Annotated in this window: 46 protein-coding genes and 5 pseudogenes; 42 read left to right on the forward strand and 9 right to left on the reverse strand. The window is 60.7% G+C overall.

The features are described from left to right. The 6 genes and pseudogenes from NKI01_RS27065 to NKI01_RS27090 form a co-directional block, all read left to right on the forward strand. Positions 1-626: cation:dicarboxylate symporter family transporter (locus NKI01_RS27065; protein WP_352965292.1), on the forward strand; the 626-nt coding region annotated here is incomplete at its 5' end. A gap of 443 nt (positions 627-1,069) precedes the next feature. Next, a pseudogene (locus tag NKI01_RS27070) lies at positions 1,070-1,162 on the forward strand (helix-turn-helix domain-containing protein); the annotation flags it as partial. Beyond that, positions 1,135-1,815: pseudogene (locus tag NKI01_RS27075) on the forward strand (sensor histidine kinase); the annotation flags it as partial. The pseudogenes NKI01_RS27070 and NKI01_RS27075, both read left to right, overlap by 28 nt. Before the next feature lie 400 nt (positions 1,816-2,215). Continuing rightward, positions 2,216-2,866 (forward strand): DUF433 domain-containing protein, encoded by a 651-nt coding sequence (locus tag NKI01_RS27080; protein WP_352549603.1) that lies wholly within the window; start codon positions 2,216-2,218, stop codon positions 2,864-2,866. Further along, positions 2,863-3,276, forward strand: a complete 414-nt coding sequence (locus NKI01_RS27085) for a DUF5615 family PIN-like protein (protein WP_352502746.1) — start codon at positions 2,863-2,865, stop codon at positions 3,274-3,276. Before NKI01_RS27080 ends, NKI01_RS27085 begins: the two co-directional genes overlap by 4 nt. Further along, positions 3,273-3,581, forward strand: coding sequence for a hypothetical protein (locus tag NKI01_RS27090; RefSeq protein ID WP_352549601.1), 309 nt, complete (start codon positions 3,273-3,275; stop codon positions 3,579-3,581). Before NKI01_RS27085 ends, NKI01_RS27090 begins: the two co-directional genes overlap by 4 nt. A 49-nt stretch (positions 3,582-3,630) precedes the next feature. Here NKI01_RS27090 and hemN read toward each other — a convergent pair whose 3' ends face one another. Continuing rightward, positions 3,631-4,980, reverse strand: a complete 1,350-nt coding sequence (gene hemN / locus NKI01_RS27095; protein ID WP_352549599.1) for an oxygen-independent coproporphyrinogen III oxidase — start codon at positions 4,978-4,980, stop codon at positions 3,631-3,633. A gap of 154 nt (positions 4,981-5,134) precedes the next feature. On the opposite strand from hemN, the gene NKI01_RS27100 reads away from it, so the two are divergent. The 6 genes from NKI01_RS27100 (at position 5,135) to NKI01_RS27125 (ending at position 8,545) form a co-directional block, all read left to right on the forward strand. Next, complete coding sequence (locus NKI01_RS27100) at positions 5,135-5,881, forward strand: Crp/Fnr family transcriptional regulator (protein ID WP_352549597.1); 747 nt, start codon at positions 5,135-5,137, stop codon at positions 5,879-5,881. Positions 5,882-6,525: 644 nt separating this feature from the next. Beyond that, positions 6,526-6,810 (forward strand): hypothetical protein, encoded by a 285-nt coding sequence (locus NKI01_RS27105; RefSeq protein WP_352549596.1) that lies wholly within the window; start codon positions 6,526-6,528, stop codon positions 6,808-6,810. Positions 6,811-6,926: 116 nt separating this feature from the next. Next, positions 6,927-7,217, forward strand: coding sequence for a hypothetical protein (locus tag NKI01_RS27110; RefSeq protein ID WP_352549594.1), 291 nt, complete (start codon positions 6,927-6,929; stop codon positions 7,215-7,217). Between the two features lie 17 nt (positions 7,218-7,234). Further along, positions 7,235-7,438 carry a hypothetical protein gene (locus NKI01_RS27115; protein ID WP_352549592.1) on the forward strand — a complete coding sequence of 68 codons (204 nt, stop codon included), beginning with the start codon at positions 7,235-7,237 and terminating at the stop codon, positions 7,436-7,438. A gap of 300 nt (positions 7,439-7,738) precedes the next feature. After that, the gene (locus NKI01_RS27120) at positions 7,739-8,173 is read left to right on the forward strand and encodes a hypothetical protein (RefSeq protein WP_352549591.1); all 435 of its coding nucleotides are present in this window, start codon (positions 7,739-7,741) and stop codon (positions 8,171-8,173) included. Between the two features lie 84 nt (positions 8,174-8,257). After that, entirely contained in the window at positions 8,258-8,545 is a 288-nt protein-coding gene (locus tag NKI01_RS27125; protein ID WP_352549590.1) for a helix-turn-helix domain-containing protein, read from the forward strand. A 140-nt stretch (positions 8,546-8,685) separates the two neighbouring features. Here NKI01_RS27125 and NKI01_RS27130 read toward each other — a convergent pair whose 3' ends face one another. Both NKI01_RS27130 and NKI01_RS27135 read right to left on the reverse strand, forming a co-directional pair. Continuing rightward, positions 8,686-9,189, reverse strand: a complete 504-nt coding sequence (locus NKI01_RS27130; protein ID WP_352965293.1) for a hypothetical protein — start codon at positions 9,187-9,189, stop codon at positions 8,686-8,688. 84 nt (positions 9,190-9,273) lie between these two features. Beyond that, positions 9,274-10,320 carry a hypothetical protein gene (locus NKI01_RS27135; RefSeq protein ID WP_352549587.1) on the reverse strand — a complete coding sequence of 349 codons (1,047 nt, stop codon included), beginning with the start codon at positions 10,318-10,320 and terminating at the stop codon, positions 9,274-9,276. A gap of 440 nt (positions 10,321-10,760) precedes the next feature. Between NKI01_RS27135 and NKI01_RS27140 the strand changes: the two genes are divergently transcribed. From NKI01_RS27140 to NKI01_RS27190, 11 genes are all read left to right on the forward strand, one after another. Continuing rightward, entirely contained in the window at positions 10,761-11,081 is a 321-nt protein-coding gene (locus NKI01_RS27140) for a hypothetical protein (protein WP_352965294.1), read from the forward strand. A 46-nt stretch (positions 11,082-11,127) separates the two neighbouring features. Next, positions 11,128-12,759, forward strand: a complete 1,632-nt coding sequence (gene ccoN / locus NKI01_RS27145) for a cytochrome-c oxidase, cbb3-type subunit I (RefSeq protein WP_352965296.1) — start codon at positions 11,128-11,130, stop codon at positions 12,757-12,759. Next, the gene (ccoO, locus tag NKI01_RS27150; RefSeq protein WP_352549583.1) at positions 12,750-13,481 is read left to right on the forward strand and encodes a cytochrome-c oxidase, cbb3-type subunit II; all 732 of its coding nucleotides are present in this window, start codon (positions 12,750-12,752) and stop codon (positions 13,479-13,481) included. The genes ccoN and ccoO overlap by 10 nt, the downstream gene beginning before the upstream one ends. Before the next feature lie 11 nt (positions 13,482-13,492). Next, a complete protein-coding gene (locus NKI01_RS27155; protein ID WP_352457387.1) occupies positions 13,493-13,642 on the forward strand; it encodes a cbb3-type cytochrome c oxidase subunit 3 in 150 nt (49 codons plus the stop codon). Positions 13,643-13,644: 2 nt separating this feature from the next. After that, positions 13,645-14,508, forward strand: a complete 864-nt coding sequence (gene ccoP, locus NKI01_RS27160; RefSeq protein WP_352549579.1) for a cytochrome-c oxidase, cbb3-type subunit III — start codon at positions 13,645-13,647, stop codon at positions 14,506-14,508. A 132-nt stretch (positions 14,509-14,640) separates the two neighbouring features. Next, positions 14,641-16,200, forward strand: a complete 1,560-nt coding sequence (gene ccoG, locus NKI01_RS27165) for a cytochrome c oxidase accessory protein CcoG (RefSeq protein WP_352965299.1) — start codon at positions 14,641-14,643, stop codon at positions 16,198-16,200. Beyond that, positions 16,197-16,694, forward strand: coding sequence for a FixH family protein (locus tag NKI01_RS27170; protein ID WP_352753276.1), 498 nt, complete (start codon positions 16,197-16,199; stop codon positions 16,692-16,694). Before ccoG ends, NKI01_RS27170 begins: the two co-directional genes overlap by 4 nt. Next, the gene (locus NKI01_RS27175; RefSeq protein ID WP_352965300.1) at positions 16,691-18,979 is read left to right on the forward strand and encodes a cation-translocating P-type ATPase; all 2,289 of its coding nucleotides are present in this window, start codon (positions 16,691-16,693) and stop codon (positions 18,977-18,979) included. The genes NKI01_RS27170 and NKI01_RS27175 overlap by 4 nt, the downstream gene beginning before the upstream one ends. Next, positions 18,976-19,128 (forward strand): cbb3-type cytochrome oxidase assembly protein CcoS, encoded by a 153-nt coding sequence (gene ccoS / locus NKI01_RS27180; protein ID WP_352920111.1) that lies wholly within the window; start codon positions 18,976-18,978, stop codon positions 19,126-19,128. Before NKI01_RS27175 ends, ccoS begins: the two co-directional genes overlap by 4 nt. Positions 19,129-19,550: 422 nt before the next feature. After that, positions 19,551-20,732, forward strand: a complete 1,182-nt coding sequence (gene ubiM, locus NKI01_RS27185) for a 5-demethoxyubiquinol-8 5-hydroxylase UbiM (protein ID WP_352965323.1) — start codon at positions 19,551-19,553, stop codon at positions 20,730-20,732. Positions 20,733-21,034: 302 nt separating this feature from the next. Next, positions 21,035-22,942, forward strand: coding sequence for a putative bifunctional diguanylate cyclase/phosphodiesterase (locus NKI01_RS27190; protein ID WP_352965301.1), 1,908 nt, complete (start codon positions 21,035-21,037; stop codon positions 22,940-22,942). Positions 22,943-23,037: 95 nt separating this feature from the next. Here NKI01_RS27190 and NKI01_RS27195 read toward each other — a convergent pair whose 3' ends face one another. Beyond that, positions 23,038-23,307 (reverse strand): DNA -binding domain-containing protein, encoded by a 270-nt coding sequence (locus NKI01_RS27195; protein ID WP_352453619.1) that lies wholly within the window; start codon positions 23,305-23,307, stop codon positions 23,038-23,040. Positions 23,308-23,435: 128 nt separating this feature from the next. Between NKI01_RS27195 and NKI01_RS27200 the strand changes: the two genes are divergently transcribed. From NKI01_RS27200 to NKI01_RS27275, 16 genes and pseudogenes are all read left to right on the forward strand, one after another. Then, positions 23,436-23,669: a helix-turn-helix domain-containing protein gene (locus tag NKI01_RS27200; protein ID WP_023679646.1), complete on the forward strand. Its 234-nt coding sequence runs from the start codon at positions 23,436-23,438 to the stop codon at positions 23,667-23,669. A 154-nt stretch (positions 23,670-23,823) separates the two neighbouring features. Then, the gene (locus tag NKI01_RS27205; protein ID WP_352965302.1) at positions 23,824-24,051 is read left to right on the forward strand and encodes a hypothetical protein; all 228 of its coding nucleotides are present in this window, start codon (positions 23,824-23,826) and stop codon (positions 24,049-24,051) included. 58 nt (positions 24,052-24,109) lie between these two features. Further along, positions 24,110-24,430, forward strand: a complete 321-nt coding sequence (locus NKI01_RS27210; protein WP_352468497.1) for a sunset domain-containing protein — start codon at positions 24,110-24,112, stop codon at positions 24,428-24,430. Positions 24,431-24,916: 486 nt separating this feature from the next. Beyond that, positions 24,917-25,879 carry an ArdC family protein gene (locus tag NKI01_RS27215; protein WP_352457378.1) on the forward strand — a complete coding sequence of 321 codons (963 nt, stop codon included), beginning with the start codon at positions 24,917-24,919 and terminating at the stop codon, positions 25,877-25,879. Next, the gene (locus tag NKI01_RS27220) at positions 25,876-26,079 is read left to right on the forward strand and encodes a hypothetical protein (protein ID WP_352549568.1); all 204 of its coding nucleotides are present in this window, start codon (positions 25,876-25,878) and stop codon (positions 26,077-26,079) included. Before NKI01_RS27215 ends, NKI01_RS27220 begins: the two co-directional genes overlap by 4 nt. Positions 26,080-26,093: 14 nt before the next feature. Beyond that, a complete protein-coding gene (locus NKI01_RS27225) occupies positions 26,094-26,513 on the forward strand; it encodes a DUF2958 domain-containing protein (RefSeq protein WP_352549567.1) in 420 nt (139 codons plus the stop codon). Between the two features lie 77 nt (positions 26,514-26,590). Continuing rightward, the gene (locus tag NKI01_RS27230) at positions 26,591-28,315 is read left to right on the forward strand and encodes a ParB/RepB/Spo0J family partition protein (RefSeq protein WP_352965305.1); all 1,725 of its coding nucleotides are present in this window, start codon (positions 26,591-26,593) and stop codon (positions 28,313-28,315) included. A 544-nt stretch (positions 28,316-28,859) separates the two neighbouring features. Then, positions 28,860-29,183 (forward strand): DUF736 domain-containing protein, encoded by a 324-nt coding sequence (locus NKI01_RS27235; protein ID WP_023672372.1) that lies wholly within the window; start codon positions 28,860-28,862, stop codon positions 29,181-29,183. A gap of 151 nt (positions 29,184-29,334) precedes the next feature. After that, positions 29,335-29,604: a helix-turn-helix transcriptional regulator gene (locus NKI01_RS27240; protein ID WP_023679653.1), complete on the forward strand. Its 270-nt coding sequence runs from the start codon at positions 29,335-29,337 to the stop codon at positions 29,602-29,604. Next, positions 29,601-30,149, forward strand: coding sequence for a signal peptidase I (gene lepB, locus NKI01_RS27245; RefSeq protein ID WP_352965307.1), 549 nt, complete (start codon positions 29,601-29,603; stop codon positions 30,147-30,149). Before NKI01_RS27240 ends, lepB begins: the two co-directional genes overlap by 4 nt. A gap of 8 nt (positions 30,150-30,157) precedes the next feature. Continuing rightward, on the forward strand, positions 30,158-30,823 hold the full coding sequence (locus NKI01_RS27250; protein ID WP_502899476.1) for a lytic transglycosylase domain-containing protein: 666 nt from the start codon (positions 30,158-30,160) through the stop codon (positions 30,821-30,823). A 193-nt stretch (positions 30,824-31,016) separates the two neighbouring features. Further along, a complete protein-coding gene (gene rlxS, locus NKI01_RS27255; RefSeq protein ID WP_352965311.1) occupies positions 31,017-32,987 on the forward strand; it encodes a relaxase/mobilization nuclease RlxS in 1,971 nt (656 codons plus the stop codon). A 374-nt stretch (positions 32,988-33,361) separates the two neighbouring features. Next, positions 33,362-33,565, forward strand: a complete 204-nt coding sequence (locus NKI01_RS27260) for a DUF1403 family protein (RefSeq protein ID WP_352965313.1) — start codon at positions 33,362-33,364, stop codon at positions 33,563-33,565. 400 nt (positions 33,566-33,965) lie between these two features. Further along, positions 33,966-34,088 (forward strand): annotated as a pseudogene (locus tag NKI01_RS27265) (SMC-Scp complex subunit ScpB); the annotation flags it as partial. A 433-nt stretch (positions 34,089-34,521) separates the two neighbouring features. Continuing rightward, on the forward strand, positions 34,522-34,653 hold the full coding sequence (locus NKI01_RS27270; protein ID WP_352508098.1) for a hypothetical protein: 132 nt from the start codon (positions 34,522-34,524) through the stop codon (positions 34,651-34,653). A 695-nt stretch (positions 34,654-35,348) separates the two neighbouring features. After that, positions 35,349-36,125 (forward strand): annotated as a pseudogene (locus NKI01_RS27275) (acyltransferase family protein); the annotation flags it as partial. Positions 36,126-36,134: 9 nt separating this feature from the next. Here the strand turns inward: NKI01_RS27275 and NKI01_RS27280 are convergent. Together NKI01_RS27280 and NKI01_RS27285 are read right to left on the reverse strand one after the other, a co-directional pair. Continuing rightward, a pseudogene (locus NKI01_RS27280) lies at positions 36,135-36,383 on the reverse strand (hypothetical protein); the annotation flags it as partial. Positions 36,384-37,146: 763 nt separating this feature from the next. Then, entirely contained in the window at positions 37,147-38,793 is a 1,647-nt protein-coding gene (locus NKI01_RS27285) for an MFS transporter (RefSeq protein WP_352965315.1), read from the reverse strand. 595 nt (positions 38,794-39,388) lie between these two features. On the opposite strand from NKI01_RS27285, the gene NKI01_RS27290 reads away from it, so the two are divergent. Both NKI01_RS27290 and NKI01_RS27295 read left to right on the forward strand, forming a co-directional pair. Next, a complete protein-coding gene (locus NKI01_RS27290) occupies positions 39,389-40,204 on the forward strand; it encodes a class I tRNA ligase family protein (RefSeq protein ID WP_352965317.1) in 816 nt (271 codons plus the stop codon). A gap of 11 nt (positions 40,205-40,215) precedes the next feature. After that, on the forward strand, positions 40,216-40,524 hold the full coding sequence (locus NKI01_RS27295) for a hypothetical protein (RefSeq protein ID WP_352881698.1): 309 nt from the start codon (positions 40,216-40,218) through the stop codon (positions 40,522-40,524). A gap of 213 nt (positions 40,525-40,737) precedes the next feature. On the opposite strand, the gene NKI01_RS27300 is transcribed toward NKI01_RS27295, so the two are convergent. The 3 genes from NKI01_RS27300 to NKI01_RS27310 all read right to left on the reverse strand — a co-directional run bounded on the left by NKI01_RS27300 (position 40,738) and on the right by NKI01_RS27310 (position 43,183). After that, positions 40,738-41,247 (reverse strand): GNAT family N-acetyltransferase, encoded by a 510-nt coding sequence (locus NKI01_RS27300; protein WP_352965319.1) that lies wholly within the window; start codon positions 41,245-41,247, stop codon positions 40,738-40,740. Further along, the gene (locus tag NKI01_RS27305) at positions 41,248-41,532 is read right to left on the reverse strand and encodes a type II toxin-antitoxin system TacA family antitoxin (RefSeq protein WP_352453587.1); all 285 of its coding nucleotides are present in this window, start codon (positions 41,530-41,532) and stop codon (positions 41,248-41,250) included. A gap of 466 nt (positions 41,533-41,998) precedes the next feature. Beyond that, on the reverse strand, positions 41,999-43,183 hold the full coding sequence (locus tag NKI01_RS27310; RefSeq protein WP_352965321.1) for a glycosyltransferase family 9 protein: 1,185 nt from the start codon (positions 43,181-43,183) through the stop codon (positions 41,999-42,001). A 319-nt stretch (positions 43,184-43,502) separates the two neighbouring features. Between NKI01_RS27310 and NKI01_RS27315 the strand changes: the two genes are divergently transcribed. Then, positions 43,503-43,658 (forward strand): hypothetical protein, encoded by a 156-nt coding sequence (locus tag NKI01_RS27315; protein WP_352493109.1) that lies wholly within the window; start codon positions 43,503-43,505, stop codon positions 43,656-43,658. The last annotated feature ends 140 nt before the right edge of the window (positions 43,659-43,798 follow it).

Raw genomic sequence — 43,798 nt, forward strand, 5'->3', positions numbered from 1 at the left:
TCGGCGCTTTCGGCGCAATGGCCTTCACCATCGGCAGATATGGCATCGGTTCGGTCGTCAACCTCGCGATGCTGGTCGCGACGTTCTATATCACCGCCTTCCTCTTCGTGTTCGGGGTTCTCGGCGCGGTCTGCCGCTACAACGGCTTTTCGATCTGTTCTCTCATTCGCTACATCAAGGAAGAGCTGCTGCTTGTCCTCGCAACGTCCTCCTCGGAGGCCGCGCTCCCCTCGCTCATGCAGAAGATGGAGAAGCCGGGCGCCAGGCGTTCGGTTGTGGGTCTCGTCATCCCGGCCGGATATTCGTTCAATCTGGACGGCACGAATATCTACATGACGCTGGCGGCCCTCTTCATCGCGCAGGCGACGAACACCGATCTGTCAATCGGCGATCAGGTGCTGCTGCTTTTTTTCGCCATGCTCCCTTCCAAAGGAGCAGATCGCATTACCAGTACTGGATTCGTCACCTTGGCTGCAACGCTCTTTGTCGTCCCGACCGCCCCTTTCGTCGGCATGACGCTGATCCTTGGCGTCTACCACTTCATGTTCGAATGCCGTGCGTTCACGAATCTGCTCAGCAACGCAATGGCAACGCTCGTCGTCGCGCGCGGTGGGCGACCCGGATGAAGTTCGATCGGCAAAGGCCCTCGCGAGCGGACCCTCGGCGCTTTGGTGGCGGAGGATCAAGTCGGCGGCGTTTCGAAGGGCGGTTGCGGCTGGCCTGCTCGCGCGAACGCCGCTCAGGCATTGCGGGCAGGGCACGAAGCCGCCGTAAAGGAACCGTCCGCTGACATCGGCAGCAATAGCGCTCCGCAATTCGCGTACTCCGGAACTGCTGGGGTTCTTGGAAGGTTTTCGAAATGTCTCGCTGCTCCAGCCGAATTGCGTGTGCTTATGAAAGAGATGGAGACTTCAGGTCGCGCTATCGGACAAAATTTGATCATCGGATACGTTCACTCCCCATTGGGGAGGGCGAGTCAGAAGATCGCTACTTCTTGAGACGCACCCATGAAGGAGACGTGACTATAACGTTTAGTGCCGCTTTATGTGGCCAGACGAGGGATGCTGCCTTGATCACTTCCGCACAGATGCGCGCGGCGCGGGCGCTGCTCGGAATCGACCAGGTCAGACTGGCCGAGTTGTCGGGAGTGTCGATTACAACCAGACTGACAGCCGCAAGACCGATGAGCGCATCCGCGAAAAAGACGTTCAGTTGCGCGAACTCCAGCACCGGGTCAAGAACAATTTGCAGATGATCACCGCCCTGATCCGACTCGAAACTCGCAATGCGGTAGAGCCGGACCAAAAGCGTTTCGAGCGCCTAGCAGGACGTGTCGATGCCTTGGCGATGCTCTACCAAGAACTTTCCGGTGACGAACCAAAGGACGAGGTTGATCTCGGCGTCTATCTCAGTCAAATCGCATCGGGAGTCATGACCGCGCATACTACAGAGGGCATCCGGCTCGACATGAGCGTGGACACCTACCCAGTTTCGATGAATGTCGCCATGCCCGCCGGACTGGTAGTGAACGAACTGCTGACCAATGCACTAAAGCATGCTTTTCAAGGACGCGAGGGAGGCACGATCACCCTGCACAGCATCGTTGAGGGTGAAGGCTGCCGGGTGGTCGTCGCCGATGACGGTATCGGCCTGCCAGAAGGCGAGACATGGCCCAAGCACGGTAAGCTCGGCGCGTTGATTGCGCGCTCGCTGATCGAAAACGCCAACGCGCAATTCGACGTGAACTCCAGCCCGAATGAGGGCACGAGAGTAACTATCCTGCTCAGGCGGGCCACAGCAGCCGCCGCCTGTTAGCTGCGTGCTTATGGAGGCGGGACGTTATTTTTCGCTCAGTAGGTTGCCAGGAGCTTGCCCCAGGTCTCCCGAGTGAGCTCTTGCCATGGAGGGAGTCCGTTCGCTGCCTGAAAGGGATCGGCTTCGGTCGGCGGATATCTGGGGCAATGGCAGCCGTTAGTTCCGGCCGATTGAACTGGATGTACGGCTGCTAAGGGGATGATGCCGACCTGGCCGCCTCGAGAACCGGGGAATTCAAGCCCGTGTTGCACTGACTTTGGGGGCGGCTGGACGCCAAAAAAAGAAAGCCAGCTCAGAAGCTCGGCCAAGTTGTGAAGGTCAAAATCGCCATCAGGCATTGAAAAAGGCACGCTCTCATTATATATCTCCGATGCGTCGGAAGATTTATTTAGGAGCGACCATGGCAGCTGTAGCCGAAATGCTGAAGGCAACCGAGGCCGCCGTGGTCTCGCGTGTAAGCCTGCGAGATGTCAATCGCGCAATCGATGAACGCATCCTGCCCGATGCCTTCGTATCGGTTGACAACGGCCGGCACGTCCTGGCTGGAGCCTGCTCCTTCATCAGCTTCTACTTCGAGACCGCAAAGCGTCTAACCTCGGAAGAACGACTGTTTGCGATCAGGACGGTTGAGCCCAAGCTAACACGCTCGCGCTCCCTCGCTTGGGCGGCACTGCTGCGCGAGGACTGGACCGTGCGAGACGACTTTCTAACGATCGATCTGATGCCGTTCCTGAAGAGCACGAGTGAACGTCTGTCCGATCTCGAGGCGGCTCGCGAGATGGTCACGTCGTCGGATGACGTGCTCAGCGGCACGCCCGTTATCCGTAACACTCGCGTCCCAGTGTATGATGTCGCGGCATCAGTCACTGTCGGTCATTCGGTTGAGCGCATTCTTGGGGCCTACCCGAGCCTTGACACGGAGAAGGTACGGCTCGCGGCGATTTATGCAGAGGCGAACCCCCTGCGAGGGCGTCCTCGTACTGGAGACCTTCCAAAAGGCTCCGTCATCACTTCCGATCGCCGTGTTCCGCGTCTTAGGAAGGCGGGATGAAGTTCCTGATCGATGAATGTCTCACCCCCGAGCTTGCAAAAATTGCGCATGGGAAGGGTCATTGCGAGACCAGCCACGTTGTCTGGCTGGGGCTCGCCGGGCTCAAGGACTGGGAGCTCAAGCCGATCATTCTTGAAGGCGACTGGACCTTCGTAACGAAGAACTCGGTGGATTTTAGGGGGCCAAAGGATAATCCGGGCACCAAGGGACAGTATGCAGATGTTGCCATCCACGCAGGGCTTGTTTGCCTAAACGGCCCGCCAGGCATGGATCTCGACATGCAGATCGAACTTTTCGAAATGGCGCTGATCGAGCTGGACGACGATGATCTTGTGAACCAGGTTCTTGAAGTGATCCTCGAAGACGAGGAAACGTTGCGCGTTGTCCGTTATGCGCTACCGAAGGAATGATCGAAGCCAACGAGGCAGCAAGCCCGGGGCGCAGGACCGATTTCATCAATGATCCTGCCGTCGTCGCGAAGCGCGAACAGGCACCTGGCGAGACTGGCCGCGGCAGAGTGAGACTGTCGCGAACAGACGATAAAAACAAACATCACTTGGGCACGCCGCAGAAAGGTGGCAAGCAGCCCCTCTGGTCGCAACAAATGGAAGGCACGACTGGACGACATCGTCGCTATGCCAAAGGTCTTCGCATCTGGTCCGATCAGAAATCCTATCTCGACGCGACGGTCGCCTATGAAGAGACAAAAATGTAGCGCAATCGGTTCACGATCGATTGAAACCATGACCGTTCCTGTGCGGTGCTCAGACTGCCGCTGAGTGCCTGGCCTTTGCACTTTCAAAATATTTATCGAACTTCACCGCAATGCTCCTCACGAAGGGGCGATTTGCCGCCGGTACGACGAAACTGTCGCCTTGCAGTTCAAGCAGTTGAGCAGGATCCTTAAGGGCGATGGAGCTTGCCTGAAGCAGGAGCCTTTGGCCGGCTTGCCCGAAGCTCTCCACCAGATCGACAGCCGAGAAGGCGAAATCGCACATCAGCCGTTCAATGATCCATCCCCGGACGCGATCGTCGTCGGAGAGCACGATGCCGCGCACAGCCGCCAACCTGCCGTCTGCAACCACACGGCCGTATTCGCCGGTCGAAGGCATGTTCTGCACGTAGCCCTGGCGAAAACGGCTGATCGACGAAGGGCCAAGTCCGATCAATGTCTCGCAGCGATCGTCCGTGTAGCCCTGAAAATTGCGGTGCAAAGCGCCCGCGCGGGCCGCTACCGCCAACGCGTCGCCCGGCTTTGCGAAATGGTCGAGCCCGATTGATTCATAGCCCTCGTCCACAATCGCTCGCGCGGCAAGTCGCGATTGAGCGAACCGCTCCGTGGGACCGGGGAGCCATGCCTCGTCGATCATCGTCTGATGTTTCTTGAACCAGGGCACGTGAGCGTAGCCGAACAGCGCCATCCTGTCCGGTTCCAGGGTGAGCGCCTGCGCCACGGTGGAACACAGAGTCTCCCTGGTTTGATGCGGCAGGCCGTAGAGCAGATCAAGGTTCACGGAATCCACTCCGCGGGAACGAACTTGGTCGATGACTGCCTTGGTCTGCAAAAAGCTTTGCTCGCGGTTGATCGCCTTTTGCACTTTCGGATCGAAATCCTGCACCCCGAGGCTCGCCCGCGTCATGCCGATTTCGGCAAGCGCATCAAGGCGGGCTTCGTCCGTATTGTTCGGATCGATCTCGACGCTGACCTTCGCATCGCCGAGAAAAACGAAGCTGTCCCGCAGCACCGTGCCCAGTGTCAGCATGTCCTCGGGCCTCAGCATCGTCGGCGAACCGCCCCCGAAATGAACTGCGCGAACTCGGCCCTTGCCGCTGACAAGGCCGCCAACCGTCGCGATCTCCGCATACAGCGAGCGCAGATAAGCGGCTACCGGCTCATAGTGGCGCGTCTGTCTGGTATGGCACGCGCAGAACCAGCAGAGCCTGTCGCAATAGGGAATATGCAGGTAAAGCGATATCTCGTCACCGCCTTCGAGCGCCTCCAACCAGCCTCGGTAGACGACAGCATCGACCCCCGTATGGAAATGCGGCGCGGTCGGATAACTGGTATAGCGCGGGACATTCTCGCCAAGTCTGGCAGCTAGCTCCGGTCGCATGTCGTGGTCCACCGTGTTTGCGTCGCCGGAACTGTGGATGCTTGGATGAGCCTAAGCCCTGATTTCGATCAACCTTCAGCACGGACAAACTGCCGCAAGGATTTTTCTACCGTCGATTGCTATCCTGCCTGCACTGGACCGGTAGACCGATCGAATGACATTACGGCAGGATATTCACAGTTCCGGCATTCCCGTTCTTTGCCTGTCTTGCGAGGCACGGCACCGCGGTGTCTGTGGTGCGCTCGAACCAGACCATTTGGCTCGGCTAGCCAAGACTTCGTCGCGGCACAAAATCGAGCCGGGGGTCGAACTGATCGGCGACGCCGAGGCGGTCGACAGCTATTCAAACGTGCTTTCAGGCGTGGTGAAGCTGACGAAGAGCCTTTCGGACGGCCGCCAGCAGATCGTCGGCCTCCAGTTCGCGCCGGATTTTCTGGGACGGCCCTTCAAGGTGAAAAGCGCGATCAATGCGCAAGCGGCAACAGTTGTCTCGCTATGCTCGTTTCCGAGAGCGGCCATCGAACGGATGATGAAGGAATCACCGGAATTTGTGCATCGCCTGCTCAAGCAGACGCTGAACGAACTCGACGAGGCACGCGAATGGATGGTTACTCTGGGGCGCAAGACCGCACCGGAGAAGGTGGCGAGCTTTCTCCTCATGATCGCCCGGAACATCGATTCCAGTGTTAACCCGGCGGCCAGGTCGGCGTGCTTCGAGCTGCCGATGACGCGTGCCGACATCTCTGATTTCCTTGGAATTACAAACGAGACCGTGAGCCGTCAGCTGACCAGCCTGAGAATGGACGGCGTGATTCGGATCGAGAACAACCGCCGTGTCACCGTGGACAGCATGAGCCGGCTGGAACGGCGCTGCGGCGGCCGAGGCGCAACCGCCCTTTGAATGAGACCGAAGCGGCGGGGCCTGCGTCGCTTACTTAGGTTCGGAGCAAGGCATGCTCGCGTTGGGCTTAGAAGAAGCCGCGTAGCGACAGCATCCGCTCTCCATCGGATCGCATGAGCCAGGAGCGTTTCGGCCACCGTGTCGTCGAAGCATTGATGCCCGAGGTGCTCGACACGCAACCGGCTAATGGAGTCAGCATTGGACTCGGCCGAGGTCAGTGCGCCTCATGCGGGAAAATGATCGTCGCCCCGGGCTGAACGAAACTGCGAACTTTGTGTTGCCCATTTCCCTCAAGGCTACGCTAGAGCCCTCGTTGAGGATGCGGAGCGTGATCGCGATCGCGCTGAGCGGATCCGACTTGCGGGTGGGCCGAAGCCGACGTTGAGGGAACGCGCCGTCTCGCTTGCTCTTACGAAGGGCGAAATCCGGGCAAAAGACCTGACCGACATCGGGATCCCTCGCTGCTCTCTCGCCTCCATGTGCGAGGAAGGGCTGCTCGTGAACGTGGGCTACGGCCGCTATCGTAGGGTCAAAGGCCCTGACTGGTCGATGCTTGAAGGCCTGGAACAGTAAGACTAGCTCAGAGACGATTCGACAACCCGGCCGACTCCTTCCATCATGCCCATAACGGCAGGGAGGAAGTCGTGTCCGTCTATTTAGTCACTTGGGACCTGAATAAGCAGAAGCCGAACTACAACCAGGCGCGCCAAAACCATATCGACCATCTAGCCCGTTACGAGCACATTAAAGACTCTGGGCTGGATTCGGTGTGGTTCATCAGCTCGACATTATCGGCTGACGCACTGGATGCTGACATTCGAACGCATATGGATACAAATGATCGTGTGATCGTCACGAAACTGGTACACGGGCAGCACCAAGGTTGGCTCGGTCAGAACTTGTGGGATTGGATCAACGCTCGCCTCTAAAGTGAGGGCATCATGGACATAGCAACCGGCCTGACATTGCTGGCTCAGGCTACAGGCATCGTCAAAGACCTTCGGAGGTCGACAAGGGGTTTGACGCTGCGGCGCCCAAATCGCAAATGGCCGACCTTTACGGTACGCTCGCGGGCGTGAAGATCGCCCTGTCGGACGCAAGGGAAACCATCCACGACCGCGATCGGAAGATCAAGGAACTGGAAGCCAAAATAGCTGCACTAAGTTCTGGCGGGGCCTGTCCCATCTGCAATGCCGGGCGAATGAAGATTGTTGCCTCTCATGAGCACCCGTATTTCGGCTTCGCGGGCGTCCAGGAACGAACCCTGAAATGCGACAATTGCGGCCACACAGAGAAGCATCTGCATGACCCCATCGGGGTCACGAAAAAGCGTTAGGTGAAGGGAGATATCGAATGGCAAAGCAGCCCAAGAACCACGGAAAGGCGTGGACACCCGACCAGGTGAAGACGCTGAAGGAACTGGCAAAGGGGAACACTCCCACTCGGGTGATCGGCCTCAAGCTTCAGCGTACTGAAGATGCGATCTATGCCAAGGCCAGCGACGAAGGTATTTCGCTCAGCCCCACGAACCAGTCGCCTTACAACCGCTCGAAGTAGAGCAGCCTTAAATCGAAGCCACCGCGAATGGCTTGCCGACAGCTTGCTCAAGAACAGGCTGAGCCGCCTTCAAACTAGTGCCTGCGCCGCTCCCTCCGTGACGGGTGAGCCTCTCTTCGGTAAGTTGCGCTTCATACGGAAGCCCTGACCTGCAAGCCTCATTAGCTTGCCAGCCGTTTGCCTTTTGCAAACACTTACCCGGCATATCGGGAAGACGTTTGCAGTATGCAACAGTAGAGATGCTACCGTCTGGCAGCGTTGAAAATAATAAACAGAATAGTTGATACAGGATGCTTGACAATGCGCTCCTTTGATCTGAACTTGAGTGAACCGGCGAGTGTTTCCATCACTCGCGGCTCTAACCACAACCGAAGAGGACGCTTCGATATGGCTATCACCCAAACTACAGAACTGCCCGAATTCAGCAAGTTGATCTTGGTCGCAGCGAGGCTCGCGAAAGCTGGTCAAGACCAAGAAGTTGGCGAACCGGTCGACGTCATGACCGGCGGAACCTATCGCACCCGAGGCGGTGTTTGTGTCGGGCCGCTCCGCCCATTCCGTGACGAAGAGGACGGCGATCACACCGACGCCGAAGGCCGCTCCGCATGGTTCTTCGTGGACGGAGTCGGCGCCTATGACCGTTACGGCTGCATTCTGTCCGGGGTCCCCGCCGATAGCGAGCTTGATTGCGTCTCTACCTGGGACTGCGGCCTTCTCCTCGAATCGGCGGCCTGAGCGGAAGGCGCGCACAAATGCTCGGTGTTGATCCTATCCGCGACCTCCGCATCGCTGTGACTGGAGCGCGCCGGGCGATAGGGATTGCCGAGCGTCGCCGAGAAGGCAGAAGCGTTGTCTCACGCAGCCGAACGAGCGAACGAATTTGGCGCGGTGGCCTTTGCCGCCACCGGGGAGGTGCTTCTAACGGCCGATGACGTGGCCGGCGTTCTTCGCGTCAGCAAAGCCACGCTCGCCCGTTGGCGGGTCCTCGGAACCGGCCCCGACTACGGCAAAAAGCAGGGCCGGATCCTCTACCGCGCGGAGACCATCGAAATATTTGTGACTTCAAAAGAGCGCACCAAGACGCGCGGCGATGACCTTGGCCGGTGAAAGGCCGGCTATCTACCCTGGCCCATGATCCCCATGGCGGCGTCGGCGAGTCCGAACCATCTACACCATCGTCGAAGTCTGGAGAACGGCTTGAGTGCGAAATGGTCCTCTTCGCCAAAGGTCGAGCCAGCAGCCGAATGCTATTGAATGATCTTCCCGTAGCCTTCCGGATTTTTTATCGGTGGCGTATCGGATTGCGTTAGCGACTTATCAAAGCGCTCCGCCTGCTTTCGTTCGACCGATTTGACCAACAGCTCCGATTGAAGATCAACCAAGCTAACGTCCCCTTTGATCACAGAAAAAATGCGAACAAAGACGTAGGTGAGCAGGAAGCCCACGACGGCGGACATTCCCGGCTCCACGTAGAGTAGGGTTTCCGGAGGAATGAAAGCGGCCGACGTCAAAGCCGCGGCTATTGCTTTCGCGAAAACCAGCGAACCCATGGCCAAAAACACAACGCCGATCAGTGCGCGAAGAGCGCGGATCGATTGCTTGATCGCCGCCGCAATAAGTCGGACTTCGCCAAGCTCAAACTGATCAGGATTGCTGAACGGCAGGCCCCGAGCCAACCGAACAAGAACGCCTGCCGCGATCACCGACAACGCAGTCAGAAGCGAAGGTTTAGCCGCCTCCCAAAAAGCCACAGATCCAAGCTCCGCCGCAGCTATTGCGCCGGCAAGGGGAAGGACGATATGGCTCCAACGTATGTTCATTCCCTAAATATGGGGCTAACCGACAATCTTTCCATCATGCAAAAAACGCCGATGGACTTCGAGCATCTGTGAAAGGGCGTGTTCAAGATCAAGGAGACCGCTGGTATCAGACATCTTTCGCACCGTCATGTCAGCAGAGAGACGCGCGTCATCACCTTTGATCTCGCCATCGCGCCCGCGAACCCGCAACTCGCCGTCCGGCGCGTTTCGCAAACCTGCTGCCAGATTGCCCATAAACTCCTTACCGAATTTCCTCTTGGTCGCACGATATCCGATGTTGACCGTAACTTCCAACGCAGCATCCGGGGGCATGGACTCGATCAACTTTTCCGCCTCCACCGGACCCAGAAGATCCTCGATAATCTTCCTGGCCTTCCCCCAACCGGCCGCAATTTTCTCGCCAAGGCTCTCGTGGGTTTCGATTTCGATGACCTGCGGTGTCGCGACAGCCGGCAGAGCGGGACGCACCGTCTCGGGCACAAGGCCGCCAATTTCCACCGACTTCACGTCGCCGAGGTCGCCACCGACCTGATCTCGGTCGAATTCGGCCTGCAACTCCACGTGCTGGGCCGCTGATATAACGCCCGCCTGATCGCGCAGCAGCCAGGTCAGGTATTCCTCCATGGACTTGGCTTGCAACGTGACGTGCTGGATTTGATAGAAATGGTCCCCAATCGCCAGCCAATACGCGATGCCGTGGAGATATTCGTGCCCGGCCGGCGCTTTTGATTCGGCGATGGCCCAGGCCTTCATGACCTCGTCGAGCGTAGGATGAGTGGGGTCGGCCGACAGCTGAAGTAGGGCTTGCATTTGGCCCGGAGAGAACAGGCAAATGTCACCGAAGACATATTCATCCGTTTCGTGAAAATCGTTCAGGAAGCGCTGATAACCGTCCGCTTTGGGCACATCCGCGATGCGGTGTTTGACACTCTCGGCAATCCGGGCGTTGCCTTTCTTGGTATTGAGCGCCTGCCGGATCTTCGCGCTTAAAGTCTCGGCTGGAAACTGCGAATTATCGCGCCGAAGCTTCCTATAGTGAATTTTGCATCTTTTGGCACTCATCTTAAGCCCCCCTGATTCGTTGTCGGCCGCAAGATGATCACAAATGTGTAATCTGCGCGAGGCCAGCATGGGCCGTATTGGCGGCTTGCAATAATTGTACGGGAGACGAATCCGACGACCCGACGGGGACAATGGGACCACGTCGGCAACTACTGGCGCGGCTTATTCCATCTATTTCCAGAGGAGTTCAGCACCGTCCACAGGGCTCATTTTAGACGCATATTAGACGAGTTTGGGCGGGAGGCAGCTAAGTGCTTGATCTATCTGGTACGCCCAAGGGAATCGAACCCCTGTTACCGCCGTGAAAGCGCGTTGCGATACTGAAATCGTGCGAAGCCCCCCTGTCACGACGATCTCGGCAATCATCAGATCAGGCCATAGCGAAACCAGATTCTGTAGATATGCTGTAGATCAGCCGTGCGATTTTTTGGATCGGCTAAGTGCTTGAAATTGCTGGTTCCCCGAATTACGAATGTCACGAAGGCTGGCGCTGGCTGTCCCAAGGCATTGAAACGATCGACGTTCGGCAAGGCATCGGCCTACTTTCCAGCGTCACAGAAGGCGCGCTTCCCCACACGCCCGCGATCGCCTCCATACCCGGCCCGACCGGGGACGCGGGGCCTGTCCGTAAGCGTGGCGGCCGGTGCTGCGCTTCCACATTCGATCGCCACACTCTGATCGCACCGAACTCGATGCTGCTCGAAGCAAAATCGTGCGGCTCTGACATGGATCAGGGCGAGCAGGCCACGGCTGCGCAATAAGGCACTGCGGTTTGGCGCCCGCCGGAATTGGAAATCGGGGCTTGCGATGAAATTCGGCACAGAGATCGTCCTTCTAAGCCTGTTTGCGTTTGCGGCCCTGGTGGCTGCCGGCTTCGGCGTAGATGAACCTTTTCGCCGGCATATGTGGGTTTTGTTCTTCGCCGTGGCTGGCTTCACTGCGATTCTGTTGCGCAACACGGAGTTCAAGCCGGCAGTTCCGATCGACCCCGCCGCTTACATGGATGGGCCGATCCGCTACGGTGCCATCGCCACCGTATTCTGGGGCGTCGTCGGCATGCTGGTCGGCGTGGTCATCGCCCTGCAGCTCGCCTACCCCGATCTCAACATCCAGCCCTGGTTCAATTTCGGCCGACTGCGGCCTTTGCATACTTCCGGCGTGGTTTTTGCCTTCGGCGGCAATGCACTCATCTGCACGTCACTTTATGTCGTGCAGCGGACCTGCCGCGCGCGTCTGTTCGGCGGCGATCTCGGCTGGTTCGTGTTCTGGGGCTATCAGCTGTTCATCGTCATGGCGGCAACCGGCTACCTGCTCGGCATCACCGAGAGCCGCGAATACGCCGAGCCCGAATGGTATGTGGACCTGTGGCTGACCATTGTCTGGGTCGCCTATCTCATCCTGTTCCTCGGCACGATCCTGAAGCGCAAGGAACCGCACATCTATGTCGCCAACTGGTTCTACCTTGCCTTCATCGTCACCATCGCAATGCTGCATGTGATCAACAACCTGTCGATGCCGGTCTCCTTCCTGGGCTCCAAGAGCTATTCAGCCTTCTCCGGCGTACAGGACGCACTGACGCAATGGTGGTACGGCCACAATGCCGTCGGCTTCTTCCTCACCGCCGGCTTCCTCGGCATGATGTATTATTTCGTGCCCAAGCAAGCCAACCGACCGGTCTATTCCTACCGGCTGTCGATCATCCACTTCTGGGCTTTGATCTTTCTCTACATCTGGGCCGGTCCGCACCACCTCCACTACACCGCACTCCCTGACTGGGCGCAGACGCTCGGAATGGTGTTCTCGATCATGCTCTGGATGCCGTCATGGGGCGGCATGATCAACGGCCTGATGACGCTATCCGGCGCCTGGGACAAGATCCGGACCGACCCGATCATCCGCATGATGGTGATGGCCATCGCCTTCTACGGCATGTCGACCTTCGAAGGTCCCATGATGTCGATCAAGACGGTCAATTCGCTGTCGCACTATACCGACTGGACCATAGGTCACGTGCACTCCGGTGCGCTCGGCTGGGTTGGGATGATCTCGTTCGGCGCGATCTACTACATGGTGCCGAAGCTTTGGAGACGTGAACGGCTCTATTCGCTGCGGCTCGTCACCTGGCACTTCTGGCTGGCGACGCTCGGCATCGTCGTCTACGCCGCTGTCATGTGGGTGTCCGGCATCATGCAGGGCCTGATGTGGCGCGAATACGACGAGCAGGGCTTCCTGGTCTACTCCTTTGCCGAAACTGTGGCCGCCATGCACCCCTACTATGTCATGCGCGCCATCGGCGGCGCGATGTATCTGTCGGGCGCCCTCATCATGGCCTGGAACATCGCCATGACCATCCTCGGCTACCAGCGCGAGGAGGATCCGATGCCGCGCTCCATCCCCGCCCTCCAGCCTGTGCGATCAGGAGCCAGAAAATGGGCCTGATGGACAGACACGCGGTCATCGAGAAGAACGCCACACTTCTTCTCCTCGGGTCCCTGCTGGTCGTAACAATCGGCGGCATCGTCGAGATCGCACCGCTCTTCTATCTCGACAACACGATCGAGAAGGTTGAAGGCATGCGCCCTTACTCGCCACTCGAACTGGTGGGGCGCAACATCTATGTGCGCGAGGGCTGCTACCTCTGCCATAGCCAGATGATCCGGCCGTTCCGTGACGAGGTCGAGCGCTATGGGCATTACAGCCTGGCGGCCGAGTCGATGTACGACCACCCGTTCCAGTGGGGCTCGAAGCGCACCGGACCGGACCTCGCCAGGGTTGGCGACCGCTACTCGAACGGATGGCACGTCCAGCATCTCACCGAGCCGCGTTCGGTGGTGCCGGAATCGATCATGCCGAGCTACGCGTTCCTGAAGGACATGCCCATCGAGGTGAAGGATTTCTCGACGCATCTGATCGCCAACAGCCGTGTCGGTGTGCCCTATTCAGACGACATGATCGCTCATGCCAATGCCGATCTCATGGCGCAGGCCGATGCGAATGCCGACACATCGGGCCTGGAGAGACGCTATCCGAAAGTCAAGGTTGGGGACTTCGACGGCGATCCGCAGCAGGTCACCGAAATGGATGCGCTGGTCGCCTATCTCCAGATGCTCGGCACGCTGGTCGATTTCAGGACCTATGACGAAGCCGCCGGTTACCGCTGAGGAGAATGGCGATGACCTACAATTTCATGCGGGAGTTTGCCGACAGCTGGGGCCTACTTGCCATGGCACTTTTCTTCCTCGGATGCGTTGCCTTTGCATTTCGTCCCGGCAGCCGCAGGCAAGCCGAGAGAGCCGCTCACATTCCTCTCAAGGACGACTGATCATGGGCAGCGAGCATATCGACGAGGTTTCGGGCATCTCGACGACCGGCCATGAGTGGGACGGCATCAAGGAACTCAACAACCCGCTTCCGCGCTGGTGGGTCATCACCTTCTACATCACCATTGCCTGGGCGATCGGCTACACCGTCGTCTATCCGGCATGGCCGATGCTGACTTCCGCGACCAGGGGTGTGCTGGGGTATTCGAGCCGCAAAGACGTCAAGAATGAACTGGCGGCGGCCGAAGTGGCCAAGGGCAAATATGTCGCTGCCATTCAGGCGAAGACCGTCTCCGAGATTACTGCCGACGATACACTACGCGAATTCGCGGTCGCCGCAGGTGGCGCCGCGTTCAAGGTCAATTGCGTGCAGTGCCATGGCTCGGGCGCTCAAGGGTCCAAGGGTTTTCCCAACCTAAACGACGACGATTGGCTGTGGGGTGGCAACGCCGAACAGATCCAGCAGACGATTGCGCACGGCATCCGCTTCGCATCAGACCCGGAGACGCGCCTGTCGGAAATGCCTGCTTTTGGCGACATCATCACGACGGATCAGATCAAGCAGGTCGGCGCCTATGTCGCAAGCCTCTCCGATCCTGTTCAGGACACAAGCCTGATCGAACTCGGCGCCAATGTTTTCGCCGAGAATTGTGCGGCCTGTCATGGTGAGAATGCAAAGGGCAACAGGGAGCTCGGCGCACCCGACCTGACCGACGCGATCTGGCTTTACGGGTCTGGCGAAACAGCCATCGCCGCGCAGGTCCGCGCCCCGAGGCATGGCGTCATGCCGGCCTGGATCGGGCGTCTCGGCGAGATCAAGGTCAAGGAACTCGCGGTCTATGTCCATTCGCTTGGCGGCGGAGAATAGGAACGCAAGCCTATTCTCGTCCTCCCCCCAACCGCCAAGCGACGAGGCCCGGCGCGAGCCGGGCCTCGGCATCATCCAGAAACCGATGGGTCGGGCTTCCGGCGAAATCGTCGCTGGTGACTGGAGCTTCTCGTGCTCGATAACACGCAAATAGAACGGCTCGAAGCCGATGCGGTCAACTCCGCCAAGACCCGTCAGCCGCTCTATGCCGGACGCAAGAAGATCTTCCCGAACCGGGCCTCTGGCAGTTTCCGCCGCTTCAAGTGGTCGGTGATGGCAATCACGCTGGGGATCTACTACCTGACCCCCTGGCTGCGGTGGGATCGCGGGCCATTTGCCCCTGACCAGGCCGTGCTGGTCAATCTTGCCAACCGCCGCTTCTACTTCTTCTTCATCGAGATATGGCCGCAGGAATTCTACTACGTCGCCGGCCTGCTGGTCATGGCCGGTGTCGGCCTTTTCCTGATCACATCCACCGTCGGCCGGGCCTGGTGCGGCTATACCTGCCCGCAGACCGTGTGGGTCGATCTGTTTCTGGTCGTCGAGCGAGCCATCGAGGGCGACCGCAACGCGCGCATCAAGCTCGATGCCGGTCCCTGGACTGCGCGCAAACTCGTGCTGCGAACATCGAAACACGCCATTTGGCTGGTCATAGGGGTGCTGACCGGCGGCGCCTGGATTTTCTATTTCGCCGATGTGCCGACGCTGCTTGGGGAACTCTTCACCGGCACCGCCGCCCCCGTCGCCTACATCACCGTGTCCGTGCTGACGGCGACGACCTATACGTTCGGCGGGCTGATGCGCGAGCAGGTCTGCACCTACATGTGCCCATGGCCGCGCATCCAGGCGGCCATGCTCGACGAGAATTCCCTCACCGTCACCTATAATGACTGGCGCGGCGAACCGCGCTCGCGTCACGCCAAGAGGGTCCTTGCCGCCGGGCAGCCCGTCGGCGACTGCGTCGACTGCAATGGCTGTGTCGCGGTGTGCCCGATGGGGATCGACATTCGTGATGGCCAGCAGCTTGAATGCATCACCTGCGCCCTCTGCATCGATACCTGTGACGGTATCATGGACAAGCTCGGCAGGGAGCGCGGACTGATTTCCTATGCGACGCTGGCCGACTACAACGCCAACATGATGCTGGCGACCCCGGGCGGCTCCGGTTCAGTCAACCCGTCACTGGTCAGGAGCGCTGACGGCCTGTTCTCCGACAAGGTGGCCCGTTTCCATATCCGCAAGATCTTTCGCCCGCGCACCTTCATCTACATGGGCGCCTGGTCGGCGGTCGGTCTCGCGCTGCTCTATTCGCTGCTGACCCGCGAACGGCTCGAATTGAATGTCCTGCACGATCGCAACCCGCAGTTCGTGACGCTGTCCGACGGTTCGATCCGCAACGGCTACACCGTCAAGCTGCTCAACATGATCCCCGAACCAAGAACGATCATTGTCACGATGCAGGGCCTGCATGGAGCCGAAATGAGCGTCGTCGGCATCGATCTGCCGGCGGATCGCTCCTTTGCCATCCCGGTCGAACCCGACCGGCTGAAGATGCTCAAGGTTTTCGTGCGTCAGCCGGCAGATCAGGTTCGGGGTGCAGCGCAAAGCTTCAAGTTCCGGGTCGAAAACAAGGCAACGTTCGAGTCGGACGAATACACGGCCACTTTCAACGCACCGGAGATCGCCAGATGAGCGACACCTCGCGACAATCTCGCGAATTCACCCGCAGGCATATGCTGTTCACAATCCTTGGCTTCTTCGGCGTGGTCATAGCGGTCAATCTGACGATGGCGACGCTCGCCAACACGAGCTGGACCGGCCTTGTCGTCGAAAACACCTATGTGGCGAGCCAGCAATTCAACAAAAAGGCCGAGCAAGGGCGAGCTCAGGCAGCCCTCGGCTGGACTGGCAAACTGACCATCGCAGGCGGTGAGGTCCGCTACAGCCTCACCGATGCTGGCGGCAAGACGGTTGCCGTGCATGGCGTCAAGGTGCTGTTTCGTCATCCCGCCTACGAGGCCGAGGACGAATCCGTCACTCTTGCAGCTGCCTCCGGTCAGATATTCGCCGCGCACCACATCCCCAAGGATGGCGTCTGGATCGTCGAAATCGACGCCGATGCGAGCCTTGCGGAACCCTATCGCGACGTTCGCCGGATCGTGATTTCCCGCGGGGCGCTGCAATGAGCTGCTGCGTGCCAGGCGCCGAAATGGCATTGGACCTGGAAAAGGTCACACTGGTCCTGCCTTCTGGCCACGAAATCAGACTGGCGAGCCGCTCGATTGGCGAAAATCTTCGCCAGACCGACCTCTCGGTGCCGGCTGTGCATTGTGCCGCCTGCATCCAGACGATCGAGACGGCGATCGGCAAGCTGGATCGCGTCGAAGGCGCTCGTGTCAATCTTTCGACGAAACGTGTTTCGGTCCGGTGGCGCGGCGAGGAGGTTCCGCCATTCGTCGCCACACTTGGACGGCTGGGCTATGGCGCGCACCTGTTCGATCCCGAGGCTGACGGGAAGGACAAGATGCTCTCGGAACTGATCCGCGCCGTCGCGGTCGCCGGCTTTGCGGCGGGCAACATCATGCTGCTATCAGTCTCCGTCTGGTCCGGCGCGCAAGGCGCGACCCGCGACCTGTTCCATTGGGTCTCTGCCTTGATTGCCATTCCTGCGCTCGCTTTCGCCGGCGGCATCTATTTTCGCTCGGCCTGGAATGCGCTGCGCCACAGCCGAATGAACATGGACGTGCCGATCGCGGTCGGGGTATCGCTCGCTTACGCCATGAGCCTCTACGAGACGATCAGCCATGGCGACCATGCTTATTTCGACGCGTCGGTGTCGCTGCTGTTCTTTCTGCTGATCGGCCGCACGCTGGATCACGTGATGCGGGAACGGGCACGGACGGCCGTGAACGGACTGGCTCGGCTGGCGGCGCGCGGCGCCATGGTGCTGCGCGAGGACGGTTCGCGCGACTACTTGCCGGTTGGCGAGATCGAACCGGGAATGGAGCTCTTGATCGCGGCCGGCGAGAGGGTGCCCATCGACGGCAGGATCATTGGCGGGGCGTCGGATCTCGACTGTTCCCTGGTTTCCGGGGAAAGCACGCCCAGAACGGTGGGCCCGGGGGCGCAGGTCCAGGCCGGTACACTCAATCTCACCGGTCCACTGACCATCGAGGCGACGGCCGCCGCGAAGGATTCCTTCCTGGCCGAAATGGTTCGGCTGATGGAAGCGGCAGAGGGCGGCCGCGCCCGCCATCGCAGGATCGCCGATCGCGTCTCCGCGCTCTACGCCCCCGTGGTCCACCTCACCGCCTTTGTGACGTTCCTCGGCTGGATGGCGGCGACCGGCGACTGGCACCGCGCAATAACAATCGCAATCGCCGTTTTGATCATCACATGCCCGTGCGCGCTCGGTCTCGCCGTGCCGATCGTGCAGGTGGTCGCTGCGCGGCGGCTGTTTGAAAGCGGCGTCATGGTCAGGGACGGCTCCGCCATGGAGCGCCTGGCCGGGATCGACACGGCATTGTTCGACAAAACCGGCACGCTTACGCTCGGACTGCCCAGGCTGATCAATGCCCCGTCCATCGATCCGACGATGCTCGCCATGGCGGCCGAGATGGCAGCGCATTCCCGCCATCCCTTTTCAAAGGCAATCGCTGGCCATGCAGCCTTTGCCGGCCAGCCGAAACTCGCGTCCGTCAGCGAGCATCCGGGCTTCGGCATCGAAGCCATCGCCGAGGGCAGTACCTGGCGGCTGGGTCGCCGCGGATGGGCTGAGTGGAAAGCCCGGACCGGCGGCGAAGGCAAACAAGGCTATGGCGGAACCGTTCTGACGAAGGACGGGGTCATTGTCGCGACTTTCGATTTCGAGGATGAGCTGCGTGCCGATGCCAAGGCGGCTCTCGAACTCTTGAACAGCGCCGGCGTGTCGGTGGAGATGCTGTCGGGCGACACAGAAGCTGCCTGTGTCGAAGTCGCGGAAGCACTGGGCGTCGAGCGCTTTATTCCCGCGTTGCTTCCCTCGGGCAAGGTCGAACACATCGAAGCATTGACCAGATCCGGCCACAAGGTCCTGATGGTCGGCGATGGGCTCAACGACACGCCTGCATTGGGTGCCGCACACGTTTCGCTCGCTCCGGCCACGGCGGCGGATATCGGTCGCAACGCCGCGGATTTCGTGTTCCTGCGTAAAAGTCTTCTGGCGGTCCCACTTGCTTTAGACATTTCGCGGAAGGCCGGACGGCTGATCCGGCAGAACATCGCCCTCGCGATCGTTTACAATGGCATCGCCGTGCCGGTCGCCATCCTGGGGCACGTTACGCCACTGATCGCAGCGGTCGCGATGTCCGCCTCGTCCCTCCTGGTCATCGGCAATGCGCTACGCTTGCAAGGTTTCGTGTCAAATGCATCGGTGCAAGATGCCCGACATGACAGGCACTCCGACATTGGCGCACTGGCACAATCCTCATGACGACGCTCGCCTACCTCATACCTGTGGCCCTGTTGCTCGGAGCGCTTGGGCTGGCCGGGTTTCTGTGGGCCTTGAGGAGCGGCCAATATGAAGATCTCGATGGCGCCGCCGAGCGGATCCTGATCGACCGCGACGAGCCACGCAGCTGAGCCAGCCTGCCCTGCAACGACTCGCTCGAATATTTTCCGCGGTTGCTTCGCGTCATGCCGATTTCGGCGCGCGACTGGTGCGAACGGATCAGCCAGAATGCGTTGCCGAACTTTCGGCCAGAAAAGGGCCGCACCGAACGGGAAGCCGGCCATTCCATGATGACCTGACCAGACCATGGCGTGGCGATCGACCAGTCGACCGTGAACCCGCCGTTGCCGCGTTTATCGAGCCTGGTTGATCCACATCAGGGTTATCTCTTCATAGGCATGGTTTATTGATCATTTTTGAACGGAGAACGGATGTCTAACGGACGGTTAGGTCGCGTGGAGACGCTTGGGGAGATGAGCCGCAAACCGTGGATCGATTGCGATGCGCTCCAGTGCCCTTCGTCGCAGATAGCCGACGCTATGGCGGCACGCTGATGGCCGGCTCTGTCGATAGATTCGACGTTATTGTCGTCGGAGCCGGGCCGGTCGGACTTTCCTTCGCCGCATCGCTTGCCCAGAGCCGACTCAAGGTGGCAGTGGTTGAACGGCAGTCGCTCGAAAGCCTGGCGAATCCGGCTTTCGACGGTCGCGAGATCGCGCTGACCCACGCATCGGTTGGAATCCTTCGCGAGCTCGGCGCCTGGGATGCCATCCCGGCTTCGGACAAATCACCGCTACAAGGCGCGCGCGTGCTCAACGGATCGAGCCCTTTCGCCCTGAGCTTCGATTCTCCCAGCGGATCTGGGGAACCACTCGGAATTCTGGTCCCAAATTGTCGGATCCGCGACGCCCTGTTCAAGCTTGTCCACTTCCAGGATCATGCCCAGCTGCTGTGCGGCCGCTCGGTCGTCAATGCAACAACCAGCCACAAAGAAGCAGTCATAACGCTCTCTGATGGCAGGCAATTGGCGGCTCGGCTGCTCGTTGCAGCGGATTCGCGTTTGTCCGCGACGCGCGACCTGCTCGGCATTGGCGCCGACATCAATCGGCTTGGCAACTCCATGCTGATTTGCCGGGTGAGGCACGAGCGCGCCCATCACCAGATCGCGGTCGAATGGTTCGATCACCATCAGACGATAGCGATGTTGCCGCTCATGGAAGGCGTGTCGTCGCTGCTTCTCACTTTGCGCTCAAGCGAGGCCGACAGACTGCTTGCTCTCGACGACGATTTGTTCCTCATGGAATCGACGAGCCGGTGTCGAGGACGCCTCGGAGAGATGACCTTGGCAAGCACCCGCCATGCCTATCCGCTGGTCACGACCTGGGCGCACAAGTTCTGGGCTCCGAGTGCGGCACTGATCGGCGATGCTGCCCTCGGCATGCACCCCGTGACCGCGCATGGCTTCAACATCGGCCTCAGCGGCCAGAAGCAACTCGCCGATGGAATCCTGGCGGCATGTCGTGAGCGCCGCGACATTGCTGATCCTGACATGCTCGGCAGATACGAAAGCCGGCTGCGTCTGTCGGCGGCACCGCTCTATCATGCTACGAATGTACTTGTCGCTCTCTACTCAGGCGAGCACCCGACGGCACGGCTTGCAAGACATGCGGGGCTTCGCTTTGCCCAATATCTTCCCTTTATCCGCCATGGCATCTCGGCCATGCTCAGGCGGTGAATCGCAGGCAGCGCTGCCGCTCTGGAACGCTATCTCGGCCCGGCTTCCTTTTGTCTCGCCGGGCGCGTTTGATGCCGTTTGTAAGGCTGCTTCCATGGTGACGTTGCCGATCCTGGGATGGTTCGGATCAAGGCATAGCACGGTCAAGATCTCGATGGTCAGCCGGCAATCCTAACAGCAGACGTGCGACCCGGAGCCATGGTAAGCGCACTGGTTACCCCCGCTGGATAGTTAACCCGTCCTTCAGTGGGCTTGCGTAAGCTTGTCGTCGCGAACAACGATGGGAGCAAGCCGGTCCGTCCATGGCCCCGAAGAATGAAGACACGCTGGAGGCCAAAATCCGTCAGGATCAGCTTGCTGACCTGAGGACCGGCCTCTTCGTGTCGATGCCGATAAGCGCTATCCTGTCAGGCCTGATTTGGGCGGTGCACGCCCTTTCTGGCAGCGGCTTTGCCGCTGTAATCTGGTTCCTGGTCGTCAATGCGATAAATGCCGCCCGCCTTGCACTCGCGCGTTATCAGCTAAAGGAAACAGGGCGCCATGACAATTTCGTGGGGGTTTTGCGGCGGCTTCGCTGGTTTGGCATCCTTGCTCTTCTGGCAGGGTTTGCCTGGTCCTTCCTGGCCGTCCTGACTGTTGGATACACGACACCTCAAGCACCGCTGCATCTGGTCATTCTGGCGGGCATTTCAGCTGGTGCGGTTACATACGGCAGTTCGTATGCCGCGGCGGCGATCAACTTCATCACACCTCCGCTCCTCATCACGGTGGGTTGCCTTTTGGCGAAAGGCAATTTTGAAGACTACATTCTGGCTTTTACCGTTCTGCTCTTCATGGGCGGCTTGGTTCGAGCTTCGTTTGTTGGGCAAGCACGGTTCCGCGAAGCGAGCCGCCTGAGGCATGAGGCCGAGCGGCTTGCGGCGGAGATGAAGGCCAGTTCCAGGCAGGACCACCTGACGGCCCTTCTCAACAGGCGTGGCCTCGAAGACGCTATCGGACGGTTCGAGACCGCGGATGGCCCCTTCGTGGCAATGCTGGTTGACCTGGACGGGTTCAAATCCGTCAACGATACCTACGGTCACAGGACCGGTGATGAACTGCTTGTCAGGATCGCCCGCCGCATAGAGGAGGAAGCACCGGAAGGCTCAACGCTCGCTCGTATCGGCGGCGATGAATTCGTGCTGTTTTTTCCCTCAACGAGGGTTTCGCTTTCTGCCAGTGATCTCGCCTCCAATATCATAGCCAAAATTGCCCGCCCCTATATCGAGGTCGCGTCCGTCCGGGTGGGGGCATCAATAGGAATATACCTGGCGGAAAGCCCGGGCCTGACCGAAATGTTGTTGCGGGCGGATATCGCCCTTTATACGGCCAAGCGTCGTGGCAGGAACGAATTTTGCCTGTTCGATGCCGAACTCGACAGGGAACTGCAACGCCGCCAGTCCGTCGAACGGGACCTTCATTCGGCGATAAAGACGAGAAGCTTGCAACCTTGGTTCCAGCCGATCGTGAAACTCGACACCGAGGCTGTGGTCGGCTTTGAAGCCTTGCTGAGGTGGTCCCATCCGACTCATGGTGCCATCTCTCCACCCGAAATCATCACAGCTGCACGCGAAACCGGAATGCTTCAGCTGCTGACGCAAACCGTATTCGCCGACTGTTGTGCTTTTATCGACGGCTTGGTGAAAGCTGACTGTCGTGATCTCCGTGTGGCGATGAATGTTTCACCGCGCGAACTGGAAGCCGGCGATATCGACGACATGGTTCTGGATGGTCTGGCGGCAAGAGGTCTCCCTGCAACGATGTTCGAGATCGAGATTACCGAAGAATCCCCGGTTGACCCGGACAGAGTGGATGAAAAGCTCGGACGGCTTTCACATGCCGGCATTTCCATCGCGCTCGATGACTTCGGCACCGGCTTTTCCACGTTGGCATCGCTCAAGGACAGTCGGATACGCAAGGTGAAAATAGACCAGGGCTTCATTCGCGGCTTGGCCAAGTCCCGAGAGGACCGACTGCTTGTCAAATCGGTCATCGATCTCGGTAACATGCTCGGGATCGAGGTCATGGCCGAGGGCGTCGAAACAGAGGCGGATCGGCAAACCCTGCACAAGCTTGGCTGCCGAACCGCTCAAGGCTTCCTGTTCTCCAAGGCTGTGCCTCTGAGCCAAGCACTGGAAATGGCAGTCAAACAGCACGCGAACCAGTTGTGACCGCTCCCGCCGCGCCGTCTCTCGCGGCCGTGCGCTCATGAGTGACGGGTATCTGAACTTCCTTGTTTGAAGAGCATGACAATCCGTGCTGTGCGTCAGCCGGCGAACAGTTCCTTGTAGCCGGTCGTGACCATCCAGTTCGCCCGGTCGATATGGCTGCGAAGAGCCTTGCGGGCGCGGACCGGTTCAAGGGCCGGGTCGATGCCTAGAATGAGATCGGCCATCTCCTCTTCGCTGGCATTGTCGGCGCAGGCATCCAGGATCCGCAGGTAGATCGTGAAATGCTGCCTATCGTAGGCCGTCAGGTTCTCCGACCAGGGGACTTCGTCGCACAGAGTTGAGTTTCGAGTCTCATCTGTTCCCATTGATCGATTCATGCCTGTTGCGAGCCTCGGCTGTTGAGCGCTGGATGCAACGCAGCATATCCCAAAATGGGATAATCCGAAACCGGGATTAGTCGCTGATCCGGTCTTTACCCGACCGGTTCGCCTACATGCCCAAATCTCTTCGCTCGCCCCGCCACCAGCGGTTTCTGGCCCAGCTGGTTTCCCTGCGCAAGGCCAAAGGCCTGACTCAGGCGCAGGTGGCCGAGAAGCTTGATCGTCCCCAATCCTTCGTGGCCAAGTACGAGGGTGGAGAGCGTCGTCTCGACGTCATCGAGTTTCTCGACTTAACTGCGGCGCTTGACGCTGATCCGTGCGAGATTCTGTCCAGCCTGCGGTCCTAGCGGGCGCCCGCGCGCCTAACGGCTCGCGCCGGTGCCGTGAACCGAGCGCGCTTTTCTTCGGCAAGCTGCCATTCCGCTGCGAGTGGGTCTTTACCAAGCCATGCCGATATAGGATGATAATCCTAGGTGGGGCGATTCCTCAACGGAGATCGCAATGGCTAGGACCAAACTTTCCAGGCAGCTTTCACAGGCTGAAATCGAGCGCTTTCTGGCGGAGGCGGAACGGCTGCACAAGAGCATCGTCCAGCCGCTTCTATCACCTAGCAGCAACCATTACCGGGCTCTCCAACGCACCCATGAAGCGCTGTTGAAGACGGTGAAGGATATCACGGGTAAGGATGCGCCGTTCATTCAATGGTTCGGAACAGGACCGGTGAATTAGACCCGACTTGTAGACTCCACGCTGCAAACGTCCCATTCTCTCTTCGGAGGGAAGGGGCGTGGGCAACCATCGCTATCAAGACAATCGGTACAACCGTCGCAGGTATGGCGAGCGCCATCGTTCGAAGGACGTTCCGTTGTGGGCAAAGATCGTTGCTGGTGGAACAATCCTGGCTGGCTTTCTTGCCTTCGAAATCGGCCCTGCCGCTCTCGGCTGCAACATCAAAGCCAATATCAGCTACAACACGGGCGAGCGCATCTATCATGTTCCCGGACAGGAATATTACTGGGAGACGCGCATCAACCTGTTGAAAGGCGAGCGCTGGTTTTGTTCGGAGGAAGCCGCGCGCAAGGCTGGGTGGCGGAAGTCTCGGGTCTGAGCGTCCGTGGTAAATGCTTGCGAAAATGCTGCATCGCACATGTTTTCGGTGCAGCATTCATTTGAAGTATTATCGCGATCCGTTCGAAAAATCTGTCCAGCCTGCCGTCCTGGCGGGCGCCCGCGCGCCTGACGACGCGCACCAGGTGCTCGTGAACCGAGCCCGCTTTTCTTCGGCAAGCTCAGGCGGTCTCGGCCATTCGGCTTCGCCCCTTGGCGTGGGCAGCCCTTCGGGCTGTGACGGCCGCCGCCCTTGCGGGCGGCGCGGTTTGTCTGTTGGCCTTTCCCGGTGGCGCGGGGTGGGCGGCACTCCCTTCTAGGCCCGCCGCGGCAGCCCGCAACCCTTCGCGTGCCGCTCAGGGTCCTCCTCTTCGTTCCGGTCCTTCGGATGCGGTCCGCCTCCCACGGCGGGCCTTTCCGGTCGCGACTCGCCGCCCACCCCGCTTCCGGGGAAAGGCGCGGCGATTGGCGAGCGGAGGATGAGACGATGCATGCAAACAGCAAGCGTTCCGCCAGCGGAGAGGCTGGCGCAGGCAAGGGCGGGCGCCCCAGCGCCAGCCTTTATCAGGAGATCACCGATCGCATCATTGCCGAGCTGGAGCGCGGCACCGTGCCATGGGTCAAGCCATGGGGCAGCGCAAAGGCAGGCCTTGGCCTGCCGAGGAATGCATCCTCTGGGCGCACCTATTCCGGCATCAATATCCTCATCCTGTGGGGCGCGGTCATCGAGCGCAGCTATCCCAGCCAGAACTGGCTCACCTTCCGGCAGGCGCTCGTCCTTGGCGGCAACGTCAGGAAGGGCGAGCGCGGCACGACCATCGTGCATGCCGACCGCTTTGTCCCCAAGGACGAGAAGGAGCGCGCACGCCACGAGGGCGATGAACCACAGGCCGTGCCTTTTTTGAAGCGCTTCACCGTCTTCAATGTCGCGCAGTGCGATAATCTTCCGGAAGACCTCTATGCCGCCGCCGAGCCGCTGCCTCAGTGCGAGATCGTGCCGCAGGCCGAGACGCTCATTCGCGCCAGCGGTGCGGATTTCAGGGTCGGCGGCGATCGCGCTTTCTACATGCCGGGCAGCGACCACATTCAGGTGCCGCCGCAGCCGGCGTTCCATCACCAGATCGACTATTACCGGACCTGCTTTCACGAGCTTGGCCACTGGACCGGCCACCCGACGCGGCTTGCTCGCGACCTCTCCGGCTCGTTCGGCTCCAAGGCTTACGCGCGTGAAGAATTGGTCGCCGAAATCACTGCCGCCTTCGTCTGCAGCAATCTCGGTATCGAGCCGACCGTGCGTCATGCCGATTACATCGGCTCATGGCTGAAGGTGCTGCGCGAGGACAATCGCGCCATCTTCCGTGCCGCCAGTCTTGCTTCCAAGGCCGCCGATTTCCTGTTTGGCCTTCAGGCCGATGCCGAAGGCGAGGCGCAGGAAGGGATTGCGGCATGACGATGCGCGATCCTCAACTGACCGCGAGCGAGCCGACGCCGCAAGGCGAGCAGATGCTCATTCCCGGTGTCCGGCCGATCACCACGCGCGATCGGCTCACCCTCCTGATGGACGCGCCGATGTGTCCGCGCGCGGCGCAAAAGCCGCTCGATATCGGCCTCTTCGATGAAGCCAGCAGAAATCAACTCGACCTGTTCTGACAAGGAGTCTTTCCATGATCCTGATCACCGACCCACTGCGCGCACGACTGCTCGCCAATGGCGCCGCCGACGCCGACATCGACCATTTTCCCGTTGTGAAACTGTTTAATCCCACAGGTGCCGCGACGTGGCTTTTGACCGAACTCGACGCCGATGGCGACACGCTGTTCGGTCTTTGCGATCTCGGCTTCGGCTTCCCCGAACTCGGCAGCGTCAGTCTGGCCGAGCTTGCATCCGTAAAAGGTCCGCTTGGCCTCGGCATCGAGCGCGACCTACATTTCCACGCGCGCTTTACGCTCTCCGTCTATGCCGAAGCCGCCCGCATTTGCGGCCACATCACCGAGGCCGAGCGACTTCTGCGGCAGGCAGCAGACGCCCTTTCAAAGCCCCATTCCGAGCTTCCGCCCGACACGGCGGAACAGCAGCGCCGATAGGCGCAAAAACCGTCCCGCCGCGCCGGCCTTCGGCCTCTGCGGCGGGACAACCTCAACCAAAGCGAAGGAGAGTAACCATGCAGCTTGCCCACATCCCCTTGGATCGGCTCAACATTTCCGCGCTCAACATGCGCCATGGAAAACGCGCGGCCGACATTTCCGACATCCTGCCATCCGTGCGTGCGCGCGGCGTGCTGGTGCCTCTCCTTGTGCGGCCGAACGGCCAGCCGGAAACCTTCGAGATCGTTGCCGGCAGGCGGCGCTATTTCGCCGCGAAATCGCTTGCCGACGAGCGCGGCGAAGGCGATCCCTTGCCCTGCGCCATCATGGAGGACGGTGACGACGCCGATGCGCTGGAAGCCTCGCTGATCGAAAACCTCGCCCGCCTTGATCCTGACGAAGTATCGCAATGGGAGACGTTTTCGCGGCTCGTCAGGCAAGGCCGCACCGTTCCAGACATCGCTGCGACCTTCGGCATCACTGACCTGAAGGTCAAACGCATTCTGGCGCTTGGCGACCTCTTGCCCAAAATCCGCGAAGCCTATCGCCGCGAGGAGATCGACACCGAGACGGTGCGCCATCTCACCATGGCGTCCAAGGCGCAGCAGAAGGACTGGCTGGCACTGTGTGCCGATTCCGATCAATACGCGCCGCGTGGCTTTCAATTGAAGCAATGGCTGTTCGGCGGCCAGTCGATTTCCACCAAGGTGGCGCTGTTTGCCATCGAGGAGTATCCCGGCCTGATCACCTCGGACCTGTTCGGCGAGGACAGCTATTTCGCCGATGCCGACCTGTTCTGGCAAAAGCAGAACGAAGCGATTGCCGCCAGACGCGACACCTATCTCAACGACGGCTGGAGCGAGGTGGTGCTGCTGGAGCCGGGCCAGTATTTCCACCCATGGGACCACGAGAAGACCCCGAAGAAGAAGGGCGGCAAGGTCGTCATCACTGTCTCGCATCGCGGCGAGGTCGGGTGTCACGAGGGCTGGCTGTCACACAAGGAAGCCCGCCGCGCCCGCGAGGGCGGTGAGCAAGAAGAAACAGCCGCCAAGCCGCCGCGCCCCGAACTCACCGGCCCGATGCAGAACTATGTCGATCTGCATCGCCATGCCGCCGTGCGCGCCGCCATGCTCGACCATCCCGCCGTGGCGCTGCGCCTCGTCGTGGCGCACGCCATCACCGGTTCCGGCTTGTGGCAGGTCCGCCGTGAGCCACAGCGCGCAGTCAACGAAACGGTGACTGCCAGCCTTGCCGGCTGCAAGGTCGAAGCTGCATTCGGCAAAAAGCGGCGCGAGGTGTTGGCCCTGCTCGGATCACCGGATGAGGATGGTGGCGTGGTCGCCGGCGGCAATGGCGACGCCTTTGCTATCGCCGGCGTCTTCGCGCGCCACTTGGCGCTCTGCGACGACGATGTCATGCGCGTTCTCACCCTTGTCATGGCCGATACGCTTGCAGCCGGCAGCGCCGTCATCGAGGCGCTCGGCAACCATCTGAATGTCGATATGGGCGCATGGTGGCAACCGGACGACGCCTTCTTCGACCTCTTGCGCGACAAGGAAATCGCCAATTCGATGCTGGCCGAGGTCGGCGGCAAGCTGGTCGCGGATGGCAATGTCGCCGAGAAGGTCAAGACGCAAAAGAAGATCATCCGTGACTTCCTGGCGGGCGAGAATGGCCGCCTCAGGGTCGAGACCTGGCTGCCGCGCTGGATGAAATTCCCGGCCGAAAGCTACACCAGCCGCGGCGGCTTCCGCACCGCCGATCAGTGGGCACAAGTGCAGCCGCTGTTCGTCCGCAAATAGTCGATCAGGGCCCGAGCGGCGGTTCTCTCGAGTGCCGCCGCTCAGGTCGCGCGCGCCGCTCCGGGTCGCGCCGGCTGCCGATTGGGCGTCTTGTCGAGCCAGTGCCGCGCGCGAGAAATCTCGAGCGCCAATTCGCCCCCATTTCGGCAGCCCTGCACCGCGCCGGGTTGCTTGCCGAGGCGCTCCGCGCATGGGCCAATTGTCCGATCCGGTTGGCGACAGAGCCCGCGCAGCCGGCGCCCTGTAATGCCGCCTCCTCTTGTGCCGCCGATCGCGCCACCTGTCTCCATGTGTCTCAGGGACCATTCCCCTGCGGCTGGCTTGACGACCTATGGGCGGATCCGGCCCGCCCGAAACCCTCGCCAGCAGCTTTTTTCCCCGCCGCCTGCGGCGGCTTCCTCGCGCCGCTTCGCTTCAAAAAAGCTGTCCGCTCGGGTCCTCCGCTATCGCTGCGGCCGCCCCGGTTCCGGCGGTCCGGACGCGCCCATCACGGTCCGCCATCGCAGGGGAATGGTCCCCGGCGAGCACCAAAAGGAGACTGAAAATGACCGCGATCGGATACGTCACCAAACAGGAAAACGGCGGCTACAAGGGCCAGCTCAAGACGCTCAGCGTGCGCGCCGACATCGACATCGTGCCCAATCAGGCAAAGAGCGCCGACACCCATCCCGACTTCCGGGTGCTGACGCAAGGGGTCGAAGTAGGGGCCGGCTGGATCCGCACCGGCGAGACCTCCGGCAAGGACTATGTGAGCCTGTCGATTGCCGCCCCGGAGTTCGGTCCGCGGAAGCTCTACGCCAATCTCGGCCGCGCCGCCGGCCAGGATGACGACGACACATACGCCATCATCTGGAACCCCGTCGACTGAACCGCCAGCCTCGAGCCCCGCGCCGCAACCGGCGCGGGGCTCTTCTCAAGAAGGGGCGGCGAAAACTCGCCCCCCACTCTTCGCCCGTCCCCAAAACGATCTCGCTCGCCGATCCTCGCCTTCGCTTGTCCGTAACGAAACGAGGACCATCATGGACGACGAAAACGAACGCGCGGCCCGCGCGAAGAAGGGCAGTCCGTTTCTCAACACCGCGCAGGCCGCCTTCTATATCGGGCTATCCCAGCGCACGCTGGAGAAGATGCGGCTCAAGGGCGGTGGCCCGCAATTTCGCAAGCACGGCCGCTATGTCCGCTATCACATCGACGAGCTCGACGACTGGTCGAAGGGACGCGCGCAGGAGACCAGGCCCGAGGATGCCGGGCACGATTCCGGCTCGGCCGGTGAGGGAGGCCGCTCATGAGCCGGCGTCCCACTATACGTCTGATCGGCAGCCATCTGCGGCGCATTCGGGCGCGCAAGACGATCGCCGTGGCCACAATAGGCCTCGGCCTGATCGGCTTCGCCGCTTTCGACAACCCATCGCCCTGGCTGGTGTGGAACGCCTCGGAGAGTGCGCCGGTCGGCCTCTATCGCGTCGCGTCCGGATCACCGGCTCGTGGCGATCTGGTGCTCGTCCGCCCGCCAAAACCGGTCGCCGATCTCGCCGCCGAACGCTTCTATCTGCCCAGCAATGTGCCGCTGGTCAAGCGCCTTGCCGCGCTGCCTGGCGAGCATGTCTGCGCCTTCGGCGACGCCATCATCATCGGCGGCGAGATTGTCGCGCGCCGGCTGGCAACCGACACGCAGCACCGTCCGCTGCCTTGGTGGAATGCCTGCCGCAAGCTCGCCGCCGACGAGTTTTTCCTGCTCGGCAACGATAGAAACCGCTCCTTCGACAGCCGCTATTTCGGGCCGGTGCCGGCCGAAAATATTGTCGGGGGGCTGGTGCCGCTATGGACCGAGTAACCCTCCTGATGCTGGGCATAGTCGCGATAGCGCCATGCGCCTGTTCCGCCGCGACCGACGCTCAGCCGGCCGCCATCTCCCGTGGTCCGCAGCTCCAACGATGGCAGCCCTTGGTGGCCGAAGCAAGCCGGCGATTCAGCATTCCACAGCCCTGGATTTATGCCGTCATGGATGCCGAAAGCCGGGGGCAGACAATGGTGGACGGACGGCCGATCGCCTCACACGCCGGCGCCATTGGCCTCATGCAGGTGATGCCCGGCACCTACGAGGAGATGCGCGCAGAGCTTGGCCTGGGAGCCGATCCGCACGACCCTCGCGACAACATTCTGGCAGGCACTGCCTATCTGCGCGCCATGTATGACCGCTTCGGCTTTCCCGGCCTGTTTGCCGCCTATAACGCTGGGCCGGACCGCTACGAACAGCATTTGCAGCGTGGGCGACCGCTGCCCAGCGAGACGGTTTCGTATCTGGAAGAGCTCAAGGCTGCGGGGATTTCGGCCGCCGACATGGACGCGTTCACCGGCAAATCCCGTTCCGGAAAAGCGCTGGAAATCCCCTCCGGGCAGTCGCTGTTTTTCCTGCGAAACGGTGTTTCCGTGACCGATCCGAATGGCCAAATCGTGGTGCCGCTCGGATCGGAGCGAGCAAGGTCAGGCCGGCCGGATCGCAGGTGAGGGCAGGGGTACCGTGGGTCGGGCGGGGCAGGGAGGCAGGGAGGCAGGTCCGCGGAAGGCAAGATAAAGGCATCGCCTCCTGGAGGCGGCGAAGTCTTTGTCTGCACATCGTTTTCCACGGAGGCTGCCTTCAGCGTCAGGAGAGCTGCTGCCGACAAACCTCTGATATTGCTTAAGATTACTAGGAGGCTCAATGCAGGATGAAGAGTTCAAGCCGAGCCTGGGCAAAATCGGATCGCGCGGCTCGAAGGCAGGCAAGCGTTTCGCCGGCCAGATCCGCGCCGCGATCAACCGAGCCGGCGGCGGCAGCGGTCGCCGTGGCCGCTTCATCGGAAGCCGGGCGGGGCGCGGCGGGGCTGCTGCCGCCGTTCTCAGAGCGCGCGACCCCCACGCGGCGTTTCGGCAGCGGCGCGCCGTCGTCAAGGCGCGTATCGTCAAGCTGGCCGGCAAGGGTGTTGACGGGGCACGTGCACACCTTCGCTACCTCCAGCGCGACGGCGTCACCCGCGAAGGCGAGCCTGGCGAGCTCTATAGCGCCGACAGCGACCGCGTTGATGGCAAGGCCTTCATCGATCGTGCCGATGGCGACCGGCATCAGTTCCGCTTCATCGTCGCCCCTGAAGACGGCATCGAGTATGATGACTTGAAGCCGCTCACGCGGCGCCTCATGGCGCAGATGGAAGAAGACCTCGGCACTAGGCTCGACTGGGTGGCCGTCGATCATTTCAACACTGGTCATCCGCATACCCATATTATCGTCCGCGGCAAGGACGACCGCGACGAAAACCTCGTCATCGCGCGGGACTACATCTCGTCTGGAATCCGTGAACGGGCGGCCGAGCTGGTCAGCCTCGACCTTGGCCCGAGAACGGACCGCGAGATCGAGCAACGCCTGCGCCAGGAAATGGAGCGGGAACGCTTCACCAGCATCGATCGGCAGCTGCTCCGCATGCGCGACCATGAAGGGCATGTCTCACCGGCCAGCCGAGACACGTTTCGCCAGACGCTGCACCAGGGCCGCCTGCGCAAGCTCGAGCGGATGGGTCTGGCTGAGGAAGTCGGCTCGGGCCGCCGGCGCCTTGATGGCGAGCTTGAAGCGACGCTGCGCCGCATCGGCGAGCGGGGCGACATCATCAAGACCATGCACCGCGAACTGACCGGCAAGGGGCTCGCCCGCAGTGCCGCCGACTATGTTGTCCATGATCGATCTGCAGAGCAGATGCAGCCTGTCGTCGGCCGCATCATTGCGCGCGGCCTGGCCGACGAAATCACTGACCGCCATTACCTCGTCGTCGACGGCGTGGACGGCAAAAGCCACTATGTTGATATCGGCAAAGGCGAGGCCACCCAACCGACGCCAGAGGGCTGCATAGTGCGGGTCACGCCGAGGGACACCGGGCCAAGGCAAGTCGACCGCACAATTGCCGAGATCGCCACGGCCCATGACGGGCGCTACAGCATCGATATCCATCTCAAGCATGACCCGTCGGCCACCGAACGCTTTGCCGAAACGCACGTGCGGCGACTGGAGGCGATCCGCCGGGCGACCGGTCGTGTCGAGCGCGAGCCGGACGGCACCTGGATCGTCGCACCGGATCATCTCGACCGTGTGTCTGACTACGAGCGTCAGCGGGCCGGGGCCGAGCCTGTCACGGTTGACAAGCTCTCATCAATGCTGCTGGAACAACAAGTCAACTTCGACGGCGCCACCTGGCTCGATCGAGAGCTGGTTTCCGACACACCGGAGGCCTTGCACAGCTCTGGTTTCGGCCGCGATGTCCGAGAGGCGCAAGGCCGCCGGCGGCAGTGGCTGATTGCGCAAGGTCTTGCTCGGGAAGAGCAGGACCGGATCGTCTATCGCGCCAACATGCTTTCGATCCTGCGTCAACGTGAGCTGAACCGTGTTGCCGGTCAACTGTCTGACGAACTCGGTCTGCCCTATTCTGAAGCCCAGAGTGGAGGTCGAATAGAAGGCACGCTCCGCCGCTCCGTCGAGCTCGCCGGCGGAAAATACGCTGTCATCGAGAAATCGCGCGAGTTCACGCTGGTGCCATGGCGGCCGGTGCTTGATCGGCATATTGGCAAGGAGGTGTCTGGTGTCATGGGTGGGGAGGGGATTTCATGGACCATCGGCCGGCAGAGAAGCGGACCAAGCATTTCGTGACATGGCTACACAACTTCTTTGCCCGCGTTGAAACGGGTACTCAGTCCGGACGGAGTTCGCCTGCTAATTGCCCGCGGCATTGATCTCGCGAGGGATAAATGGCTGGTCGTGCAAGACTTATCGTTCGCTCTACAAAAAGCGCCCCAATCATTCATCGTATTCCATGGTTCTGAGCCAAAACCCTCCTGCGCCACCACGGCACTCTTCCCGGTGCCACGGAAGCCCCGCCGACGCGGCGGTGCCGGCCTGGTTGCGCAGGGCTGCCCCCGACCCAAACAGTTGCGGCGCATTGAGGACATTGCAATCACTGACGGTGCGGCCATCGGCGCGCTCGATGAGATGGTCCGCCAGCTAGAGAGGTGGGCTGGCGCCTGGTGACAGCGCCTAGGGCTTTCGGCGGCCGTGGTACGGCGAAGCAGGCTCGCGGCGTCGAGGATGAAGCCGCACTTCGCGATGTTCTTCTGCTCACACGACCGGGAGACGAGGTCGGCCCCGCGGGCCGGATGCTGTTGGCCGGGCGTGAACTGGCTGCCCATCCCGCTGAGGATCTTCTAACGGGAGAAACCTCGCTGCGGTAGGGAAGATTTCGGTCGTCGCCCGCGACGACGAGGCGGTCAGCGACCTGGCCAGACGAGCTTCGGCAGCTTTCCGCTGCGGCATGGTGACGTGCGCGATCATGGCCGCCGAATGAGATCGCTTCGAACGCACCGTCGGATGCTGGCTCGCCGACGCTTTACTGGCGCAGCGCCTGGGAGGGGCAATGCGGTGCCGCTACTGGGCACCGAGGCAACTTTGGGCATGAGACCCGATCAATCGCGCCGGGCCGCGACGGTCATTGCGGCATCTGGAGTCGAGGCCGGGTCAGACCGGGGGAAAAACTGCTCGTCGCGTAGGAGCCCCGCGTTGCGCGCCGTCGATCTTTCCGCCCAACTCGGCGCCGCGCGGACCGGGGCCTGCCATTGCCCCGAAACTGAGGCCAAGGCGACGGACCGCCCTGCGTATACCGACGCCATCCGCGCCGCCGTCGGCGGAAACGAGCGAGCCGTGGACCTCACACAATCTGAGGTGCTGGTGACGATGTGCATCGCCTACTTCCATCCGCACTCCTGCCCACGAGCTCACCCGTGCGCCCGCGGTGCTGCGAACCCGCCGGCGAATATTTGGCAGAAGCCGGAGTGGGCGCTCACCCGCGACGATTTTTTTGGCCTTGACCGGGCCGGGCGGCGCGACCCGAGCGTCGGGACAAAAAGCCGGGAAGGGGAGGGCACCAGCCCGGTTGAAGCCAAGGGCATGATGATGTGAGGACGATCTGCTGGCAAGAATTTGCGGAGATCGATGCTGTCCTGGCGCGCTCGTCGAAGATTCTGAGCGGCGCCGACGTGGCTGCTCGAAGGGAGAACACTTCACTGCGTGACCGTCCGGACCTGATTACGATCTCCATTGGAATAAAGAAGAACGACGGGCCGAATGGCAGGGTGGATCGCCAAGATGCGCGATCTGCCGGCTGTGCTGCACGCGTGCGGGAGTCGCCACCATGAGCTTTACGACAAAATTGCCGGCACAGGCCGATTTCAAGAAGGTCTTGCTCTATGCTATCAGGAGGCGATCGCACGCAGCGCAAGATCGGCCAGTGCGGATGCTGGCCAAGCTGCCCGGCGCGTCGTGAGATGTTGCCCGTCGGATGGTGACGCTTTAGATCAGGCGGATCTCCACCCAGCGCCGCGCAGGTCGAACCCAGCGATTTTGTGGCACGCGCTCGAAAGGTGCTGCACCGCGGGAATTGCCGCCTCATCCATGCACTGCAAGAGTCACGAAAGGACGGTGACCCCCGAAGCAAAATCCTATCCGTGGGCACTCACGTGCGCCTGATGCGCACGTATCCATCGTGCGCATGCGTTCCATAAACACAATCGATTTTACCGACCAAAGAGAATAGCGGATACCGCCCGTTTCTTGAGGAAGGCTTATGGAACGACCGGCGCCGCTTGACCATTCGAAACCAATCGAAGTTGGCCGGCGCGAGCCCTGAGTTCCGGTTGATCTACATTCCAGGCGGCGGCACTGCCGCTATTGAGGCGATGAGGACGAAGTTCAATGGAAATATTGGGGCCTTCTAACCCAGAACAGGCCTGTTCCGCTTGTGTCGTGCTGCGGCCCTCATCCTCTCCATTACCGGCTGGATTGGGATGCGACAATCCAGAATGGGATCCGAAGATGCCGTGCGTGAACCACTCTAGAACCAAAGTGGAAGCAGTAACGGCAGGATATCGGCTGGAGGTCTGATGCTTAATCACAAAACAGTCGGTTCGAAGGGGCGCGACCCGTGCCCAGAAGGGACAAAGGCCAGAGACCTAAGCTTCGATTTTGCCCATGCTTTTTTGGTGTGCGTTGATTTGGATATCGAAGGCCGCCGTAATGTCTTCGGCGAACAGTTTAACCAGTGGAATGTTGGATTTTTTTAGGGAGTTCATTGGCACATACTGGTTCATCTGGGCAGCTTTCGCGTCCTTCGTCCTGATAAAGTTGCTCACGACTTTCAATGGCTCGTCGGTGTGGATCATAGGCGCATCTGCAATTGCGATCGCATTCGCGCCCGTCCCGTGGTCAATAACCCCGTTGGTACGATACACATACCCATTCTTTTGTTTGGGGTTCTTGTTTGCGCAGCCGATCGGATGGCAGGCAGCTAGCATCAGGCGCCACAAGGCTATTTTTGTGGTGTTACTTTCGATGGCTGCGTTCATGTGCTTTCTTGTTTGGGGAAAGGAAACGTACGTCTACAACAATCTTGTTTTGATCTACGATGCACAGTCGGCCAAACAAGTGTTGCTGATGTTCGCTGGCTCGGTAGCAACTTCTGCAGTGGCGATGCAGCTTATATTCCTATGCTGGAGAGTTGGCTATTCAACTCGCGTAGCTCGCTTTGTCGCGCTGGAGCTTGGTCGGAGCACACTGCTGCTTTACCTGCTTCAGGGTGCCGTGTTTCGCTTCATGGATCTAATACCGTTCGGAGAGCTTTGGGATCTCGCGAGCAGAATCGAGTTCGCCACTTTGCTTGGTTTGGCGATTGTTGTCACAGCGATGACAGTTCGCAGGATTGTGCGCCACCTTGGATATGTGTCGCGCAGCTATGCTTAATTTATGATGTGACTGCCGACAGTTGGCATTGAAGTCATTGGCGAGCCATGCCGGCGTGGCATTCCCCTCACGGATCACTTGATCCGCCGCCCGAAGTAAGGCGTGCCTGTAGGCCGAGATCGGTCCCGAATGCTCGTAGGACGGCAATTCGCTCGGGAGCCCGATCAGATTTGAAGCTCCGCGACCGTCTGGCGCCGACCGCAGCCAATGAAAGAGCGTCTGACCGATCGTCGCGTTCATCTCCAGAAGCCCGCCTAGCATGTTGTGACCACTGCTGTGGCAATGGCAGTCCTGGATGGCTGCATCAAATAGGTCCAAGATGCCCCGGGTGCGCTTCCACCGCATCACCGGGACCTTCGCTGCAGCTAAATGCAGAAAATCCAGGCGCGCGCTGAAGCATCGTGAAAAATTCATGGATTATGTCAGCTGATAAAATGACCCGATCCAATTTCAGTCGATCAATCAGCGCCCTTCGTCGGGGCTGTCGGTCCGCATCGCGCCTGGCGACGGCGCTATGCTGGTGCTCCTACGGCCGCCCTGTTGAACCGCTTTCTCCAGCACCGAACTGAATTGGTCCCGCTGGCGGACATTTCGATGCTTCCGCCTTGCGGGCCTTCTTTGTTGCGGCCGGCTCTGCGGCACGGCTGCGCCGACGTGAACGTGCTTGGCGGCACGTTTTGTGAGGGAGGGAAAGAGGCGCGCGGCCCTCTCCCTGCAAGTCGCCGCTGGCGGATTCCTCCGTCTGCCCGCTTCGCTCCGTGCAGACCGGGGAGACCCCTCCGCCCCCTTGCTCGCGCTGCTCGCCACGATGCAGGGGGACAGGCGACCTGAACCCGTGCCCAAGCCGATCTGATGGCAGAGGCGGTGGGGCTGGACATGGGCCCGTGGTGGACGTACGTGCCACACAAATCCTCATGCTCGCCTAACCGACCGCAACGTATGGCAATCCGGGCAGTCCCGACTAAAGATGGAGTAGGTCTCGGCCATTCCCGTGTCCGAACCCAGAAAAGTTACTGGTTCCTTACGGGCGCGATACAAAGGGCACGGGCTGGACTTGGCTGCCGGGGGCGGGGCTTGTCGACCGCTCGATCGAAAGTGAGAGACGAGGAGGAGAATCACCGACCTGCAGAGCGGCAAGGCGCTCGCCTACCTCCCTGTCAGTCACCGTTAGCCGATGGTTTAGACGAAGATAGTCCGTCCATGTCGGCGTGCGGAATATCTCGGTCCAAAGAGTCGAGTTCTGAAGATCGCGCTGGAGGGTCCAGTCCCGCGCACCGGCACGGCTCTGAACGCGCCGCCTTTCGCGCATGCAGCTCAGAAATTCCTCGATATTCTCCTCGGGTATCGAGTACTCCACCTTGATCACGATCGGGCCGCTCCTGGGCTTCAAATCGAGGGCCAGTTCTGGTGGCCTGAAGTCGAAGGCCCCTTGATCCGATTCCTCCCATAGCCGTACCGGCAATAGCTTTCCCACGGCTGCAACCAGCAACAGCGCCGCTGCAGCACCTTCCAAAGCCCACGTCAGGGAATAGTACTGCGCGACAGCACCCCAGATCCAGCTGCCCGCTGCCATGCCGCCGTAGGTCAGGGCGTAATAGATCGACAGGGTGCGACCAACGACCCACCTTGGGCTTGCCAACTGCACACACACGTCGGTTCCGGTCCAGGTGACAACCCAGCCTGCGCCAGCGATTGCAAGCGCGATCGCTGCTACAGCCACCGATGATGTGAGAGCCAGTAAAAGGCAACACGTTGCGCAAGCAACGGATGCGAGCGTGATCAATCGATTTTGGGACGTGATGCGTCGCAAGTAGCTATTGCCAATGCCCGCGATGAAGGCGCCTGTGCCGAAGCCGGCTAACAGGACGCCGTAAACAATTGGCCCCCCCGCCAGTTGGTCGCGAACCACGAGGGGGAGCAGAGCAAGGATCGAGATGCTTGACAGCCCGAACAGGGTTGCGCGCACGATCGCCACTCTGATCTCCGAGGAGATTGCCGTGAAGCGCATGCCATCATGAATGGCCGTCGTCATCCGCTCGCGCGGAAGAGGCGAAGAGCGAACTTGCCACTTGGAGCGCAGCACAGCGCTCAACGGGACCAGGTCGGTCAGCGCAGCGAAGGCGAAAGCCGTAAGGGGGCCCAGCAAAGCCAAAATTACACCGCCCAGCGCCGGTCCTATGCTCCGAACCACGTTGTACCCCACCGACATCAGCGTCACTGCAGCGGGTATGTCGCGCTTTTCCAGGATGTCGCCGACCGAGGCGTGCCAGGCTGGATCATTCAAGGCAAAGCCGCATCCCGCCAAGAAACTCAGTCCCAAGATCAGCCATGGACTGACAAAGCCGAGTCCAACAGAGAGAGCCAGCGCCGTGGATGCCAGTGCGATCAGGCAATGTCCGGCAAGCATCACGCCGCGGCGGCTGAAGCTGTCTGCAATCGCTCCAGCAAGGATCGACAAGAAGAAGGCGGGCAGTGTCGATGCAGCCTGCACGAGCGCAACCATCAGATCGGAGGCTGAAATCGTTGCCATAAGCCAGCTTATAGCCACGCTCTGCACCAGCCAGCCAAGGCTGGATATCTGCGTGGCTGTCCAGATCGAACGAAAGACCGGATTCTGAAGAGGGATCAGTGTGTTTGCCGCAAAGGGCGGGGAATCTTGACGCCGCATGACTTCTCACCTCCACCACGTAGTTCTTTCACTCACTCACTCGCTGACAGCGGTGCGCTTACGCACAGCTGCGTCACAACCAAGTTCCGATATCGCGCTCGCAACAAAGTAGATGTCGCATCCACGGTGCCGATGCGCGATGAGTGTGCCAGTTGGGCGTCAGCTGGTCTGGGTCGCGCAGCCCGATGGGGTGCGGTCTGCCCTGCGACTCTTGGCCTTGGACGGTGCTACCGCCCCGATGGCCGGGTTGTCAAACTGCCACGGTGCTAGCAGCGCCCATCCCATCCTGACAGGCATGAGCGTACGACGCCGCGCATCGCTGATATCGGAGGCGGGTGCAAGATCAAGGGTGGCATCGTCTTGACAAGTACGAGCTGGTGGACGCCTTCGCCCGACCTATCACATCGGCGATTTATGGGGCCGCCGTTCAACTCGTTGGTCTATGCACAAAAAAACATAATACGCTAAAGACGTTTCGTGTCGGCGCAGGCGCCGAGGAGGGCGCGGAAGCCTTGACCATCGTCATCCCGCCACCGAACGTCACCGGCTCGCTGCACATGGCCATGCGCTCAACAACACGCTGCAGGACATTCTGGTGCGCTTCGAGCGTATGCGCGGCAAGAACGTGCTGTGGCAGCCGGGCATGGACCATGCCGGCATCGCCACGCAGATGGTGGTAGAGCGCCGGCTGATGGAAAAGCAGATCCACCGCCGCGACCTGACGCGCGATGAGTTCATCGACAAGGTGTGGGAGTGGAAGGCCGAGTCCGGCGGCGCCATCCTCAACCAGCTGAAGCGGCTCGGGGCCTCGGCCGACTGGAGCCGGGAGCGCTTCACCATGGACGAGGGCCTGTCCAAGGCCGTGCTCGAAGTGTTCGTGACGCTCTACAAGGAAGGGCTGATCTACAAGGACAAGCGCCTTGTGAACTGGGACCCGAAGCTGTTGACCGCCATCTCGGATCTCGAGGTCGAGCAGCAGGAAGTCAACGGCAACCTCTGGCACTTCCGCTATCCGGTCGAAGGCATGACCTTCGATCCGGAAAATCCGAGGACCTTCATTACCGTTGCGACGACCCGCCCGGAGACGATGCTGGGCGATATGGCGGTCGGCGGTGCATCCCGACGACGAGCGTTTCCGGCATCTTGTCGGCAAGAACCTCATCCTCTGCCGATCGTCGGCCGCAGGATCGCGGTGGTGGCGGACGAGTATTCTGATCCGGAGAAAGGCAGCGGCGCGGTCAAGATCACGCCGGCGCACGACTTCAACGAATTTGAGGTCGGCAGGCGCCATAAGTTGCCGGCGATCAATATTCTCACCGTAGAGGCGGCGGTCACCCTCACGGACAATGACGACTTTCTCGCCGGGACGACATGGTGCGTAGTCGCCATGCTGCCCCTGGCCAGATCGTAGATGACCTCGGCTTGTTCGCCATGGCGAGCCGAAGCACGTTGACGGCCGTGCCGGGTGATGCGCCGTCCCAGACTATCATCCCAAAATCGGCGCGCGCCATCTCCCGGTCTTTGGCGGCGTACAGCCCAGTCGCCCAGATCATTGCGGGGTTCCTTGGCCGTATGGAAGACCCCGACATGTTTGTAGCCGTAGCCCGCGAGCAGGCCCTGCGCCTCGGCATCGGCTCCAGACGCGTCGCCAATCAGCACGCCGTGCACGGCAACAACGATTGGGCGGATCCGAGCGATGGCAGGTTCCGGCAGCTCAAATATCTCGCGTGAACCCCCTATGAATATCATCGACATCATGACTTTCCCTTCTCTCCAGGGCTCCCTCGCTCTGACCGCCGTCTCCCTCTGGCCCTGCGTGAGGGGTCACCCGAACGCCGAGACGGCGAAGCCGGCTCGGGGAGCGGCGGGACGCCGCAACTAGAGCCCGGTCGGCGGCAGGCCGGCGCGCAGACCTGCCGCTCCGGAGGCGCTACGCGCGCGGAGCTAGTGGCCTTTGTCGGCCAGCCAGAGGCTCACGTCCTGGATCGAGCGCATGAGCACCGACGGATTGTCCCGCGCGGGAATGAAGCCCCAGCTCTGCCAGTAGCGCTCTGCCTCGGCGTCGATCGCCCGCACCACCACCGCGCGGCCGCCGACGATGTCGGCGCCGGCGACGCAGCGATGCAGCGCGTCCTTGACCAAGCCGCTACCGACGCCTTGTCCGGCATAGCGGTGGTCGACGGCGAGTTGTCCGATCAGCAGGCAGGGGATCGGATCGGGCGGGCGTCCGGTGCGGATGGCGCGCGGTGCGCTGTTTGGCTGGATCACGCCCGGCGCGAGGCCGTAATACCCGACGACTGTTCCCTCGTCGTGAACGACCAGGACGCGGGTAAACCCGCGGGCCTGGTTCGTTCGCGCGAAGCCGGCCAGCCAAGCGTTGAGCGCCGGCTTGCCGCAATCGAAGCTGTCGAGGCGGTGCGCGTCATCGAGGAGTTCGATGCCTGAAAGCGCCACCTAGCGGTCCCAGGGCGGGGACCGACGCAGCCGCTCGGCCGCCTTCGCCGGGGGCGCAGCGGCCGGGGCTGAGATCGCCTGCATGAAGGCGTCATAGGCTTCCGGGGACACGCGGATGACGGTTTCGTTGAGGATGGCCGCCTGCGCCTCGTGCAGCGCGGCGCGCCGCATGAACTCCGTGCGCGACAGGCCGAGCAGCTCCGCGCCGCGGTCGATGATGGTGAGATCATCGTCGCGAAACCGCATCGAGACGGGTGCTTCCTTCCTGGTGGGTGTGGTGGCCATGGCGCGCTCCTGTGCTGCGGACGTATATACGTTAGTGTAACGCGGAACGCAATACTACGTTCCCTGGCGACGTCTCGTGGCGGATGGTCTCAGGATTTCTCGCCGCATCGGTTCTTCTCGGCTTCTCGCCCCAGTCGCCATTGCCGCAACCCAGAGCAAGGTGGCTTTGGTCAGCTCCGGCGGATCAATTACGGCTTAGGAAGCGCATTTGTTTTTGGCGGCCGGATGAGCGGGTCCAGAAGCGAAGTCGCTGCCATGACTGTCGCCGGACGAGCCCCGGCTATCCCGAACCTGATAAACATCTGACGCGATGGCGACTTTCGGGCCGTCACGCCACAAAGGAGGAACGGCTATGAAGGCTGGGCGGCGGCACTTTCATTCTCAGACGCCGCTCTATGCCACCTGTCGGCCAATGTGACATCGCCACTGCGGTCCGGGCAATCGCGGTTGTGGTGACCGCGAGCCACTAAGCTTGTGCCGTACCCTTACAATGATTCATCAAGGCGTTTACCTCGGCAATCACGAGATCCGGCGTGATGTCGAACTTGCATCGGACTTTGACCGGACAATGCCGCACTTGGTCCAGACCACATCCGCGACATTCAATAACACTCATAAGCATGCTGACCAAGGGACCTCGAAACCCCCAAATCTCCGGTAGATGTGACGCCGTGAAAATGCCGATAGTAGGGCGGCCAAGCTGGGCAGCGACATGGCCGGTGCCTGAATTGTTCGAAACGACGAGCGCGGCCGAATTCACGAGACAATTGAATTCCAATTCTGACAAGTGGACAGCCGTCCGAATGTTCGCGGCTCCACGTTCCCTAGCTATCTTCGCAACCTCCTCAAGCGCTTCCAGGCATTCGCCACGGCCAACGAGGACCACCTCACCACGGGTCGAAAGAGCAGCGACAACTTTGCCAAAACTTTCAATCGGCCAATCTCGCAGGCTGGAATTGGAGAACGGAGCCACGACAATCGGGGCATTGCCTGTAGTCGAATTCTGTGGGTGACCCGCTCCGCTTTCGAAATAGGCAGCTGCCTTTGCGACCAGAAAGAGGAGGATTTCTGACACATGCTGGAGACGCACCTGCTTACGGTCAATGAACCAATCAAGCCATCTACGGGGGATTTTGTTAGCAAGCCCTATTTTTTGGACCAGCTTGTAGAAAATGGTTCTGCGCAGTTTCAGATTGAATGGCGCTATCGCAATATCGATCTGATGCATGCTGTACGGATCAACTATCGCCGCACGGTGCCTGGCGGGGACTTCAAGCAAGATGGGCCTTGTTTCTTCCGGAACACGCATATCAATGGCAAGATCAAACTCGCCGGTCAGCAGCGGCCTTATGTCGGCGGCTTCTTTGCGCGTTTTGACTTTTGGGTTGCGAGGAAAAAAGTCAAAAGCAATGTGATCGTCGGCGAGGTCGAACTGTTTTGCAGTAGCGATGTTCCAGCTTCCCACCACCAGCGTAATGTGGGCATGCGCAAAACGCTGACGAAGGTCCTTTAGGGGCCCTAGAGACATCCAAAAGTCGCCGACATGATCAAGCTTGAGGACCAAAATTCTCATCCTTGCGCTTGACTGTTCCGGCTCTTCCCAGCTGCGGTATATAATTTGATTGCCGTCGTGCTTTGTAAAATATGCCATTGCCATTCCGAAGATTATACGGTCAACACTGATAGCCCAGTGACGCGTGTGTAGGGTTGGAGTGCTCCCCACTTGTCCGCGTCTCCGCAAGAATTCTGCCATCAGATCCAAGCCGCGCTCCAGCAGGAGCTGTCGGGCGAAGTCTGCATCTCTAGCGGTGGTAGCGCGCCAAGAAGCCAGCTATGTCCCGACCCGCAATGTGAAGGGCTTCGTCACGGTCTTGCATGCAGTGAGTTCGAGAAACGCCGAGTAGACGGCGTTCGCCAAGCCGCCGTCCCCAGATCTCGAGCATAACGGCAGTGGCCTCGCTCTTTGGTCGATGCTGATCCTGAATGAGACCGTCGCCGCCGGCGACGACATCGCCGGCCGGATTGACCGTCTCCGGCACGCCCTGTCGCTGTGGTCCCGCATCATGGTGGTTACAAAGGACCCGCCGCAGGCGCTTTTTTCTGCGCGTCCGGGTCGTCCAACATGAAGTGGACGAATCAACCCTGTGATGAAGTCGAGCGCCGGCCCCCGGGGGTGGGGGAGGGGGGGGGGGGGGACACCCAGGTTATGCGCCGCGGGGTTGGGGGCGGCCGATAACCCGCAGCGCCCGGGTTGGCAGGGGGGTTT

Source organism: Mesorhizobium sp. M0815, from assembly GCF_040319995.1.
GTDB lineage: Bacteria > Pseudomonadota > Alphaproteobacteria > Rhizobiales > Rhizobiaceae > Mesorhizobium.

Coding starts and splice junctions, on each gene's coding strand:
- NKI01_RS27225 (WP_352549567.1), top strand. CDS start 26,094: ATGATCCTGATCACCGACCCACTGCGCGCACGACTGCTCGCCAATGGC.
- NKI01_RS27115 (WP_352549592.1), top strand. CDS start 7,235: ATGGCAAAGCAGCCCAAGAACCACGGAAAGGCGTGGACACCCGACCAG.
- NKI01_RS27100 (WP_352549597.1), top strand. CDS start 5,135: ATGACATTACGGCAGGATATTCACAGTTCCGGCATTCCCGTTCTTTGC.
- ccoP (WP_352549579.1), top strand. CDS start 13,645: ATGGGCAGCGAGCATATCGACGAGGTTTCGGGCATCTCGACGACCGGC.
- NKI01_RS27305 (WP_352453587.1), bottom strand. CDS start 41,532: ATGGCCACCACACCCACCAGGAAGGAAGCACCCGTCTCGATGCGGTTT.
- NKI01_RS27155 (WP_352457387.1), top strand. CDS start 13,493: ATGACCTACAATTTCATGCGGGAGTTTGCCGACAGCTGGGGCCTACTT.
- NKI01_RS27170 (WP_352753276.1), top strand. CDS start 16,197: ATGAGCGACACCTCGCGACAATCTCGCGAATTCACCCGCAGGCATATG.
- NKI01_RS27220 (WP_352549568.1), top strand. CDS start 25,876: ATGACGATGCGCGATCCTCAACTGACCGCGAGCGAGCCGACGCCGCAA.
- rlxS (WP_352965311.1), top strand. CDS start 31,017: ATGCAGGATGAAGAGTTCAAGCCGAGCCTGGGCAAAATCGGATCGCGC.
- NKI01_RS27085 (WP_352502746.1), top strand. CDS start 2,863: ATGAAGTTCCTGATCGATGAATGTCTCACCCCCGAGCTTGCAAAAATT.
- NKI01_RS27270 (WP_352508098.1), top strand. CDS start 34,522: ATGAGCTTTACGACAAAATTGCCGGCACAGGCCGATTTCAAGAAGGTC.
- NKI01_RS27285 (WP_352965315.1), bottom strand. CDS start 38,793: ATGCGGCGTCAAGATTCCCCGCCCTTTGCGGCAAACACACTGATCCCT.
- lepB (WP_352965307.1), top strand. CDS start 29,601: ATGAGCCGGCGTCCCACTATACGTCTGATCGGCAGCCATCTGCGGCGC.
- ccoN (WP_352965296.1), top strand. CDS start 11,128: ATGAAATTCGGCACAGAGATCGTCCTTCTAAGCCTGTTTGCGTTTGCG.
- NKI01_RS27090 (WP_352549601.1), top strand. CDS start 3,273: ATGATCGAAGCCAACGAGGCAGCAAGCCCGGGGCGCAGGACCGATTTC.
- NKI01_RS27200 (WP_023679646.1), top strand. CDS start 23,436: ATGCCCAAATCTCTTCGCTCGCCCCGCCACCAGCGGTTTCTGGCCCAG.
- NKI01_RS27135 (WP_352549587.1), bottom strand. CDS start 10,320: ATGAGTGCCAAAAGATGCAAAATTCACTATAGGAAGCTTCGGCGCGAT.
- NKI01_RS27195 (WP_352453619.1), bottom strand. CDS start 23,307: ATGGGAACAGATGAGACTCGAAACTCAACTCTGTGCGACGAAGTCCCC.
- hemN (WP_352549599.1), bottom strand. CDS start 4,980: ATGCGACCGGAGCTAGCTGCCAGACTTGGCGAGAATGTCCCGCGCTAT.
- NKI01_RS27120 (WP_352549591.1), top strand. CDS start 7,739: ATGCGCTCCTTTGATCTGAACTTGAGTGAACCGGCGAGTGTTTCCATC.
- NKI01_RS27310 (WP_352965321.1), bottom strand. CDS start 43,183: ATGGCATATTTTACAAAGCACGACGGCAATCAAATTATATACCGCAGC.
- NKI01_RS27215 (WP_352457378.1), top strand. CDS start 24,917: ATGCATGCAAACAGCAAGCGTTCCGCCAGCGGAGAGGCTGGCGCAGGC.
- NKI01_RS27110 (WP_352549594.1), top strand. CDS start 6,927: ATGGCCGACCTTTACGGTACGCTCGCGGGCGTGAAGATCGCCCTGTCG.
- NKI01_RS27315 (WP_352493109.1), top strand. CDS start 43,503: ATGCTGATCCTGAATGAGACCGTCGCCGCCGGCGACGACATCGCCGGC.
- ccoS (WP_352920111.1), top strand. CDS start 18,976: ATGACGACGCTCGCCTACCTCATACCTGTGGCCCTGTTGCTCGGAGCG.
- NKI01_RS27205 (WP_352965302.1), top strand. CDS start 23,824: ATGGCTAGGACCAAACTTTCCAGGCAGCTTTCACAGGCTGAAATCGAG.
- ubiM (WP_352965323.1), top strand. CDS start 19,551: ATGGCCGGCTCTGTCGATAGATTCGACGTTATTGTCGTCGGAGCCGGG.
- NKI01_RS27230 (WP_352965305.1), top strand. CDS start 26,591: ATGCAGCTTGCCCACATCCCCTTGGATCGGCTCAACATTTCCGCGCTC.
- NKI01_RS27235 (WP_023672372.1), top strand. CDS start 28,860: ATGACCGCGATCGGATACGTCACCAAACAGGAAAACGGCGGCTACAAG.
- NKI01_RS27240 (WP_023679653.1), top strand. CDS start 29,335: ATGGACGACGAAAACGAACGCGCGGCCCGCGCGAAGAAGGGCAGTCCG.
- ccoO (WP_352549583.1), top strand. CDS start 12,750: ATGGGCCTGATGGACAGACACGCGGTCATCGAGAAGAACGCCACACTT.
- NKI01_RS27080 (WP_352549603.1), top strand. CDS start 2,216: ATGGCAGCTGTAGCCGAAATGCTGAAGGCAACCGAGGCCGCCGTGGTC.
- NKI01_RS27175 (WP_352965300.1), top strand. CDS start 16,691: ATGAGCTGCTGCGTGCCAGGCGCCGAAATGGCATTGGACCTGGAAAAG.
- NKI01_RS27190 (WP_352965301.1), top strand. CDS start 21,035: ATGGCCCCGAAGAATGAAGACACGCTGGAGGCCAAAATCCGTCAGGAT.
- NKI01_RS27250 (WP_502899476.1), top strand. CDS start 30,158: ATGCTGGGCATAGTCGCGATAGCGCCATGCGCCTGTTCCGCCGCGACC.